A 56428-nucleotide genomic window follows, 5' to 3' on the forward strand; every position below is an offset into this window, starting at 1 on the left:
CGGTCGCGGATGGTGCCGATGGCTATCGCATTTCCATCGGTACCACCGCCGGAGGTACGAATGTGGTAGATGGGGAGGAAGTAAACGGTACGACATACAACCACGCGACCGACTGGGAAGAAAACACGACCTACTATGTTACCGTGGTGCCATACAATGCCGCCGGGGAAGCAGACGGCTGCATAGAAATCAGCTTTACCACCACTACACTTTTGGTTGCACCGGAATGCACGACCATCATTCGCCCACGAGACGGCGAAAGCAGCATATCACTAAATGATGGGATTGCTTGGACTGCCGTGGAAGGTGCAGAAGGTTACTACGTCGCTATCGGTACAACACCCAGTGGATCCGACCTAGTAGACGCTGACATCGTGGTCGGCACTACTTACCACCCCAAGATCGATTTCAAAGAAAACACACCCTACTACATCCGGGTTATCCCGTTCAATGCCGCAGGCGAAGCAACGAGTTGCAGCGAACTGCGTTTCCTCATTATTCCAGACACGCGTATCCAACGGACTAAATATGGAATTTCCCCCAACGGCGACGGCATCAATGACAACTGGCAAATCGATGGCATTGAGCGCCATCCCGAAAATTCGGTAGCCGTTTTCAGCAGATGGGGCGATTTGGTCTTCTTCTTAAAAGATTACGACAACCAATCCAAGGTATTTGACGGAAAGGCAAATAAGCTTACCCGGCTCGGAGGCGGAATACTGCCCGCTGGAACGTATTTCTTTGTGATCGAATACAAAGAAGACAACACGTTAAAGAAGATCGAGGGCATGTTGGTTATCAAACGTTAATATGAAATTCGGAACATATCCTATCTTTCTTGCCATCGTGGTACTTTGGATACCTCGGTTTTCCTCCGGCCAGCAAACACCGCTTTTTGCAGCTTATCACTATGACCCGTTCCTCATTAATCCGGCCTACTCCGGTATGGCCAAAGGTTCGGTGATCAGTTTCAATCACAACCGCTACACCCGTTATATTGAAGGCACCCCCAGCAGCTCCGCTTTGAGCTTCCACACGCCGCTAGCCAACGATAAAATGGGAGTGGGCGCCACGATCCTTGACGACCGGATTGGCGTGGCTTCTGCAACCACCGCGACATTAGCCTACTCCTATAAGATTTATTTTGATCATCAGCAAAACCGACCATACTGGGCTGTCTACGACCAGAACGTTTTTTCTTTTGGCATGACTGCGGGCGTGCAGCGACTCCACGAAAATCTGTTGGAGCTGGGCGTCGAAGGCGATCCTGAGTTTGCAAACAATCTCTCCGAAACTATTCCGGTAATTGGAGCAGGCGTTTTATATAACCGAGTGGGTTTTTATTTGGGATTATCCATACCCAACTTGTTAGGTAATCGCTTCGCCTCGCGGGATAATCTGAATCTTTCGACACCCATTTACGGCTATTTCGGGTACCGTTTTTTTACCGACCTTTACAAGGAGAATATGATTACGCCAAGCTTGCTGGTGAAATATGAAAAAGGCGCTCCTGTCCAGATCGATGCCAATGTGTCTGCAGCGCTAAAAAATAGGTTTGAGATAGGGGCCGGCTACAGGACTAATTCCTCTGTCAATTTCTTGTTGGGCTTTTATCCGGTTGAACAACTCCGGCTGGTTTATCAATACAGCGTTGGATTCAATCACCCTGTACTTGGCAACAACCACGGTTTTGCCTTATCTTATGCTTTTGATTATGATTGAGTTAACGCACGATACCTAGGACTACCAGAATTCTGCACGTGGCAAGGCGTAGTAGTTGGTGTCCTCAATTGATTGCCAAGGCGCTTGGTGAAAACGCCAGGATTCCTTGATTTTGTCAAAAGATTTGCCTATATCCTGTTCACCCCATTGGTACCCTACCTGATAGACTTCTGCACCGTGAGTGATCGTACCAAACACGATGGGAGTGGATGAACCAGAAACACCATTGGTATACATCACGGCTTTTTGAATGGTAAATGCGACCCCCTTGGGAAAGGCAATGATTTTTACCAAATCGGGCTCCGACAAGTTTGCTTGCTCGTCGACATATTGCCAGTTTGGATGCAAACTATCCAACAGTACGTTGGGGTAGTTGTCATTGAAGGGTAGTCGTTCACAGAAAAGGACAGATGGACGGTTTAATTCCACAGTTTTCCCAATCCATTCCTTGAATGGCTCGTAGCGGTCAATACGTGTTGATTTGGTTTTTATCGATATATAAAGGAATAATACGAACAATGTGATCCCCAGACAAACTGCTGTAAAAATAATAACCAAGATCTTTTTGGACGACATATAAAGCAATTAATCCAACGGTTCAAGCAGCTGTTTCAATCCAGCGACAACTTCGCTTTCAAACTGTTTTGTTCGCGCTTGCTTCGCAAGTATATAGATTCCCAACGGTAACATGAAGAACAGATAAACAAAAGCCATATCTAAATTTGTCGATGTGGTAATCTTGCCTTGCTCGGGTTTGCACTTAATGGCGACATTACCGGTAATTGTGAAGCCACTTGTCCGCACTTGTAATGTTCCCATACCAGTTTGGATTTTATATTGTGGAAATTTCTCTCGTAGACCTGCTATAAGATATTCTTTTGCAAAAGGCTTGAATTGTAAATTTTGCATGATTTTAATTATTAATTTGCGAGTGTTAGATAAAATTGAATCGATTTTCAAAAAGCTTTCCAATCAACGGCAACGGCTTTCTTACCTTATTAATAACATGTATAATACCTAATACTGAAAAAATTAAAAACGCGAAGCCGACACTGATCAATATCGCGGCCACATTTATTGATATCAATCCAGCGATTAGTGCGAATGAATTACACAACGCACCAAGTATCAGTAAACCAAACCCTTGTTTCAAATGGTATCGGCTTGTATCGTCTCTTTCGTCTTTCCCAAAAAAATAGGCCACCAGCCACAGGAGCCCCAAATAACCTAGTACCGATTGCATGTGTGAGTTCATATTTTATGCGTTTAGAAGCTCGATGTAAAATTGGTCAGAAATCTTCAGAGAACATGAGAAATGTCCGTTACAAAGCATCTACCACGCTGATTTATTGCATATATAAAGTATCTACATCAAATCTTTAGTCTCATACCTTTCGTGTGGACGGAAATTTTTTTATTATTTTGTTGAGTAGGTAAACAAGTTATATGAGTCTAACCGACATCGTGCTATCGCTGCTTTTTCTTTTATTGTGCCCATCCTTAAGCGCACAGCATAACGCTGATTTTACAGGTGCCACACTTGAGCGTGTAGATCAATTACAATTGCAGAATAATACAGAAGGAGCGATAAGCGTACTTAAAACGGCCATTGGTAGAACGGCTTCACCCGATGATCTTTCTTATTTGTATGCTTATCAAAGTGGGTTGTATGTTTCGATGGATAGTCTTCTAATCGGAAAGAAGTACCTTGACCTCAGTTTTGAAAACGCCAGAAAAGCAAAAAGAAACACGTCAAAAGCCGTTGCGTACCGGGCCAAAGCTTACCTAAATAATATACTGAACCTTCCAGATTCCGTCGTAAAAGATGCGCTTACAGGACTTAAATACCTGGAAGGGGATGATGATGACCTCATCACTACATATAACCTCAATTACCTGTTATATAGTGCCTATAGTAAATGGGATGCCGAAGAAAAGATGGAAAAATATATCCGGACGTGCGCAGCATATGCCGTTCGGGCGCAAAGTCCCAATCTACAGGCCAATGCAAACAATGGTATTTCCAGCATGTATTTGGCCCGATATCGAAAAACGCATCGGCTCAATTTTTTGGATAGTAGTTACCATTATTTGAACAATGCATTTGCGATCTATCAAAAGCACCCGGGAAAAGTAAGTGGAAACACGTTGGTTATCACCTGCATCAATCTGGCTAATTATTATCTTGATTTTGATGGCACTGGAGTAGCCGAACGCAAACAAAAGGCCTTTGACTATCTTGCGCTTGCTGAAGAGAAACTTAATAGTAAAGTGGCATCGGCTGATAAGTGGATCAATGTACTCGGTATCAAAAGCGGCTTCGCCAAATTGGAAGGAAACGTTTCACTCGCCGAGCGGTACCTTTTGCAGGGGCTCGGCCAGCTCGCAAGCGACGGGGGAAATTACTTCAAGCTCGAATACCTGGTTAATAAGGAACTAGCGGATATTTCAAGAAAAAAAGACAAGCTTAAATCGGCATTAGTCTATCAACAAAAAGCAGAAGAATTATTAAAGAAGTCTTTTGATGAACAGCAATTGTTGAATGCGCAGAAACTGGAGATACAATACGAAACGGAAAAGAAAGACCAACAGTTGACGTTGCTCAATGCTCGCGCTGCGTTTCAGAAGAGCCAAAATTATCTGTATGGTGGAATTGCAGCTGCACTTGTTTTTGCACTTGTTTTTATGTTTTTGTCTTATCATTTCAAACTAAGATATTCCATTGAGCGTGAAAAAAAGATCCAACAAGAAATGGAGGAAGGAGAGCGCCGCATGACCATCCAAATTCAGTTGGAAAAAGAAGAACAAGCACGACTAAAAGCGGAGCAAGAGTTACTGGAAATGAAACGCCAACAATTGGAAAAAGAAACCCTTACAAACTCGTTGATCATTGCGCATAAGAACGATATGTTCAGGCAAATTCAGGATAAAATCCAGGAAGGGGATACTGGAAATATACAAAAGCTACTTAAGGAAGAATTATTAATGCGTGCCGATTTTGAAGATATCAAAACGCAAATACAGGAATTGCATCCCAACTTCTTTAGCCACCTTAGCGAAAAGGCTTCACAGCGGCTGACATCACTCGATCTGAAATATTGCGCCTACCTATACTTGAAAATGACAACAAAACAAATTGCACAGCTGCTTCATGTAGAACCGCAAAGCGTACGGATGTTTAAGTATCGGTTAAAACAAAAATTCGGATTGGACAAAAACCTTGATTTAGAAGATTTTTTGCAGAGCGCGGATTTTTAAGTTGCTACAAACCACTATTCATAGGTATTTATCCAAGCTAATGCATGGTTGACGACTTCTGATACCGCCGTAGGGTCGACCAAAAAGTCGTGACCGACACCGTCCAAGGTGATGAGCTGTACGGTTTTTCCATTATTTTCCAACGCTTCTTCCAAGGCTGTCGACAACGCGTAGGGCACCGTAGTGTCTGCCGTACCATGGATCAGCAAGGTAGGTACGGCATCAGTTAGGTAACTGATTGGGCCAGCAGCAGAAAAGCGTGGGGAATAAGGTGTTGCTATCGGCGCACCGGCCATAGCTTCGATAGGAACCTTCAATGGGCCCAGGGCTGCAACAGCCAGAAATTCATCTGGAAATGCAGTGGGGCCTGCCACTGAAATAACAGCAGAGACCTCGTTTTCCCGTTGAAAACCGTAAGCGTACAGCAAGGCCATATGTGCACCGGCACTTGCCCCAAGTAACTGATAATGCGTTGTACGGATACCCCATTCCTCAGCGTTGGCCTTAACAGCCGCTAGTGCCAGTCCGACATCCTCCATTAACCCCTCAAAATGATGGTTTTCAGACACAAAACGGTAATTAATACTTATCGAACCGATTTGGTTTTGCAGCAATACTTGCTGCATGCCCGCCAAGTCCGTTTTATCTCCAGCTATCCATGCTCCGCCGTGAATCAATATCACAATAGGGGTTTTTTCATCGCGCCCTTCCGGCAATGCCACCGTCATACGCTGCCTGCTGTCAGGCCCGTATGAGGCGTCCGTTTCAATAAATAATTCCCGGTCAGGAACTTTATCTACGGGATCCTTAACACATGAAGAGACCAAGGTCATTAGCAGCACAAGAAGCAGGGATAGTTGAGCGGCGCTTTTTGTTTTCATGTCGCGAATTTACCAAAATGCGGAAACTTCTAATCAAATTAGTTGTCTTGAATACGGTGTTTGCTAAAATAACCTTAGTTTAGCCAGTGCATAGGAAGCCTGAAAAGGTATAATCGCATCAGTCAGAATAATATGGAAAACAAAATCTTAGGTCTTCGGACCGCCATTTACCAGGTGGGTGATATCGCCGCCGCCAAACGTTGGTATGCCGAAGCATTTGGAAAGCAGCCGTATTTCGACGAGCCTTTTTATGTCGGATTTGACATCGGCGGCTTTGAGTTGGGTCTTCAACCGCAGGTAGCAACAGCGACCAAAACGGAGAGTGTGGTCGCGTATTGGGGTGTCGTCGACATCAACGGCGAGGTCGCCCGCTTTGTGAAGTTAGGAGCTTCCGAATATGAATCGCCTAAGGATGTCGGCGGTGGTATCCAAGTGGCTAAAGTGAGAGACCCATGGGATAACATCGTCGGGCTGATTTACAATCCGCATTTTAAGGCGAGTTAGCGAAACGATTACATCGAAAACGGCTCATTGAGATTACTGAAGGCATGCATAAATAAAAAAAGAGCAGTTACTGCCCATTTTATACTATTTTAGCAGTTTATAGGTGGTTGGTAGTTAAATCAAGCATATGCGGAGAAGTTTGTTGATTATTTTTGGTATGGCTGCGTCGGTTTGGAATGCCCTCGCACAGGAGCCAGCGGAGCAGGCTAAATATGAGTTAATCCGTGAAACAATTAATTTTCTGGCGACGGACAAGGTGGTTTCGCAGGATACCAGTTTTAGGATATCCTGTGAGACACTGGATTACGACTGTTTCACACAGCAGTTAGCCATGAAGCCCATTGCGGGAATCGAGCGATGGTACAATAGCTGGCGGTCTCTGAGCGCTACTGATGATGCTGGGTTGGTTGCCTTGCGAAATCAAGTTTTTGCCGATATCTTTGAGCGGCCGGGAAAGGGTTATCGGAAGCAACTTGCCGGTTATGAAAGTTACGTCTCCCACACCGAACGCTTAATTGATCTAAACGATGAAGTACCGCTGGAGGATACTATTATGGACACTACGCTATCATCGTTGATCGTCCCCACCCAAGTACAACCAACCAATCCCGAGGAACTTACCGATCGGAATGAAAACCCTGAAAAAGAAAATACCATGATTGCTTACCTCGCTTTTGCCATTGGCATCATTGCTTTAATTATTGCCCTCGTACCGATTTTCAAGAAAAAGGAGCAGCGGCAGCCTGTTGATATTCAGGGATTACATGAACAGCTTGAGGAATTGGCCCTGCGAATGAAACGTTTGGAGCGGAAAATGCCCGACAACCAAATCAAGGATGCCATAGCCAATTTAGCGGATATCATGGAGTCTGTGGAAAAACGGGTGGCCGAACTGGAAACTGGCTACAAATCGGATAACGATTAACACAGAGCGGAATGCAAGGTCATGGGCCACGTAACTGCCTTTTTTCATAAATTAAACCAGTAATTGATTTTCATCATAAATGTATCGGTAGCAAACAGCCCAAACATTTTATCCAGATTTGCCCCCCAGCCGGGATGGTAAATATCGTCCTGATTGGACCGCCTGTGTTCCCATACGAGGTAAAGTGTTGAACCCGGTAGGTATTCCCAACGGGCTACCAAATTAGAACGGAGCTCATTAAAACTAAAATCCGGATCCTTGAAAGATCGTTCACCATTACCTACAACATATTGCCCGTTATTGTAGCTGATTTCATCACTGGCAAACTCATTGAAGCGATTGGAATACGTATGCGAGCGGGTATCTGCCGCCAGCTTAAACCGGTCATAGGTTGCTACCGATGTAAACGGCGAACCGTAATATTGAATAGAAATATCAGGCGTAACATTGACTTGCATATTCAACGTTACGCCATACGTCTCCTGCTTCATTCGTCCCATTACATACTCGGTTTTACCTTCGGCATCGTCTGCGGGTACAATACTGCTCACGTATTGCAAGTTATCCTTGTTCCAGGCGTAATCCAATTGTCCGGTCAAACGGATATGATTCCCTAGCCTGAAAATCATACTTGGGTGCAGCTGATTGTATCCTGTTTCCTCATTTAAATAATGCCTGCCGTCATACTGAAGTTTAAGGACCACTCTTCTAGCCCGGTCGGTACTTAAATTCACGTTGGTCTCAAAATTTGAATGATAGCGTATATCCGGTCCGCCTCTTAATCGGCGGCTATCCACCGTATTCCAGCTGAATGTTTCCTTCACGTCCATTTCCACGCGATGTTTGATACTTAAGCTCCGCCAGCGTATTGCCACGTCGTTGTTCATCGCGTCGCCGCCATAGTTCCAGACATTTTTCTGGGTCAGGTTAATTCCTGCAAATCGGAAAGGGCCCCATGGATCCGTTTTTCGGAATGCTATTTCTGATTCATTCAGCATATAATCCGACTGTCTCATATACCCCACGTCGTTAAGATCAAAACCTGGAGATGCCCAACTGAACGTCTGCGAGAAATTCCATTGTGCATTTCCTTTCTTTCCAATCTTTAGGTAGCCACCCGTACCCTGTAAGGCGCGCATATCAGGACTGAGATTCAGGTAACCGGCTCCTGATTCCCGATGGAAATAGTGCGTCGCATTCATTTTGGTTTTTAACAACGCCTCCGGAGAGCCATGCAACGAACTCACCATTCCCTTTGCATCTACATAGTAAAGTCGGTTCGCAAAATAATGGGTAAGGTCTACTCCCGCGGTAAACGCATTTTCAACCAGGGCATCCCGTAGATGCGGTTTGGTTAGGTAACGGTTTACAGCCGTAACCATGCCTCCCAGTAAGGTATTTCCTTCCCAGTTTTTCTGTACCCTCGCCACCGTATAATTGGTAAGGGGTTCCGTTACTTCACGATCGTGTATCCCATTACGCATCACCTTCGAGGAAGTTTGCGCAGTAACGCTTTCCAACAACCCGATTGTGACACCTTTTCTATTTGTTCCCGTCAATTTCAGGGCACCGATGATGGGGATAAATTGAGGGGTACTCGCGTAGTTTTCGATATTGTCTATGCCATGAGGGCGGTAAGAAGGCATGGCGCCGATCCTACGGCTATAAAACATCATGCCGTCTTCAATATTGTCAAACTCCAGAATATGCTTACCTTCAAGAAAGAAGGGCCTTTTTTCATCATAGAAAACTTCATATGCAGAGAGGTTCATCACCGATGGATCGAGCTCTACCTGGCCATAGTCTGGATTGACGGTTACATCAAGTGTAAAATCCTTTAGTGCGAATTTAGCATCCATCCCCGCATTTCCTTGCCATTTGCTCCCTTGCTGAAAGGGGCTATGGGGTATCTTGGGCTCATTGATATGCTTACCCATTACATAGGGTAGGAACTCAATTCCCTTGGGTTTCGGCAAATCGGTCATGCCATGCATTTCGCCGAAAGAAAAAACGTGCCCGTTGTTCTTTATCGGAATCAAACTCCAATTCTGGACTTCGTTATTTCTACGGATAATGCGTCTTACATGCAATCCCCATATCCCATCCGTATTTTTTTGGTTATACCTGAGCTGGCTGAATGGGATGCGGAGCTCGGCTGTCCAGCATGAATCCGATACGTTGATGTGGGTACGTCCTTCCCAAACCGCATTCCAACTCAGATTTACGGAAAGCTTGTCCGTAACCGTCAGTTCCGTTTTGTTTCCGCCGAGGTTGATGTTGAATTCTGGAGCTACACGGTAATCGTGATAAGTATCAAACGCAATGCTGATCAGGTCGCCGTTGCTGTTGTCATCCCGGTTTCCAACGAATGCATTCATGGTCTCCGGATGTTCATCTCTACAGTAAACGCCTACATAAATGTTTTCGTCGTCATAGAATATTTTCATACGTGTCCATGACACGGTGTGCGCACGTTCGAAAGGGATAACCTGTGAGAATTTTTCGGACCATGCTCCTTTATGTTCCCAAATGTCTTCATCCAGTTTTCCATCTACTACGGGCCGTTCCCCATGAAGTTTCGTAACGTGATATACCCGCTTATAAGCATCTTCAAAAGTGACCACTTCCTTTCTTTCATCTTGTGCTTGACATATCGCTTGGGCAACAAAAAGGAAAAGCACGACGCAATAATATTTCATAAATGGTACCGACGTTCTATAGGTTTCCAAGATTACGGCCAAAAGTATTAAATAAGAAGTACATTTATAGCATTGCATGCCTTCTTATCTTACCAATCTTGCTCTCATTTTCTTAATTTCGCATAATCATGGTTAAACGATATCGGAAGTGGCTCCTTGGGTTGATTATTGCAGTTCTCTGTGTGCTCTCCGTTTGGGACCTGTTGGGCAATCGCGGCCCCAGTGATTTGATCGGAGGCTTCGAAGAAGTTGCTTTTGTCCGGAATGAACAAAATAAAGGGGGGATTATCCGGGTTTATGCCTTCAGCGTCGCTGATACGATTGGCGCAGACTATATCGGATGTGGCAACCTGTTACCCCATAATGATTACGGCAGTATAACCACGGCTTATTTCTTCGAATCAGGAAAGCCAATCCCAGATTTACTTGATCTGGAGCCGCCACATTTCGATACGACCCGCTATCAACCGGTCGCTGTATACAATAAGGGCGATGATGGGGTAGTAAAGCTGCATAAGATCAGCCAGGCAGTCAATCAGGAAGCCATTGCACCATCGCCTTAATATTTTATGTGGTCATCCACATCGTATTTCACGCCCGGATAATCCAGTATCCTGCGCATCAAACCTAGCTGGCCACAGAGGTAATCTTCCCTACCTATACACATGCCAATAAAGTTGAGTACGGTTTCCTGAAAAAAGGATATCTCCATGTTTAGTGGAAATTGTGCATTCAACCGTGCATCGTTAATCGTTAGGAGCGCCCCGTATGCAAGTGGTGATATTTTATGAAAATTTGCTTTAAGCTCCGCTAGTGTAGGATAGTTGAAACTTTCGTCCAACGATTTGCCCTGGAAGAATAAATCGTCATGCGGATCCTTTTCGTCAGCGCCTAATACACGGGCTAGGCCATAGCGCATATTTACAAAGTTGCCCGCTATCCAGATTACATGATTGGTTCGACCCGCTATTCTTTTTGACGCGTCGGCTTCTGATATACCATCCAATACATTCATAAAGGTCTGCGTATGCATCCTGTAGGCAGGAATGATAATATTTAACTGCTGTGATAAGGGAGTATCCATCATTTTAGTTTTTTGAGTTTGTCCTTCAGTTCAAAGTCAAAAATAGGACACATTCTTTGAATTATACGGTGACAAATGCGACAATCAAAAGGGGTAAATAAGACAGGTCAACCCAAAAAAAGCGACAAAACCCCAAAATTCTCCTTATTTTTGTAGGCTCAGATCAAGGTGCGAGAAAGAATGCCAGTAAAGATACCAGATAATCTTCCAGCGATTGCCCAACTCAAAAAAGAGAATATATTTGTGATGGATGACTTGCGGGCTAATACGCAGGACATTCGTCCGATGCGGGTCATTATCCTAAATTTGATGCCGTTGAAAATTTCAACGGAGACTGATTTTATCCGATTGCTCTCCAACAACCCTTTGCAGGTTGAGGTTGAATTTCTGCGGTTGGATACCCATACTCCGAAAAACACACCGTTGGAGCATCTGGAATTGTTCTATAAGGGTTTTAGGGAAGTTACGGAGAACTTTTACGACGGAATGATTATTACCGGTGCACCCGTGGAGAAGCTGGAATTTGAGGACGTTTCGTACTGGGATGAAATCAAAATGATTTTTGATTGGGCAAGAACGCACGTTACATCCACCCTGTATATCTGTTGGGCTTCCCAAGCGGCGTTGTATCATTTTTATAATGTTAAGAAAGTTCCCTTGGATGCGAAACTGTTCGGTGTTTTTAAGCACACTGCGGTCGATAAGCGACATCCATTGTTTCGTGGATTCGATGATGAGTTCTATATTCCGCATAGCCGCCATACCACGCTTGCAGATGTGGATTTAGTAGGCATAGAAGAGGTTGATGTCCTGGCTAAATCTGAAGAAGCAGGCATGGCTATCATCACTTCAAGGGGAGGTCGGGAATTTTATTTGACCGGGCATTCGGAATATGCACCATTGACCCTCCATGAAGAATATAGGAGGGACGCGGAGCAAGGAGCTTCGATCGACGTGCCAAAGCACTATTACACCGGAAATGATCCCAATCAACCGCCTGTTGTCCGCTGGGCCAGCCATGCGAATCTACTGTTCAACAATTGGCTGAACTATTTCGTTTACCAAGAAACTCCATTTGATGTAAAGGAAGTAGCGCATTTAGGAGAAATCAAACCACACGGTTAATGAGCCGGAGTATGTGATTATGCCTTGGAATCCAGATACGTATAATCAGTTTAAGAACATCAGGTATCAGCCCTTTTTTGATATGACGGAATTTATTTCCGGAGATAGTTTGAAGAACGGCATCGATATCGGATGCGGTACCGGAGAACAGACTAGCATCTTATCAAAAAAATTTAATCAGGCCTTTTTTTTGGGGATTGACCCTTCACGGGAAATGCTTTCAAAAAGCAAGGAACTGGAGAGCAGCAAGTTGAGTTTTAAGTTAGCTACCGTGGAGGAACTGATCGATGCTGGAGCGCCGCAAAAATGGGACCTTATTTTTAGCAACGCCGCGCTGCAATGGTCCGAAAACCATGAGGAATTATTCCCGAGGTTAATCGCGCTGCTAAGTGATACGGGGCAGTTTGCCGTACAAATGCCGGTACAAAAGGAAAATCTTCTCAATCAAATCTTATTGGATTTGGTACAGGAAAGCCCCTTTGCCGAATTCTTAGGTGGTTGGAAAAGAGAATCATCCATGTTGAGTATCGACGACTACGCCCAGATCATGTTTGCCGGCAAATTAAAAGAAATTCAAATCATACAAAAAATCTATCCGATTATCGCCAATCATCCCAAAGAGTTGGTTGATTTTATCGCTGGTTCTGCCTTGATTCCCTACATGGAAAAATTGTCGGAGCGTGAAAAGCAACAATTTATCACCGCGTATAAAAGCCGGATTGAGAAAACGTTTAAAAGGTTCCCAACCATCTATGCGTTTAAAAGGCTGCTCCTGTATGGACGTAAAAATAAGATTGACGATAAGGGGACGAACTGAAAGTTTGGCATGGAGACGACTGCCTTAGCGGCAGTAGGTTAATGGATTCTCATGGCAATGTTAATTAATGTGAAATCTAAGCTGGCTACCCCAATATTGCATCCTTTTTGACGTTAACGGGATAAAGTTAACAACGCGCACAAATGAAGAAATTATTGATAATACTAACCTCTCGTGGTACACTGGCCGGTAGCGACCGTAAAACGGGACTGTGGTTGAGCACATTTAGCGATGCCTATTATACGTTTGTGGGGCAGGGATATGAAGTTACAGTGGCCAGTCCAGAAGGAGGGCGGCCACCGATTGATCCGTTGAGTGAGGAAACGCAAGATGCCAGTGAAAATGCGACGGTTTTTCGCGATGACTACCTGTCGCAACTCGAGCTGGGTAACACTTGGCGGATCGATGAGGTCGATGTTTCGATGTATGACGCAGTCTACATTGCCGACGGCCACGGCGCAATGTGGGACATCGCATCGAGTAAGCAGATCGGCAGGCTACTATACCAGTGTTTTCTTGAGGGAAAGCCAGTTGCCATGGTGGGGCACGGCGTGGCGGCACTGGTCAAGTTTGTCGAGCTTCGCCCAAACGCGCTCAAAGGACTGCGGGTGACCTGTTTTACCGATACGGAGGAGGCTTTGTTGAAAAGACACCACGATGTGCCTTTCAGTCTGACCGACTGGCTAAAGGAACAAGGTGTACAATTCGGTCATGCCATCGTCCCATTCACACCATATGTAACGACAGACGGGTTTTTAATAACTGGTCAAAACCCGGCTTCGGCACTTCCGGTTGCCCAGGCATTGGTAGAAAAAATGGAGGAGATCTATGCCTAGCAGCGCGTGAGGTCGCTAACGATAATCATCCCTTAGGTGTAAGTCCAAGATTGACATGGCCCGTCTGAACTCGGGGAGCAGTGGCGCCGTTATCACCACGTCCGATCCGGTAATGGGATGTTTGAAGCACAGGCTACTTGCATGCAATAGCATGGTATCCATGTTAAACGTTTGCTTCCAGAGCTTGTTCTGTTTGTTGCAACCGTGGGGTCTGTCGCCAATAATCGGGTGGAGGATGTGGGCGAAATGACGCCGTAACTGATGCATTCGGCCAGTTTCTGGTCGGGCTTTCACGAGTGAGTAGCGTGAGGTCTGATGCTTACCGGCGGGAAGCGCTATTTCGGCTGTTGCAATGGTCATAAACCGTGTCAGCGCATCCTGCATGCTACCGTTTTCCTTTTTTAACGGGTAATCGATTTCACCTTTTTCCGGCGAGTATCCGCGTAGTATCGCTAGGTATGTCTTCTGTATCTGCCTAACGGCAAATAATTGCTGCATTTTGCTGTCGCTGGTTTTATCGAGCGAAAACAGCAGTGTGCCACTGGTTTTCCTGTCTAGTCTGTGGGCAGGATAGACGGGCCTTCCGATCTGATCGCGCAACAGCTGGAGTGCAAACAGCGACACGTCGTTTGCGATCAAAGACCGGTGCACCAGTAGTCCTGGAGGTTTATTAACCGCAATCAGGTATTCGTCCTGATAGATAACGTCGAGTGTCATGCTAGCTGTCATGCCAAAGGCGCTTCCTTATGACTTCAAATCCGTGTCTTCATCTCGTTCCACGGTGATCGTACACTCGGTTAGCAGGGCAGCGGCGGCTCCGATAGCGGCAAGGAGCGGGGCCAGCAAAAGGCCGACAACGCCCACCGTAACGGGGAAACTCATGATCTCCTTGCCTGATTTATCGGAAAGGATGATTTTTCGGACATTGCCTTCGGCAACGATATCCTTGATCTTCTGCAATAGCTCTTCGCCCTTGACAAAAAAAGATTCTTTATTCATGTTGTGTTATTCTGAATGTAAAGGTAGTATGTTGGATTTGGAAATCAATGTATCAATTGAATAAACGATGACGAAATCCAAGATACGCATAAATTCACTATCTTTAGCAATTAAAATTACCACACATGTTAGCGCCATTTGATATTGAAATTTTTGACTATACCTATTCTGTTTTTCCAGAAGAGGAGGGAGTATATACCATTTATAAAGAGGGGATTGAATACCTTCAAATACAAAGGGACACGGAGAGTCAATGGCTGAAACTCGATCCTGAGTCGGGAATCCCGCTTTTCGGGCTGGATGAAGAGGTAAACGCCATTGGGCAGGCAATTGTGGCCCGCGAAAAAAATAGCCGCTAGGTTTTGTTTTCTTCCAGATTTTTTATCGCTTTCTTTTCCGACCTGATATTCAAGAATTCCACAAGTACAGCAAACGCCATTGAAAAATAGATATAGCCTTTCGGGATATGCTGATCAAATGCTTCCGCAGTAAGTGAAACACCGATAAGTAACAGAAATGCCAAGGCCAACATTTTTACAGACGGGTAATCATTAACGAATTTGGAAATGCTTTCCGCCGATACAAGCATTATTGCCACCGCAACGATAACGGCGGCGATCATCACGCCGATCTGATCAACCATCCCAACAGCCGTGATTACGGAGTCAAGTGAAAACACCAAATCCAGGATGATTATTTGTAAAATTACGTTTCCGAAGGTAACGGGTTTATTTCTTTTGGACGATGATTCGACGTGACCTTCTACCTTATGGTGTATTTCAGTTGTTGCCTTATAGATCAGGAACAAACCGCCGATAAATAAGATCAAATCCCTCCCAGATAACGAAAGGTACCTTTGCCAAGCAGGGTGGGTTATACCCAAGGTGTCACCTAGATTAAGGAATGGTTTCGTGAGCCCCATTATCCAACTGATAGAAAACAAGAGACCAACACGCATCACGAGGGCTAAGAGCAACCCTAATTGACGGGCTTTCTTCTGTTGTTCAGCTGGTAATTTCCCACTTTGGATGGAAATAAAAACAATATTGTCAATTCCAAGAACAATTTCCAAAACGGTAAGCGTCAAAAAGGAAATCCAGATTTGCGGGTCGCTGATCCATTCCATAGTGAATGATTTTAGAGTCGTACAATTATACAAATATTCTCGTTTATTAATCTCCTGCTTTTTACACGCAATCAAACATATATGCCTGCATTTTTCATCGTCCTCTGGATCGTTTTATCCACAGGTTCTTCAAGCGTGTGGATTTTACTTGGAGTTTGAAATTTACATTTCCCCTTGGAATTAATTCCCTATTTTTGGCAGGATCCGACTTCAATAATCCGGTTTCTTTCTCTTTCATGATATCATGAGAATTAGCAATTAGTTGAACAGCATTAACGTATCATAAGGCACGAATGAACATCCTACACACCGCCGATTGGCATCTAGGCCAGCTCTTCCATGAATACGAACGCACCTTTGAGCACCAGCAATTCCTGGATTGGTTGGTGCAGACGTTGCAGCAGGAAGAAGTAGATGTCTTGCTCATTAGCGGCGATGTGTTCGATCTATCCAACCCATCCGCTGCTACCACCCGGCAATTTTATACCTTCCTCAGCCAGGCGGTCAAAATATGCCCGGATATCCAGATTGTTGTCACCGCTGGCAACCACGACTCCGCCTCGCGGCTGGAGGCACCGAGACCATTACTCGAATCGTTCAACATCAACATCGTTGGTATGGTGGCGAAAGATGAGCAGGGAAATGTGGACGCCAGCAAACTCATTATCCCGCTCATTAAAGATGGGAATATCAAAGCCTGGTGCTTGGCCGTTCCGTTTCTGCGTTTGGGCGACTATCCCGTTCTAACCGATTGCGATAACCCCTACGCCGAGGGCGTTGCCCTGCTTTACCAGAACCTATATAACGCGGCCAAAACCAAACAGGAACCGGGGCAAGCCATCATTGCGATGGGACATCTGCATGCCCGCCATGCCGAGATCTCAGACATGGACAAGGCCGAACGGCTTATCATGGGTGGGGTCGAGTGCATTGCCGCATCGGCGTTTCCCGAAGACATCGCCTACGTTGCCTTGGGGCATATCCATAAGGCGCAGCGGCTTGGGGGTAAGGAACATATCCGGTATTGCGGTAGCCCACTACCTATGTCATTTTCGGAGATCAACTACAAGCATCAGGTCGTCCTCTTTACGGTTGAAGGTAGTCATATTACCCAGCTCCGACCTATTGAAGTACCTATTTCCACGCCACTGCTCAAAGTGCCATCCGTGCACAGCCGCATGGAGGAAGTACTGGTTGCATTACGGCAATTGCCCACAGCCGTCGGGAAAAATCGATCCACAGCACCTTATTTACAGGTGTCTGTCTTGTTGGATGCGCCGGAACCCGGTCTCCGGCATAAAGTAGAGCAAGCCATCGCCGATAAACATGTCCGCCTCGCTCGTATCGATACGAGATATCCCATACAGCAGTACCCCACAATGCACGGGCAGGCCGTTTCACCCGATGAGCTCCAATCATTGCAACCAATCGATGTCTTCACCAAGATATATCAGGCAAAATATGCCAGTGCGGTACCCGCGGAATTGATGGCACTGTTCAACGGCGTGGCTCAGCAGGTTTACGAAAATTCGGAGGATAAGGCATGAAGATATTGGCCATCCGCATCCGGAATCTTGCCTCGCTGGAAGGCAGCACGGAGATCGACTTTACGCGGGAGCCGTTGCGCTCCACCGGTATCTTCGCCATTACCGGTCCTACCGGCGCTGGCAAATCGACCATTCTCGATGCACTGTGTCTGGCACTTTACGCCAAAACCCCGCGTTATGCGCAAGCCCGCGAAATCGGCATTGAACTAGCAGACGTGCAGGGCAGCACGATCAATCAAAGTGATGTGCGCGCTATGCTGCGCGATGGCACTGCCGAGGGGTATGCCGAAGTCGATTTCGTCGGCATCGACGGTCAACACTACCGCGCCAATTGGAGTGTGCGCCGTGCACGGAATAGGATAGAAGGTAGCCTACAGCAGGCCAATACAACGTTGAAGAATCTCACTGCCGATAGTGATATCGGTGGTCGAAAAACTGAGCTGCTACCCGAAATCACCAGGTTGGTAGGGCTCAATTACGATCAGTTTACACGTTCTGTGCTGCTGGCACAGGGCGATTTTACGGCCTTCCTTAAGGCTGATAAGGATCAGAAAGCATCGCTGCTCGAAAAACTGACCGGTACCAACATCTATTCCGCATTGTCCAAAAAGGTGTTCGAACGGCATCGCGAAGAAGATCAGCAACTCAAATTCCTCCAACAGCGTCAGGAGGGGATTGCTATACTCACCATCGAAGAGTTAGCCAACCTAAAGGAACAGGAAGCCACATTAGCAAAAAACCTCGACGAGCTCAACGCTCGGATCGATGCCGTCGTCAAAGAAATCAAATGGCATGAAGACCTGAGCAATCATCAAGATCATGTTGCCCAGGCCCACCAAATGCAACAAGCACGCATCATCGAAAAGGAACAGGCTGGCGACCGCGAAAAATACCTGCAGCAGGTAGAGCAGGTACAATCCACTCACACATGGATAGATGCACTGCGCGACGCTACCGATCTATTCGCCCAGCGGCAGGAAGCACTGACTAAAACCCAGGCCCAAGGGCTGCTACTGGCCGACAGGGTCGCCGAGATCGAGGCAACGGTGATCGAAGCCATCGAACACCTTGCCAGTCAAACTGTCAACGAGGAGGAAGCCAAGCCTCTTTTGGACCAAGCGAAAAAGCTGGATGTCCAGCTGCAGGCCACTGAAGTTGAAATCGCCGCTGCGCAGCAACAATTGGATATCCGCGAAGCAAAAAGGGAGGCCAGCCAAAAGCACCTTTTACAACACCGCCACGAGGCCGAGTCATTAGCTCAGCAGATCGAAAAGCTGCAGGAATGGAAGGAAAAACATTTCAACCGCCAGCCAGTAGCCGAGAACCGTACCCGTATCGTCACTAAACTTGACGATGCTCGTATGCAGCTGGAAGCAATTGAAACCGCCTCAAAGACCGCCATTCGATACGAGACAGCAATCAAGGAAAAGACCACGGAGCATACGCACTTCACGCAACGTTCCGGAAATCTCACAAAGGAAGTGAGTGAGGCCAAAAGACAACTTGAAGCGTTGCAAAGGGAGCTGTCTGCGCATTCCATCGAACAATTGCACGAAGAAAACAAGGCATTAAGCGCCATGGTTGAAGACATCCGTAATGCAACCGATGCCTGGAGGCAGGTTTATAAGACTCAGCAAGACATCAGCGCGCTTTCAGAAAAAGCAGTGCATACGCAAAAGGAACTAGCTGATAACGACGCAGCGCTTGCGGCCGCAGTCACGGCGCTCCAAGCGGTCACCGAACAGCGCAAAGCCTCGGCGGCGATGTTAGCGAAAGCTATGCTCGCCGCATCTGAAAATGTAGAAGCCCTACGTGCGGGATTGGTAGACGGGCAACCCTGCCCGGTGTGCGGCAGCGAAACACATCGGTATGTTCATGAAAATCCGCAACTCAACCAAGTGCTGGATGAATTGAAGAAAGCCCATGATACGTTAGAAATGAGCTATAACGACCACCTGTCCAGCTATAGCCAATTGTCACAATCTGCCACGCTATTCGCACAAACCATCACCGCGATCGAACGCGATATTCAGATCAAGCATGCCGAGCTCCGGGTCTTTATGAATGATTGGGAGACGCTCGTCGTCAGTCAAGCCTGCTCAGGTATCGCAGCCGAAGAGCGGGAAGCTTGGTTGGCCGAGCAGCTCACCCATGCAAAGGCCAAGCAGGATACCATTGCCCGACAGCTCGAGCATTATCAGACGGTACAGTCGCGCCGTGAGACCGTCCGGCAAGCGTGGCAACACCTGCAATCCGAACACACCGCGATGCTCGATGAACTTAAGGATTCAGCACATATCCTCCAAACACTTAACGAGCGTCTCACACTCGTCCAATCCGAACAATCGGCCAACGCGAATCGCTTGGGACAAAGCCTAAACTCCTTGCAAGCCTACTTCCCGGACGACCTATGGATCGCCAATTGGAAAAGTCAACCTGATGCCTTTCTGGAAAGCATCAATACCTTTGCCGACGAATGGGAACAAGTAACCGAGGTATTAGCGCGTGACCGTAATAAGCTCGACGTATTGCAGGCTACCATCGCCGGACTCCAAAACGAAGAACACACGCTTGCCGCTGATGCCGCCCAATCCAGACGCGATCTTGCCGGTAAACAAGCCATTTACCAAACACTAAGCAAAAGCCGTCAATCCATTTTCGCTGGTGAGGCTGTTGGAGTAATAGAAGCCCAGCTAAAGCAGCAGGTCGTTGAGGCACAGGAGCAATTGAATAGCCAAAAGCAGCAGCAAGAGCGTCTGCAAACGGACAGGGCCCGTGCTAACGTGACGGCCATGGAAATTGAGCGCGAAATCGCTCGGCTGGAAAAGCGGAGAGGCGAGCTGTCTGGAAAAATCGAACAATGGCTTACGGAATACAATGCTAAGCAGCAAGATACACTAGATCGGGATGGGCTACAAGCTTTACTTGCCCATCCGGTAGCATGGATTGCCGAAGAGCGGGCAGCACTTTCAGCAATCGAACATGGCATTACCCAAGCTACATCTGTATTGGATGAACGCATGCGCGTACTCGCACAGCACAAAAAAAAGCAACCGTCGGACCAATCACCGGATGTGCTTAGCGAACAAGTAGCGGCGCTTCAAACCAGTAGGTTAGCATCCCAACAGGATCACAGCGAAATCGGCTTTCAATTAAAGCAACACGAAGCCAACAAGCGACAGTTGGGCGATTTGTTGGCTACCATACAGGCACAGGCGACCATCGTGGAAAACTGGTCCAAGCTGAACGAAATCATAGGTTCTGCCGATGGTAAGAAATTTAGGCAGGTAGCGCAAGAGTATACGCTTGATGTATTGCTTACCTACGCCAATGTTCATTTGGAAGTATTGTCCAAGCGCTATTGCCTGCAACGGATACCGAATACATTGGGTTTACAGGTGATTGATCAAGACATGGGTGATGAAGTACGTACGGTGTATTCCCTTTCCGGGGGTGAATCCTTCCTCGTATCATTGGCATTGGCGCTGGGATTGGCTTCCTTGTCGGCCAACCGAATGAATGTAGAATCCTTATTTATTGACGAAGGTTTCGGCTCGCTCGATCCCGATACACTCAATATTGCGATGGATGCATTAGAGCGGCTGCACAACCAAGGCCGCAAAGTTGGTGTTATCTCCCACGTTCAGGAAATGACCGAGCGGATACCGGTGCAAATTAAGGTAACTAAGCTGCAACAAGGGCGGAGTGGGGTAGCGGTTGTCGAATGATGACATTTAAGAAAGGGTCCTCTCCAGCCACTCGAATATATCATCGAAAACCAGTTGCCGATTGTCCTCGTTTAGTACCTCATGGCGCATGTTGGGATAGATCTTTAGCTCGACCCGCTCAAAGCCACCATCCTGCAATTCCTGTACGACCTTTTCCACGCCTTTGCCGAAATCACCGATAGGGTCTTCTGCTCCGCTTACAAAGAGCAATGGCATACGTTGAGGGATGCTTTTAGCCCAACTCGATCGGGTTGCCTCGACATTGAGGGCGAGAAGGCCAAAGAACGCATTGTTGCTGAAATCCACTCCACACAGCTCATCATTCAGGAATGATTTTCTATTTGCCGTACTGACACTCAACCAATTTGTGCCGTCATTCGGATTTTCATGTTTGAATTTTTGGTTATTGATTTTTGAGAAGAGCGCATTGAGCCATTTACTGCGTTTTGCCGGTGCGATTCGATTGGCTAGGCATAACACCGGGCGAAACAAGGCCGCCATTGGGTTCGGTCCGCCAGTCCCTATCAGAATTGCACCATCAAACAGGTGAGCGGCCTTCTTTAATAATAGGCGGGCAACAAACGACCCCATGGAATGCCCCATCAAGATCAGTTTCCCACCCGGAAAGCGTTGCGACAGGGCATAAGTCATCCGTTCAGCGTCGTTAACCAAGCGGTTGTCGGGATGATTCCTGTCGAAGAATCCCAATTGTTCGTTGGTTTTGGCCGTGCGCCCATGTCCAATATGGTCATATGTGAGCACGGCATAACCTTGCTCCTTCAAATAATTTGCAAAACCTTCATACCTTCCGCTATGTTCCTGCATGCCATGCAACAATAGGACGGCAGCCTTGATAGGAGGATGATCAGGTTCATATGCCGTATAGTGTATATACGTTGGTGTGATATTTTCCATATTGTAGGTTAAAGGTAGGAAATAGCGGTCTAATATAATCGCGTCGCATATAAAAAGAATTTAGCTAAGTTTGTACATTATGAATGCACAAGCAGAACACTTTTTCGAGGCGGCCAATCAATGGAAGGACGAATTTCATTTATTGCGAGAAATTGTCCGTGAAAATCAATCACTGGAAGAAGATTATAAATGGATGCATCCCTGCTACACTTTTGAAGGAAAAAATATTGTGCTTATTCACGGATTTAAGGAGTACTGTGCATTGTTGTTTCATAAAGGAGCATTGATAACGGATTCAAAAGATGTTTTAATCCAGCAAACCGAAAATGTACAGTCGGCAAGACAAATGAGATTTACCCATGTCGAACAAATTATAGCGCAGGGATCCCTGATTAAAGATTACATTAAAGAAGCGATTGAGATTGAAAAATCGGGAAAGAAAGTGAAAATGAAAAAAGTCGCTGATTATCCCGTTCCCCGAGAATTTCAGCTCGCGTTAGATGAGGATAACGCATTACGCACTGCGTTCTATTCGTTAACACCCGGAAGGCAAAAAGGATATCTATTTTATTTCAACCAAGCCAAACAAACCAAAACACGAGAAGCGCGGATTGAAAAATACTATCAGCATATTTTAGACAGCAAAGGCATTGATGATTAGATACACCATTTTTGGCTGTATACTCATCCTGTGTCTTTTTTTGCATGTCAACACGGCTACTAACTTCAAATGTAATTGAACAATGAAATTCGTATTTGTCCTACTTATTCCTGGATTCCTCTATGCACAAGAGGAAATCGTCACTTACCGGAAGCACAGCGGAGAAATTGTACAGCATAAGGACAGTGCCGATTATATCCGGATTATCAAACTTCCACGTTCGGAGTCACAATTGCCTCAGCTTACTGAATACTATCTCGATGAACAACTCAAAAAGACAGGCAATATTCTTGATGCGAAAGGTTACCCCCAGTTTCAGGGGCCTGTCATTGAATACTACGAAGACGGGCAACAAAGGGCTCGCGAGTTTTTCGATAAGGGACGGCGAGTCGGCAAAGCTAGCTATTATTACCAAAATGGGCAATTGAAGAAAGAATTGGTATACAGCCGGCCAGCAGAACTGAATGCTTTTGCTCATCCAGTGCCCGACACGTTAGTAAGCTACAACGACTCTCTCGGGACGGTATTGGTAACGGCTGGCAATGGGCACGTTAGAGAGATAGAAGGCGACGACTATGAGGAAGGTCAGTATCGGAATGGTTTACGTCAAGGCGAATGGAAGGGGACCTTCCACAAGAATCGTTATTCCTTTACCGAGCACTATGAGAACGGGGTGATGATGTCTGGCACTAGTGAGGACGGAGCGGGAAATTCCTTTACGTATACGGAGATGGGTACCCCTCCGGTATATGCTGGGGGAATCAATAAGCTAATGCAGTTTATTGGCAGTCACTATCGTTACCCCGCAGCAGCAATAAAAGGTGGCGTGCAAGGCATTGTCCAGCTGCAATTCGTGGTAGACCGCGATGGAACCGTAACCGAGATAAAGGTAATCCGCGATTTGGGATACGGCACCGGAGCAGAAGCCGTAAACGTATTGAAAAGAGCTCCGAAATGGACGCCTGGCTACCAACGCGGGGTTCCGGTTAGGGTTTCTTATATGTTGCCTATACGATTAAATTTATGAGGCGTGAGCGTCACTGACGTCGTTTTACCGCCCGCATTTCAATCAGGTATTTCCTGATAGCTGTTTCTAGTTCTTTGGGATATTTATAACCTAGCTTTTCGGATAATTCAGTTCCAATTTCTGTTACTAAATCTGCCATTGCAAATAATGCATTCCAATTCTCATTTATAGCTTTCCCCGAAAATGTCTGTTCTACTTTTTCCCACATCACCGGTGTCAAATATTTTCTAAAAAGTCTGCCGTACTTGTTCGTCGTTATGTTCCAATGGTGTTGGCTAGCAATGTGCCATTCAATTAACGGAATTAGGTAGTCCGTTCGGATATTGTTTTCAGACATAAATTTTGCATAAAAAAGTTCCTCCCTAACCAGGCATTTGGCGACATAAGTAGTGTCCCACCAAAAGTCATTCAAAATTTGTTTGAACTTTTGCGCCGTTGGTTTTTTTATGATAGAAACCTGGTAAGTCGGCTTTTTTAGGTTTTGCGTAATTCCTTCTTTATCAATCAGAACCTTATAACCTATATCCCAATCTTCCGGTAATTCGTTTCCGTTTACTTCTTCCAAAAAAATAGATTTACTATACAACTTGAAATCAACCTTTCCGTAATCATCATACAGAACCATTTTCATGGCGTATTTATAGTCGAAACAGCTTGCATCTTCTTCAACCATTGCAATGGGGTTGCCGAAGTGATATGTCCAATTATGGTTTGAAACATAGTTGGCATTGTCTAGGAAAACAAGCTCAATATCCAAGTCGCTAAATTCATCAACAGTTGCTAAAGGATTTACAAAAGAACTGGTCAGTAGGACCGCACTTATGTCCTTATTGTTTTCTGCCCAATCAATAATGGTTTTTAGCTTTTCTGTTATTATCTGCATGTTTGGTTATTGCTTTAATTTGTTTCAAATTCATTTAATTAAACAAATATAACTTTCTGGGGCATGCTCACCAACAATAACCAAGTTAGCCCCTCTACCGCCTCCGGGCAATAGGATGTTAACGGAATTTCATATCTTGCCCTAAAGATTACAATATGGCATACGGTATCGAATTGGCGCAACGGGTGAGGGATTATCTCCGAAACGTACCCAACGTCACCATCGAAGAAAAGAAGATGTTCGGCGGGCTCGCATTTCTTGTAAACGGGAAGATGTGTATTAATGTTACCGGCGTCGGTCTGATGTGCCGGTATGACAAACAACAAGCCCGTGCTATCGCCAAGCGGCTAGGTTACCGGCCGATGATCATGAATGGAAAGAATCTGCCCGGTTATTGTTATGTAAGTCCGGAGGGGTTCGTTAATCCAGATGACTTCAGTTTTTGGGTAGAGCTTTGTTTGGCATTTAACGAAAAAGCAAAAGCTGCGAAAAGGCCAAGTCGGAAAAATCATAAGTAATGAATACCATATTATTTCGCCATATCAACCAATTTGTCTCCATGGGAGCAAAGGAGTTTGAAGAAATTATTTTGTATTTCACTCCGGAGAAAGCGGCGAAGAAAGCGCTTTTAATGCATATAGGAGATACCGTACTTCATGACTATTTTGTGCTATCGGGTTGCCTGCAGATGTACTTTATAGACCATGAAGGAATGGAGCACACCGTACAATTTGCTTTAAAAGGCTGGTGGTTGGCAGACTATTTAGCCCTTCAGAAAAAGAAGCCCACCGAGTTCTACATACAAGCGGTAGAAAATTCAGTATTATTAAAGCTATCGCCGGCAAAACGAGATCAGCTTCTTTGCGCTTATCCAAAAATGGAGTCTTATTTCAGAGCGGTGTATCAAATCGCTTACGGAACATACCAAACAAGGATGAAGTATATCCTAAGTTATTCTAAAGAAGAAATCTATTTCAAATTCAGGGAATCATTTCCGGAGTTTGTAAATAGCGTTCCTCAATATCTTATTGCGAATTACCTGGGGCTTTCCGCAGAATACGTTAGTAAATTGCGGCGCAAACGCATTTCTTGAACCCGTTCAACTTTTTCTGGCGTAGCGCACTGTACCTTTGCCATACATTAATTTAAGTCACATATGGCACAGCGATTAAACTACAGTACGCATTTTCCTGAAGCTTACAACAAACTTCTGGAATTGGATACCTTGGCAGGTAATTCGGGGTTGGACAACTTTTTGGTCCATCTCGTAAGGTTACGGGCATCTCAAATCAATGGGTGTTTGTTTTGTATAGACATCCATACCAAACAAGCTATCCGGGATGGCGAAAAATCCCTGCGGTTACATCACTTACCAGGCTGGCAAGAATCATCATTATTTTCAGCAAAGGAAAAGGCAGCCTTGTTATGGACCGAGGCGCTAACCCGGCTAAGTCCGGAACGCACAAAAGACGAAATTTACCAATCCGTAAAATCTCATTTTAGTGACACCGAACTTACCAAACTCACCATGCTGATTGCCCTTATCAATGCACTCAATTGCTTTGGTGTGGGGTTCCGAGCCGAACCGGGGTCGGTTGACAAGGTTTTGGGGTTGGATAAAGTAGTATTATAATCCGAAACATTGATCAAACAAAATGAATATCAAAAATATAGGTCAACTTTGGCTTAGACTAGCTGTTTCCAGTGCATTTTTATCCGCAGTAGCTGATAGGCTGGGATTATGGGGTAAGCCGGGTAGTCCTCACGCTACTTGGGGGAATTGGGAACAGTTTCTCACCTACTCTAATATGGTCAATAGCTTTGCGCCAGCATTCTTGTTGGAATTTCTGGCCGTCACGGCAACCGTACTGGAAGTGATGTTGGCCCTTTTACTTTTAATAGGGTATAAGACCAAATGGTCTGCTTATATGTCTGCTATCTTATTGACTTTGTTTGCTGTCGCAATGACCATCTCATTTGGGATAAAATCAACATTTACCTATTCCGTATGGATTGGTGCAGCAAGCTGCCTTTTGCTGGGATCAGTCAAAAGCTATGCATATAGTATGGATGATTATTTATCAAAGATGAAAAACAAAGTGCATAAATGAAGAGCCGATGCGCTTCGTATACGTGCAACGGTTAACGGTAATTTCCAAAAATCAATTACCCAATTGTGTCCAATCGAACAATGCGGGTTCTTTGGTGAAAAATTCCGTGATCATTACGTTAAAAAGCTCCGGTCGTTCATACAATATAAAATGAGAGGCGGCAGGAACAATGCAAAGTTGACTGTTTGCTATGGCTCGATGTAATTCCACCGCGTGTTCGGGTTTAACGATGTCATTGTCGCCTTGTACAATTAGTACGCTTGATCGTATTTTCCGGAGCTTTTCTTCAGGAACAATAAGTGGTGTTGCACACATACCACTGAAATCTTTGACAAACTGTTGCCATTGCGCTTTTTGAGGAGTTTTTTCCAGGTGTGGTTCTAGCCACCATTTGAAATCTTTTTCAATGTCTTCAGGGGTTAGTTGGTCAAGCCCTGCAATCGCTTCCGGATAATAGCCGGAAGTATGAGAAGCCGCCGCAAAGGCTGCTGTCTTCTTTACCTTGTCCGGTCGATCCGCGGCCAACAACAATGCCGCATTTCCGCCGTCGCTATGGCCAAAAACATACACGCTGTCTAATTTCATTTGGTCTATCATTTTAGAAAAATAGTCGGCCAATAACTGATAACTCAAGGAATCGGCCTGCTCAGACCGGCCTTGCCCAGGACAATCAACGGCGATAACCCGGAATTTCGTTGAGAGGTCTGCGATCACAGGTGCCAGATCTTTAATGGTGGAGAGACCACCGTGTATGGCCAGAAGCGGAGCACCTTGCCCATATTCTTCATAATACAATTGAGCGCCGTTTATGGATATGTATTTTCCATTGTTCGAGCCGTAAGGAATGCTGTTCTGCGAAAAGCAGAACGAGCACGCCAACAGCAATAATGTCAATATGTTTGATGCTATTGTTTTCATCGGTAGTTGGTTTTAAGTGATTAACTCGGCATTTGGCTTTCGTCCATATAAGCCAATTCCCATTGGTGACCATCTAAATCAGCAAAGCTGTGTTGGTACATCCAACCATGGTCTGCGGGGTCGGCATAAATGGTTGCTCCCAATTCTTTTGCCCTAGCTACCGTTTTCTCCACTTCTTGGCGGGAACTTGCATCCAAGGCTATCAGCACCTCGGTGAATTTATTCGCATCGCATAGCTCTTTTTTGGTGAATGTCTTAAAATACGATTCGGTAAGCAGCATCGCAAATATGGAATCGCTAATGATCATACAAGCCGCTTTGTCATCGCTGAATTGCGGATTGAAACTAAATCCAAGACTTTCAAAGAAATTTTTTGACTTATTCAAGTCTTTAACCGGTAGATTAATGAAAATTTTTGTTGCCATGATTTTTATTTTTTTTTCATTGATAAATAACGATACAAAGAAAGCAGCTTTATGAGATAAAATTTTGTCGAAAAGTTGGGTTAACCGGTAAATTTTGATGGTGGCATCCCGGATTCTTTTTTAAAGAATTTTCCGAAATTGGCAGGATCGGAAAAGCCCAATCGATAGGCGATTTCCGATATGCTAAAATCGGTGTATAAGAGTAGTGATTTAGCTTCCCTTACCAACCTTTCAGTGATGTAAGACAGTGCTTTTTTACCAGAAACAGCCTTGATGGTTTGAGAAAGATGGTTGGGTGTTATTGAAAGAAGGTCTGCATATTCCTTTACTGTCCGCTTCTCGATATAATGACTATCCACCAAATGCAGGTATTTACTCAGGAGTCCTTGATCAGGAGAAGCAAACCGCGTGGCATCATGCTGTTCGTTCACAAATGCTTTTACACGGTAAAGGAGGGCAAGCAGTTTTAGCCTTGCTTCGATATGCGCCTCATCGCTGCTCCTCTCATAGGCTATAAAGACTTCTTCAAAATGAGGAGCCAATTTGTGATATGTGGCTTGATTCAGTGTAAATAGGTTTGTGTAAAGGCGGTTAAAGAAAGGAAACTCCTTGTGAAAGCTCGGTTTAAAAAACGAGAAACATTCCGGTTTAAAATAAAAGATATACCCTTCCAGCGCATCGGCCTTGGAAAAACTATAAATCAAATCCGGCGAATGGCAAACGAGATAGGCTTCGGGGTTATTCACGGTTTTATCGTCGTACTTCACTTGGATTTTTCCCGAGTTGAGAAACAGGGCAAAAAAATAAAAGGCCCTTCTGAATGGTGGGCGGTAAATTTCTATTTTCGGACCTGTCTTTTTTAGCTCCCTGCTGTAAAGCAAGGCATTAGTCGTCCTGCCCGGTAAAGGCAGCGTTTCCAAAAAATCATTGATTTCCATATAGTACGGGATGGATGCGTTTGTTTTTTTCATTTACTTTAAGATCGAATGACTACGCTTTTATCACATTCTGCCAGTAGGTGATGTGCAATTCCTTCTTGCTGATTGCCTTTGTAAATGTATAAATACGGGTCAAAAATATAAGGCGGGTAAAGCCAGAAATTGTACAAACCGGACAAAGCAACTATTGCAGGTCCTTATAATTGCAAGGGTGTTTTTTCGAGGAAATTTCTGGATGATTTCCCCGCCAAGGTTTTGTTGATGGCTTTTTTTATAAATTATTACGACACCCAGTTGGCTAAGCAGCTGGCTGGGTGTCGTATTTACTTATTCCGCATCTCACCGGGTTCGTAGCTATGCAGCATCGTCCCTTTGGAAAACGTTTTACTTCCCATAAGTTTTAATGGAAATAGCTTGAATGATTCAGGGAACAGCTTATAGCCCTTGCCAATCGCAACCGGCGCAATAACCAGTTGTATTTCATCAACCAGGTTAGCTTGCAAGAGCGACTGCGCCAAGGAAAGGCTTCCCCACATGATCATATTTTTCCCGCCGCCTTCTTTCAGGGATTTGATATAGGCTACTGCGTCATCGGAGACCAGGGAGATATTTCCGTAGCTACCCCAATCCACCTCTGTTAAGGACCTGGAGAATACGATCTTCTGGATGCTGTTCATGGCCGCTGTTATCTTGGGGTCGTCGCCGGTCGTGTATGGCCAATACTGCGTAAACATCTTATAGGTATTGGTGCCCATCAGGATCAGGTCGATGTTGTCCATAAGCGTCCCTTGGTTGGCATCCACATCTCTTTCGAGCATGTTATAGGTGCCGTCAAAGAACCCTGTTGTTTTATCCCGATCGGCGCAAAAGCCATCAAGGGAAATAAACTCCTGTAAAATGAATTTTTTCATGCTTTATCGTATTATATCCTTTTTTGGAAATACAAAATTAGCAAAGGGGTGACGATTTCTGTAGCGTAGAAATGACAATTGGAGGGGGTATTCGGGACATTATCCACGGAAAAGTTAGGACCTGTATGCCGTCCCATTCGCCTCCAGTTACCTTGCCGATCTGTTCGCTTGCATCTCAAAATTACTTAACTTTGCAAAGTCATTAATGATAGAGATATGAAGAAAGGTTATTTTAATAAAGCGATCCTTTTATTCGAGCTATTCCGGAAACATCGGATCAATGATGATGATTTAGCTAAAGCGGAAAGCAAATCAGCATACCTGGATGAAAAAGTTGAAGAATTCCGACTTTTGATTTCGATGGGCAAAGACGTGTTTGCAGGCCGGTATCACATGAATAAGTGGAACATGTCTATCATCGCTGCGACGATTGCCTATGTTATCTCTCCGCTTGATGCAATACCTGATATGATCCCTTTGATGGGGTGGATGGATGATGCGACAATTGTTGCATACGCCGTTTCCAAGCTCACAGACGAAATAAAGAAGTACAAGGCTTTAACCCAAGTCAACCTAGGAACTTAATCGTCGTCAGCTCAGACCCTGCTCTATTCCTTTGAAGGCCCATGTGTTGCAAATTTTATTGTCCTTTTGCAACGCCGATCATATCAATATTTATACTCATGCCTTTTCCGACCCCTTTTACCATTGCTTTAGACGCGGCAGGGGGGCGTTTGGGGTCATAGAAAATTGGTCGGATTTTATTCAGGGCAGCACTGGCTACATCATCCGAAACGTAATAGGTTGCTTTTCCCAAATGAGCAAAATCGCTACCGACAGCATCTAATAATTCTTTTAGAGACGCAAATATTTCCGCCGTCTGCTTTTCGGGATTAACAGAAACCCCATACAGGGACGATACGTAGAATTTTTTACCGCGATTTATTTGAGTAACCTTACTGTATATCGGAGACGCAGTCATCATTGGAGGGGTAATGAAGTTCATCTGATCCGTAGCTTTTGCAGTCTCTGAAGGTGAAGCTGCAATCAATTCTATCTCGATTACCGGATTCTCGCTAACCCAATCAACAAATACCAGTGGCGGCACAGTTGAACCGTCAAAAAACCGAACAAATTCCGCTTCTACAAGATGTACATCCGTCATAGGCTGTATAAACGATTTGATCTGGATTACCTGATTCTTAGCAATTCCCAAATGCGCTAACGTAGCTTCTAACTGTTTAATTGTGCCGCGGGTCGCTTCAACCAAATCCCCTTCGTCTGCCTGCCCCGATACATAAGTAACACCACCTGCGGGTAACACAGAAACATGTGCTCCTTTGGCTATATTGTATAACGCCGGTGAGTTAAAATAACTTGCCTGATCGTTCGCTGTTTGCAGATCGGATACGGCAACGGCATCCATGGCGATAGCTGCATCGGGATGAGAAAGGTCTCCGGTTACATAACTTACAGCAGGTTTATTTCCGCTGTTGAACTTCAGGCTAAATGCTTTCTCAACGTCAGGAACAAGATTTTCTTTTGAGAGATAAACATGGAGTTTAACGACTTGGTCCAGATTTGAACCTGCTTCTTTCAGCGCCAGTGAAATATTTTTGAATACTTGGTCAATTTGTTCTGAAAGGATATTTTTTCCAATAAGTACGCCTTCTTTATTTAAAGGCAGGAGTTGCGCGGTATGCGCCAAAGGAACAATATCGTCTATCAATACGGCTCGCGAGCTTCCAGTAATGCTGGAAGGCTGAATTTCTTTAATTATCGAAGTTTGAATTTTTGTTTGTGCAAATGTCGATAGGGATCCACTCAATAATAAAAGCAGCATTGATTTCTTCATCATAAATAGTTTGTACAAAGATATCAAATTTTAAAGGTAATGATTTTAGTGTCTAGAAACAGTGGGATAGGACTCATTATTATGTCCAAAATACCCCGTAAGAAAGTCCAGTTGACACCGCTTTAAAAACCCGAATAGCCACTACTTTTGTTATATGAATGAACGCGACATAACCATAAGAATCGCTCAAGCACCGGATGAAGGCACTGCGATCGACGCATTAACATTGGCCTTCGGTGCTGATCCGATGACCCGCTGGTCTCTACCGGACCCTGCCGTATATCTGTCAACTTTTTCTTCAATAGCGCGGGCTTTCGGGGGGAGTGCATTCCAAGGCGGGACTGCCTATATTGCCGATGGTTTCGCGGGTGTCGCCTTGTGGTTGCCACCTGGTGTCGGATCTGATGAGGAAGCGCTAATGCAACTATTCGATGAAAATGTCGGTGATGATGTGAAGGAAGATCTGTCAGGAATTTTTGAGCAGATGGAAAAATTTCACCCCGCCGAACCGCACTGGTATTTGCCGATGATCGGTGTCGACCCAGCCTTTCAGGGTACGGGTGTAGGCTCCGCATTGATGACAGAGGCACTTAAAGCGGTTGACCGTGACGGATTAATTGCGTACCTGGAATCTTCGAATCCTAAGAATATTTCGTTATATGAGCGTCACGGTTTCGAGGTTATCGGCGAGATCCAATCCGGCGGTTCACCTATTTTACGCCCCATGTTGCGAAGAGCGCAATGAATAATAGCTGATTTTTCAATGAAAATGAAACAAGGTGAATTTATTGCACTGTCGGCTTCAACAATGATGCTGACGGCGTTGGGAATTGACATCATGCTTCCTGCATTTGGCGAACTGAGAAATGATTTTGATCTCGATCCACATTCAACAGAAACCGCAAAGATCATTTCGTTCTTTTTTCTTGGCCAGGTAGCACAGATTGTTTTCGGAACGCTTTCCGATCGTTTTGGGCGATTACCCATTCTTCGTATTGGTTTTCCGCTTTATATCATCGGTGGAATAGGAGCAGCTTTCGCCCCTAATCTTTCACTGATGTTGGTTGCACGCTTTATAGCTGGTGTAGGTGCATCGGCAGTTTTTATGACCACTATTGCCGGTATACGGGACCGCTTTGTTGGTAATAAAATGGCACAAATCATGTCTCTTGTTTTTACCATTTTTCTTTTTACGCCGGTGATTGCCCCATTTTTAGGATCGGCTATTTTGCATCTTTCTTCTTGGAAAATGGTGTTTTTAACACCTCCTTTGTTTGCATCGATCGTGTTTTTATGGTCATCGCGCCTTGAAGAATCCTTGCCGACCAACAAAAGGATGCCGCTGAATTTTCCCAGTATTCGAAAATCTATGGGCAATGTTTTGCGTAACCGGATCTTTCTCAGGTATACGACCATCACTACGCTTCTTTTTACGGCGCTCAGTTCTTATGTGGCCAGTTCAGAACATATTATTGGCGGGATCTATGGCAAGCCGTCATTGTTTGCATGGATTTTTGGGGGTATGGGTCTGCTCATGGCTTTGTCAACCTTCGCTAATTCGTATTTATCAACAAAATATGGTGCAAGACGAACGATTAAGTCCTTACTTCTTCTATATATGCTTGTCGCGGTCGGTTTGACGATCATTACGGTAAGCTTTGGAGATCCACCAAACATGCTTTTATTCTTCATCGCCGTTACGCTGATGATGGCAATTAACCTGGCTGTCGAACCCAATAGTAGCGCACTTGCACTTGAGCCTTTGGGACAGGTGGCAGGGATGGCCGCCTCAGTTTATGGTACACTATTTTTTTCGATTGGTGCAGCGCTAGGTTCAATAGTCAGCAATCTAATGAGCAATAGTGTTTCCCCATTGGTGATAAGTTATCTCGTTATCGGGATTAGCGGACTACTTCTAGCCCTAAACGATCGTCGACCCAACGACGTGTTGCATGACTAAAAAGCCAGTTCAATCAAAGAATTGCTCTTCTATTACACGTCTTTGATCCGCAGGGATATCCGCTAGCTTTCGAAGTGATTCACTCGCTGATTCATCCTTGCTTGATGCCGCATTAACCGGTATAGCAGATTTTATTTATATAGTCGTCGTCAAAGTAGGAGTAACAAATAACTGTAATTCATATAGATATAAAAGTATTTTAAAGTGTGTAATAATGACACTAAGCATACAAATAATGTTGTTATATAACGTATATTTGCACCATTATTTAGATACTATATTAACGTAATTTTAATTTTGATTTAACATGATCGAGGAGATTTTAGACCAAAGAACAGAGAAAAAGCAACCTACTATCCTAAAAACAATCTTATCAACTGCAAAAAAGCCTGCTTTTACCCCATCCCGTTTCTCCGTCAGAGGACTGAGAAAGCATTCCGGAATACAAACTAGCCGAAATCCCATTGTCATAGGTTGACGAAAACCCAATTTTGATACGGGGGGCTGGCACGGTGGTAATCCAATGTGACAGCCCTTATTAACTCTACTATTCCCTGAATCTGGGATGTCACGTCCAGCAAATTCACGGCCTAGCCGTGATAGCGCAATGCAAATTCCCGTGCAAAATCGGCCAGTTTAACCTTTCCGGTAGCTGGATGGACGTTGACCAGGAAGTCGTTTTGAACCTTTTGTTCACGTAGCCCGCTTCCCAGCTCCGTATACAGCGAAGCTATTTCAGCAGGTACACCTGCTTTCACCATCCCTTGTTCATGCTCTTCGTCACTGAAACTAACCCAAGGAAGCGCTGGCTTGCCTATTGCCGCACCGAGTGCAGCAGCGACCTCGCTTGGTGTGCGAATGTCACTGACGATGTAACGAATACTGTTTGTCGCGGTATCGCTGGTCAGTTCTTCAGCGGCAGCCAATGCGATATCTCCGGGGTGGACCAACGGCAGCCTAGTGTCCGGATTAAAGTTTCCAGCCTGAATACCGGCGTGCTGGATAAGCGGTATATCATTCAAAAAGTTGGTGTAGAAATAGCCTGCTCGGAGAAAGGTGGTAGCAACCGTCTTCAGATCACGGTAGAGGCCTTCGATGGCATATAGGCTGGCGATTGGGCCATTCCCCTCAGGAAGGTCTGCTCCGATACTACTTAACAGTACAACCCGCTTCACGCCGTTCTGTTGTATCGCAGCGGCAATATGTCGCCCCGCAGCAATGGTATTGTTGACAATATGCTGTTTCCCCAAGTTGGGCGGTGTCATGGCAAAGACTGCGTCTGCATCTGCAAAGGCGGTTTTTAAGAATGCTTCGTCCGTAAGGCCGCCAATAGCAGGCATTGCGCCAAGCCGTATAATCTCCTCGGCGCGGTCATCATTGCTGCTCACAATGGTAAGTTCGTGTCCCTGCGCCAACAGTAGCTTGGCAAGTGGTCTGCCCACGTTTCCGAGTGAGCCGGTGGTTGTGATTTTCATGCTGTATTTTTTTGTTAATGGCAGCAAAGTTATTTTTATACTTACTTTTGTACAAGTACTTACCCTATAGTATGTATAGAATGACAGCAATTAAAGAGACGTCTACGATTCAGGAAAATAAGGCATACGCCTTGGCACAATGTCCGGTCACCTACGTGATGAATCGGATAGGTAGCTATTGGAAACCCATCATCCTCTACAACCTATCGCATGGCGACATGCGGTACAGTGAGCTGAAGCGGGCCATACCAGCGGTTACGGAGAAAGTGCTGATCCAGCACCTGAAGCAATTGGAAACCGACCAACTTATCATCAGGGATGCCAAGCCCGTGGTGCCGCCCTTTGTGACCTATAGATTGAGCGCTGCTGGCCACGGATTGATACCCGTTATCGAAGCAATGGCCAATTGGGCAAAGGAAGCTGCGGCGGGCCAGTATGATGTTGGCAAGGACGTCACGGATTAGTTTTACCTGCCTCGCGGCCAATAGATTATTAATTGTTTTAACTCCTCACATAGCGAAATGAATACAGACCCATTCTTTCAGAAAATCAGGACTTAAAATACTTCTTTCCAGAGGGTAGAATCGCCGGTTCGATCCCGGCTACCCTTACAATGTCAGAAGGCCATTTTTATCATCACCGCGTTAGAAGATACTACCGTCCTTGAATTTAATTTTCACCGCCTCACCTCGCTTTCACCCCATATGCCTCCATCGCGTTTTCAATCTGTTTGCTTTCGGTTGTGTTCGGGAAGAACAGGTAGCTTGGCGCCTGGATTGGGACTGCTTTAACAACCGTTATCTCGATAACTTCATTGATCGGGAACGCATCGGTAAAGCGATCCGTCAGAAATTTGACCTTATCCGGAAATGTTGCGTCGGATTTGTCGATAACCTTGGCCGTCCCTTTAAGCTTATACCCCTTTTGTACAAATATGTCTACTAAACTCACGCAGACGTTCGAATTACTCCGGATATTCTTTACGCTTCCGGGCGATGCGATATTTGCAATCAGAAGCGTTTTTTCGTCATAAAGTGCAAATACCTCTTTAGGAGATACATTTGGAGCACTGTCCCCGTCTACGGTTGCCAACCAGCATAAGACACTTTTGCCGATATAATCCTTAATACGATTATCCATTTTTTCCCAATCCAATTTCCCTAACCGCCTCATACAACACCCAATGCTTGCCATCCTCGGTATATGGCTCAACGAAACGCATGCCCAATTTGTTAAAGACGTTGATCGACGTCGTGTTCTCGACCCTTGCACGGCCAATGATTCGGTCTAGTTTCAACAAATCGAAACCATATTCTAGGGCTGCCGTGGCGCTTTCGGTGGCATATCCCTTGCCCCAATGACGCTTAAAGAACCGGTAACCGATATCGTATTCCTCTGCCGCTGGATGGTACTTAAGTCCGTTCCATCCGAGGGTCTCACCAGTTTCTTTCAAGACAACCACTAGCCGGCCAACACCATATTTTTCATATTGATCGTAGTCACGCAGAAATGCGCTAGCAGCGGCAACATCTGCAAACTGCACATCGCCCGTGTATTGCAATACTTCGGGGTCTTCATTGAGTGCATACATCATGGCGCCATCGTCGGCACAGAAAGGGCGCATGGTGAGCCTCTCTGTCATCAGTTCACACTGCTTCCTCGCGATTTCCTTCATGCTACAGATTGCTGCCATCGTTTTTCCATGATCACCTACTACGGCGAAAAGCAAATCTAAGCAATAGCTTCTTTCGTATCAAATCGATACCCCTGTTTCGATCCGTGTCCAATTTAAAAACGTTTGGTATGATGGTTGCATCGAATAGCACGTAATACGTTCAATTGGCGCAACGTGCGGGTTGTTTAATGCGCGAGGGGCAATAATCCGTCCTGATAATGTTTTTAATAGTATGCATTTAAAATTTAGTAGATATGGTAACGATTAGTAAAGCAAAAAAGACGTACAGCACAATATATGGTGCGGTTGCATTGATATTGGCAATGGTCGGCACATCCGCGGTAATCGCGCAGGAGCAAGCTCCTGTTCAACCGCAACAGGAAATAAGGCAAGATTTTGAGAAAAAGGAATTGGATTATTTTTTGAATGCAAATTTAAAAATTAATGAAATTCAGATGGAGACGCAGAGTGAAATGATGAAAGTCATTGAGAAAGAAGGGATTTCGGTCGAAAAGTTCAATGAGATAGCAAGCGCCCAACAAAATCCAGATAGCACAGCCGTCGAGCCAGACCCCAAAGAAGTCGAATCGTTTCAAAAGGCTGCGGAAAAAATAACGGGAATGCAGCCAGCGATTGAAGAACGGATGGTTAAAGCCGTTGAAGCTGAAGGTTTGGATGTGGAAACATATCAACAAATTGCGCAAGCCTATCAGCAAAGCCCGAAGGTCAAAGGAGAATTGGATCAGTTAATAAAAGAAAAACAAGCGCAAAGGGCAGATACGTTGGATCAGCCTTAGCGCATCAAGCGAACCGCATCGCTGAGGAAAACCCCGGCTTCTTTTTCATAAAAGGAGTCGGGGTTTTTGTTAACGAATACGGGCCGTATTCATCCTGTCCTGTCCGTATTCGGACACCTACTGTCCGGTTACGGACACTCACCAAAATCTAAATCGTTGATTTCTTGTTTCTAACGTACTTTTTTGCAATGGCAGATTTGTTGTTGCCTGCACGTTAAGGGGTGTCCAGATACCAATCACAACATGATATGCAGTAACCAGACCGCCCCGCCATTAAACACTAACGGCATGTTAAAGAACTACTTTAAAATCGCCTGGCGCAACTTGGCTAAGAGCAAGGGCTACAGCGCCATCAATATCGGGGGTCTTGCCGTGGGCATGGCCGTGGCCATGTTGATTGGCCTTTGGGTATACGATGAGCTTACGTTCGATAGCTACCATGAAAACTACGACCACATCGCTCAGGTGATGCAACATGCCAACTTTAACGGTCGGTTCCAAAGCCAAACTTCCAATCCCGGATTGATGGGCCCCGAGTTGCGGGCAAAGTACGGCAGCGATTTTAAATACGTAGTGCAAGCATCCTGGCCGGGGGGGCATATGCTGTCCATCGGGGATAAGCATTTCGTCAGAGACGGGATATTTTTTGAAGCTGATGCCCCCGAAATGCTCACGCTCAATATGCTCAAAGGTACACGCGATGGATTGAAAGATCCGTATTCCATCCTCTTATCGGCCTCCACTGCGGAAGCCCTGTTTGGCGATGCAGATCCCATGCATAAGACCATCACGTTCGATAGGAATTATGAGGTCAAGGTAACGGGCGTTTATGAAGACCTGCCAGACAATACATCATTCAGGAACTTGAAGCTCATAGCGCCCTGGGAGCTGTGGCTCATCCAGAATCCCTGGGCCAAAGAAATGCAAAACCCCTGGGGCAGCAATTTTTCCCAAACCTTTGTGCAAATTGCCGACCATGCGGATATGGAAACCGTTTCCGCTAAAATCAAAGACACCAAGCTAAACAACGTTAGTGAGGGGGAGAAAAGATATGAATGGCAGGTTTTCCTGCACCCCATGGCCAAGTGGAATCTATACAGCGAATTCAAGGATGGCCAAAACACGGGCGGGAATATCCGCTACGTCTGGTTGTTTGGTATTATTGGTCTATTCGTGTTGCTACTGGCGTGCATCAATTTCATGAACCTAGCCACCGCCAGGAGTGAAAAGCGGGCTAAGGAAGTGGGCATCCACAAAACGGTAGGTTCTCATCGCTGGCAACTGATCGGCCGGTTCTTTGCCGAATCCTATTTGATCGTATTGCTGGCCTTTATCTTTTCGCTGCTATTGGTCATCGGGCTACTACCCTTGTTCAATGAAGTAGCGGGCAAAAAAATGGGTATTCCATGGCAAAATCCCTTGTTCTGGTCGTTCAATTTGATCTTTATTTTCGTTACCGGCTTGCTGGCCGGGAGCTATCCGGCCCTTTACCTGTCCGCTTTCCAGCCATTGGAAGTGCTGAAAGGAACCTTCCGTGTTGGTCGCTTTGCCAGTGTTCCACGTCAAGTTTTGGTGGTTATGCAGTTCACGGTTTCTGTCATGCTGATTATTGGAACCATCATCGTCTACCAGCAGATCCAGCATGCAAAAAACCGGCCGGTGGGATATACCAAACAAGGGTTGGTGAACCTCAACCTCCAGAATGAAATCAAAGATCATTTTGAGGTAATAAGGACCGAACTGAAAAATGCTGGTGCCATTGAGGAAATGGCGGCATGCGTGAGTCCATTGACTAGCGTGTGGAATACCAACGGAGGGTTTGAATGGGAAGGAAAGGACCCTGCCTTGGGCGTAGATTTCCCCTCCAATGCCGTGTCCTATGATTTCGGTAAAACCGTACAATGGGAAATTAAAGCGGGCCGTGATTTTTCAAGGGAGTTTGCTACAGACTCCGCCGCATTTATTATCAATGAATCGGCCGCTAAGTTTATCGGTTTCGAAGAGCCGGTGGGCAAAACGTTGATATGGGAAGGCGAGCCTTTTACCATTATCGCTGTGGTGAAGGACATTTTGCAGGAGTCGCCTTTCTTCCCTGTACGCCCAACGGTTTATCGCATAGCACCCATGAACGATATGGCAAACCTGGTTTTAAAACTGAGCCCAAACCAAAGCACAGCCCAATCCATCGGCATAATCGAAAAAACCTGGAAAAAGCACGTTTCCGATGTGCCGTTTGACTACACGTTTATAGATGAGGCTTTCGGGGATAAATTCGTTGCCGAAGAACGCATTGGCAAACTGTCTTCTTATTTTGCCGTCCTCGCTGTTTTTATTTCCTGTCTGGGGCTATTCGGTATGGCAAGTTTTGTAGCCGAGCAACGCACCAAGGAGATTGGCATCCGTAAAGTACTTGGGGCCAGTGTGGCCAACCTATGGCGGCTGTTATCGAAAGAGTTCATGCTGTTGGTGACGATTTCCTGCATCATCGCTATACCCATCGCTTGGTACTACCTTACCCTATGGCTTGCAAACTACGATTACCGAATAGCCATCAGTTGGGTGGTTTTTGTATTGGCAGCTGTTCTAGCCCTTTTGATCACGATCGCGACAGTCAGCTTCCAAGCCATCAAAGCGGCATTGGCCAATCCGGTAGACAGCCTGCGGAATGAATAGGAAGCTGTTGATGGTTCCGGCAAGTGTAGGAAAAAAATAAAAACGCGATACGATTATGAACAACAAACTCATTCAAAATATCATTTCTCAGCTACTGGATGTCCAGGAAAAGGAAAACTGGCTCGATGAAAATTTTAAAAAGAAAATAGAAAGTGTTGGGGAGGATAAAGTTTTTCAAAGGCCATTACCAGCGTTACATAGTATCGCGGAGCTTATTTCCCATGTATTGGTATGGCGAATTGAATCGATCCGCAAGTTGGAAGGCATGGATGCAAACTTAACGGTTGATAGTCCCGAAAACTGGCGTACAAACGACCAATTAAAGGAGATCGGTTGGCCAAATCTCCAAAAGGAATTTTATCAAAGTATTTATACACTCATTGAGCTGTTGTCTGATAAAGACGATACTTTCTTGGAAAAGAACTACCGTGATGAATACAGCTTTAAATATTTGATTGAGGGGCTTATCCATCACGACCTTTATCATTTAGGACAGCTCGGTATCACCATTAAGTTTTTAAATTTACCGAATCACACCGAGCTCGGGAAGTAAACAGGTCGTAATACTAGCTCACGCCTTGTTTTTGCTCGGTTATAATTTTTTAATCTTAATGTTACGGAACCAGATTGGGCTCGAATGGTCCTGCAGTGCTATGTATCCGGTTTTGAATTTACCATAATCCGGACTGCTCTTCCACTTGTCCGAGTTCTTCTTTTCATACCACGCTTCATCCCAGGGAACGAATGATAAAACCAATTTACCATTCAGCCAGTGCTCCACGCGTGCCGGAGTAAAAACAATTTTGGAGCTGTTCCATTCTCCTGCCGGATGTAACGTCTTGTCGGGATCAGGGGGATGCATGGCATAATCGGCACCGGTTTGCTGCAAGGGTTTCAGCTCTTCCGGTTTTTCCGTATAACCCAAACTGGTGTTGTATGCGGTAAGATCATGTATACGGGCATAGTTTTCATCATCAATGAGTTGGTATTCAGGCGCTACGCCCGATGGCGCCCGATATCCTTCCTTTACATGGTAAAAAATGCCGCTGTTTCCTCCTTCCGGAAGTTTCCATTCCAGGTATAGCTCAAAGTTATCGAATTCTTCGGCACCATAGAGGATGTCTTTTCCCCCCTTATAATCCTGTTCTAGACCGAGCTCGGTATCAAACGTCAGTGTGCTGTCTTTGATGGTCCACCCCGGAGGCAGCACCTCTGCATTGTACCCTCGCCAGCCTTCGGTACTGGTACCATCAAAAAGATAGATCCATCCGGAATCCGGAGCGTTTTGCTGCGCACGCATACTAATGGAAAAAGCGATGGTAAAAAGTAGCAACAAAGCACCCGGTCTCATCAAGGTAGTTGGTTTATTCTTCATTTTTAGCTATTCAGTATGGCGTAAAGATGGACATTACAACTAGTTAAAACAAATAGATTATAAAAAGAGTTCACATTGTATAGCGCGTTTAATGAGTCTCCTATGGGTTATTGCAGGCCAAAGCATTTCATAAGCAAGATATCGAATTTTACTCAACCTTAGTTTGCATGCCTGAAGGACCGTCCATCGTCATATTGAGAGAAGCTGTTGAGCACTTAAAGTTAGCCGGGCAGAAGATTCAGTCCGTAGAAGGAAATAGCAAAATCGATCAGCATTTATTACCGGGGCAAACGGTACTCAGCTTCCGTTCCTGGGGTAAGCATTTTTTGATTTGCTTTAAAGAATTTACCCTTCGGATCCACTTTCTTATGTTCGGGAGTTATCGTATTAATGAACGGAAAGAAACACCAGTCAGGTTGCGCATACAATTTGCAAGTGACGAACTGAATTTTTATACATGCTCCGTAAAGCTTATCAATAAACCTGTTGATCTGATTTATGACTGGTCCGGCGATATCATGGCAGTAGAGTGGAATGCCGCCAATGCGTTGGAAAAGTTAAAAAGAATCCCCCAGGTGTTGTCTTGTGATGCGTTGTTAGATCAGGATATATTCGCTGGAAGCGGAAATATTATAAAGAATGAGGTGCTATTTCGAATCAAAGTCCATCCGTTATCTACGTTAGGGGCATTGCCTGAACCTAAGTTAAAGGAGCTGGTGCGGGAGGTGCGCTAATATGCATTTGATTTTCTCCGATGGAAGAAGGAATTTACGTTGCGGAAGCATTGGCTGGCGCACACCAAAAAGACATGTCCGCGGTGTAATATCCCTTTTATCAAATCTCATACAGGTAAAACAAACAGGAGAAGTTTCTTTTGCGAAAATTGCCAGGTACTATACCTCGATATTGATTGAAGTAGCATGCAACCAACATATACCAATGTGGTTTGTTGTCTTTCTGCACCCTAAAGCCGGTGATTTTTTCAGTTTCGTTTTTGCCGTAGTATCCGTAGCTTTGCCGGCGCACATGAACTCCCGGACCCGACCGGGAGCACAGAAGGATTACATCAAGTTAGTTAATTTCATTATGAAGAAAATCATCGTTTTAGTACTTATTGTTTCCATAAAGCTCAGCGCCCTTGCCGACGAAGGCATGTGGTTTCTGATGCATCTGAAGCGCCTCAACGAGCGCGATATGCAGAAAATGGGCCTCCAGCTCACCGCCGAGGAAATCTACAGCATCAACCATTCCAGTATCAAGGACGCTATCGTGCAGTTCGGCGGCGGCTGTACCGCCGAAATTGTCTCCGGCCAGGGTCTCGTGCTCACTAACCACCACTGCGGTTACGGTGCTATTGCCGAGCTGTCGACGCCCGAAAACGACTACCTCACCAACGGGTTCTGGGCCGCCACGAAGCAGCAGGAGCTGAAGCCCGACGAGCTTTCCGTGCGCTTCTTCGTGCGCATGGACGATGTTACCCAGCGGATACTCGGTGTCGTAGGCGACACGATGTCGGAGGCTGAGCGTGAAAAGGCTATCAACCGCGAAATCGCCAAGATTGATCAGGAAAACAACGAAGGCGGCAAATACACCGTATCTGTACGATCGTTCTATGAAGGCAACGAATACTATTACTTTGTCTACCAAGACTATACCGATGTGCGACTGGTGGGCACACCGCCCAACAGCATCGGTAAGTTCGGGGGTGATACCGACAACTGGGAGTGGCCACGCCATACCGGCGATTTCTCCCTGTTCCGCGTGTACGCCGATAAGGATGGCAATCCCGCGCCGTATTCGGCAGACAACGTGCCGCTACAGCCGAAGCATCACCTCACGGTTAGCCTCAACGGTTATACCGATCACGATTTCGCCATGATCCTCGGCTATCCCGGCCGCACCAACCGCTGGATGCCTTCAGGTGGCGTCGATCAGAACGTAAACTATGCGTATCCGGCGTGGGTGGAGGCGTCCAAAGTCGGGATGGATCAAATGAAGAAATACATGAACAGTGATCCAAAGGTTAGGCTCGATTATGCGTCTAAATATTCTCAGGTAGCCAACTATTGGAAGAACCGTCAGGGGATGATCGATGCGCTTACCCAGCATCAAACGGCTAGTATCAAAGCAGCCGAAGAAGCCCGGTTCGACAAATGGGCTCAGAAGCGGCGCAACCGGGAGCGCTACGGCTCGGTCATGGGCGATATCAACGATTACTACAAGGAAACCGATTTAAAGGCACGGCACGACAATTACCTCATCGGATTGCTGCGCTCCAGCACCTTCGCGGCACTGCCATACTCGCTGGGCAATGCGCTGGCCTATTACGCTGCTCAGAATGAGGCCAAGCGGCAGGAGGTCGCCCAGCAGATCACCGGCAACCTCGATGGTACCTACGACAACCTATACCTGCCATTGGAGCGCGATGTGCTCGCGGCCCTGCTGAACTTGTATGCAGAAAAGGCGACCGAGGGCGGCATCCCGCCGTACATCGATTCGCTGTACCAGCACCACAATCGTGATCTTTCCGGATACATCGATTCGGCCTTCGAAAGCAGCCTCTTTGCAAGCCGAGACCGGGTAGACGCATTTCTAGCGAGCCCCGATACACTCGCCCTACAGAGCGATCCGCTGTACCACCTTTCGACGGCACTACTTACTCGTTACCGGCAAAACTCGCCCGAACAGCAAGAACTACAGGGACGTTTCCAGCGGGCTTTCAGGCTGTACGTGGAAGGAACGCGCAAGCGGAATCCCAAAAAGAAATACTATCCCGATGCTAATAGTACGCTCCGCCTCACCTACGGCAAGATCAATCCGCTGCCGCCCGACCCGCGCAATGATGCGAGCGCCAACTACTTCACCACACTGAAAGGCACCATCGCCAAGTACCAGCCCGGCGACGAGGAGTTCGATCTCCCCGAAAGGCTGCGGGAATTGTACGCGGCGCGTGACTACGGACGCTATGCCGATAGCGAAGGAAACCTGCCTGTCAATTTCCTGACGGACAACGACATTACCGGCGGCAACTCCGGTTCACCCGTATTAAATGGCAAAGGCGAACTGATCGGCATTGCATTCGACGGCAACATCGAAGCCATGGCTGGCGACGTCATCTTCGACAAGGAGCTCCAGCGCACCATTTCGGTTGATATCCGCTACGTACTGTTCATTATCGATAAATTCGCCGGAGCCGGCCACATCGTCGACGAAATGACACTAGCGGATTGACGCTAAAACATGGCCCCGGCAAGCAAACCTTGTCGGGGTTTATAACTGCTTTCCCGTTACTTTTTCTCGCCATTCGGGTTCGGTTAGGGGTTCATTATCCCTGCCCCAAGGACCATTGTGTTCGCCGTCTATGTAATATTCATCGTAGTCGGCAGCATCCCACCATTCCCTGAAATTAGGCAACCCGAAGTAATGATTGTCTTCGAGAATCTTTCGCTCCTTTTCATCCAACATAAAGCGAAGGCGACCCATCATTCTGTGATGCGACCATCGTTGGCCATTGTCCAGTCTTTTGTATTTGTATTGCTCGGCAAAATAAACTACGTGGGCCAGTATCTCTACCCGTTGCTTATCCATAATGGCAGGGTGGGGGGTATACACCATGTATTCCATATAACCCTGTAGGTCTTCCAACAAAAAATGAACTTCCGAAGCCGCACTTGGCGCATACAATGTTTGCAACAACTTAAAAGTATTGGCATGTATTTTTAAAGAACCATCGCAATTTTTTTTCCAGAACAAACTGCCGAAATCATCGGGATTTGATGGGTTGAAGCGGGTTTGGGTAACTGCCCAATGCAGTAATTTTTCGTTGGCTGTCCAACCGAATTTCTTTACCAGCCTTTCCAAAAAAAACGGGTCATGTTCCAGCAGCCAGTTCAGGCAACTGTCGTCGTTTTCAAAAAGGAAGCGATGACGGTTCAAGATAAGCCGACGATTGAATTTACGTTGCGATTCAAGGCTGTATTCGTCGTTCCGTGCTGCCAATTCCATCCATTTTTCGATTTCCACGGTTGTATGGTATTCCTGATGGTAGCTGGTTTTTGAGAATCCCTTTTCCTTTTCGGAGAGGTCTGAATACAGCAATTGATAGTCGATCAGTTCGGGCAGGTAATAGAAGTCGGTGATCAGGTTCTCCGGTTTTACGATGAAAAATCCGTTATAGTCGATCCCGTTGTTCCTGTGATAAATTGATGTCGTATCGCACGGCTCGAACAAGTTGACATAACGGTATAGCTCGCTGCTGTCTGTGGGGATGACTATTCCAAAGATGTCATGTATTTTGCGCGCGAATTTGTCATTTTCCCATTCTAGGTATCCTCCATCGTTCCACAGTAGGTCTTTTACTTCAACTACGGTAGCATGCAGTTCTTCCATTCCAAAGGCCGCTTTCGGAACTTCGCTCACTTCGTTAAAGCGGTTTGCTCCCTCGCGGAGCTGTTTTTTCAGCACCTTTTTGCTTGCGAGGATTTTTGCCTGCAAAGGCGCGTCCACATCGGCAGAAGCGGTTGCTGTGTCCCGGCGGTTTTCCGCAGTATGTCGGCTTGTAGACGGACCGCAGGACAGCATGTTCCAAAGTAAAAATACACCCAATATGTGGGGTGTATAGCTTGTCTTCCAATTTTTCACGGCTAGCGGTTTGCGTTTGAATGATAGTGGTGATAATACTGCATGATAAACGTCTCCATTTCATGGAAATCAATATCCAGTTCGTCAGCGTTCAATGAAAGGCCACACGCTGAACGTATTTTCCGGACCTGTCGGTTAGCTGTCTTCGCGGCGTACCGCTCCGGCACCGCCAGTTTAACAAACAGCTGGTTGCTGCCATGCGCCCTACCGGTCTGGATAGCCGCTATATCCCGCCACTTTATTTTTCCAATAGTTCTTCCAAGCGTCGTTCCTTTGAAAAGCAAGCCATCCGCATCCAGCTCCAGTCCGGCCTGTTTTCGGTTGATCAAACTGAATAGCTGTGCCAGGGCCATGCTGCTGCCGCCCACCATCACACCGGCAAAGACCAGTACGTATCCCGTCTTTATCCTGCCGGCTTGTGACGAAACGTACAGCATGGCACCGCCCATCACCACCAATAGCAGGCCTGCAGTCAGGAGCTTCAGGCGCTTTTTGCGATTGAAGAGAAAGGTCCGTTTGTTCATTCTGTTTCGTTAAGCTGGCTGTATTCTTCGATGGAGCGCCCGGTATTACTTGCCCCGAAAAACAAGATCCACAGCGTATGGTCGCTGTAACGGTGTATCCCGATTCGGTTGTTCTTCAGTGGTGCCAATATCGTTATCGCTTCCTTCACATCGAAATAGATAACCGGAATGGGAATCATCGTTCTTTTCTTTTCCAAAATCAGGTATTTGCCGCGTTTGCGGACAGGAATGGCAAACCCTGCAATAAGCTGTTGCTGCTGGTAGGCTTCCACGTTCAATCGGGTGTCAGTTACCAAAGACAAGCGGATAATTGCCTCACCGGAAACCGGAGGTAAGGTATCTTTTTCCAGACGGTATGCGGCCAATTTGTCCCATAGGCTATTATGCGCTATAGTGTAGCGTGTCTTGAGTTCTTCAGGCCTATTGGAATAAGCCGTACCGCTCAGCTGTGCCTTGATAACAGCCGGCTGCTCCGAAAACTTCTTAGAAAGCTTGCGGGTAGATGTGCAGCTTGCCGATGCTGTCAGGAGCAGGATATAACATATCATTCGCATAGCGCTATATTATTACGGTACAAGATAGGGATGCAGCAAGAATACACTGAAAACGGTTTTAGATTTGCCGAAAAAGGTTTACGATTCGCGTATCCACATCAAGAAACCGGAATCATCAGCGTTACCCTTGTGCCACCATCTTCGTTTTTACGGGTTTCGACGCGAGCTCCATTGCCCAACAGCGCCAGCCGTTCGCGGCTGATGATGCCGGAGAGCGAGCGATGGCCTCCGGTTGTATGCGGCTGCTTTCCTGCACGGCCACTATCAATCATTTCCACGTAGAGCATGTCTCTTTCTTCCGAAAATGCAATATGTACAAAACCCTTTCCCGACTTCATATCCACACCATGAAGGATGGCATTTTCGACAAAAGGCTGTATGAGCATCGGCGGAATCCGGATTTCGTCGGTCTCCATGCCCTCCGGCAAGTCCAGGGTGTACGTAAATGCATTTTCAAAACGCATTTGCTGCAAGGTTAAATAATATTGAAGCGTTTCAACTTCCTGCGTCAATGAAACCAGTTGTTCCTGGCTTATTTCCAGTGAATTCCGCAACAGTTTGCTAAACTGGCTCAGGTAGCTGATGGCCTCTTTTGCGTGGCCCTGCCGGATGTAGTGCTGCAGCGCGGTAAGCGTGTTGAAAATAAAATGCGGCTCCATCTGCGTCCGCAAAAGCTGTTGTTGCAGGATGACCTGATCTTTTTCCTGCTGTACACGCCTTTGCCGGAATCCGTAGTAGATGAAAAACAAAATCATCGCCAATAGGACTGCTGCCAATAGGCTCACCATCATCCACAAGCGGTTTTGCTGCAGCTCCAGTTCCTTGATCTGCAAACTTTCGTTCAGCTGCTGGATCGAACGTTCCTGCGCCTGGATTTCATACAAGCTATTCATTTCGGCGATTGCCTGCGTATTTTGCCGGTCGTAGAGTTCGCTCTGCAGGCGGACAACCTCATTGGTCGAGCGCAGGGCTGCTTTCAGATCATCCGATCCCGTATAATAATCAGCTACGTTCTGATGGTACACGATGAGGTGGTCGTAATCAAGTACCGTTTTATTTTCTGAAAGCAGGTGGTTGGCTTTAGCAAAGTATTCCGTGGCTTTGGTCCTGTTTTGCTGGGCGGTATAGATACCGGCAATATTGACGTACGAAATAAACAGATTACTGAGCATCACACCGCTTGATTCGCCGTTGTTCAGTGCATTTTCCAGCGGTGCTATCTTTAGCAACTGGTAGTTCAATGCAGCATCCGGTTCGTTCCTGAGGCTGTGAAGCAATGCTTTGCTTTCGTACAAAAAATAAGGGTCATAAACATCCGGGTATTGGATCTGAAGCGCCTCCAACCGTTCAATATAGTAGGCCATGCTATCCATATTACCCCGTGTATGATAGAGATTTTGGATAAGCTGTGTGATCGGCCGATGGCGGTTGATGTGTTTTTCGGGCAATAGCTCGGAGAGCGATAAGGCTTTCCGGTTCATTTCCTGGGCCAGATCCAGTCGTTGGAACTGTTGGTTGCTCTGCGCAGCAGCCAACAGGATGGCTGCTTTTGCCGATGGCTCCAGCGCCACCGAGCTATCCGCCAACACGATGGCAGCGGCTTTGTTGTAATAATAGTTGGCGCGGTGCAAGTGACCTTCGGCAATGCCTAGGTTCCCGATACCCTGGTAGATCCTCGCTTTCTCGTCCCAATGCCCTTTTTCGGCTTCGATGTGTTGAAATGCTTTTTCCAGATGCAGGGCAGAAGAATCGTTCAGCCCGGCCATGCCATACAAGCGGGCCAGCTGGTAATTTACTTTGGCCGTGTACAGCTTGCTCTCTTTCACTGGCTGCTCGCCGAGAAGTTTTTTCCACGTTCGCAATAGCGAGTCCTTATTGTTTGGCGATATGGGGATCTGCTGCAGCAGCCCGATTTTTTCCTCAATGGGGCTTCCAGCGGTGCTGACGGCAGTTTTCCGGCCGCAGGAAAAGCCGGCGATGAGCACGAAAAATACCGTACCATATGTTAGGAGATTCTTCATCACTTACCGATCAATCTGTTCAGGATATCCCGTTTCCTGCGGGATGAAATCGGTATTTCTTCACCATTATCCAACACTACTGTCGTATGGCTGATCAAGGATTCTATATAAGCGGTATTGACAATATAGGATTGGTGAGTACGGAGAAATTGGTCTTCAGGCAGCATGTTTTCATAAAATTTCAAGGGCCTGGAAACGGTTTCTTTCTTGCCGTTTGCAAGGAAAAAATGCGTGTAAGGTCCGTCTCCCCGGCAATACCTGATATCGGTCAGCGGTATGATGCGCACTTCACCAAGCGAGGGCAATGCGATGTGCTGCGGTGCCTGCTTTTTTTGCAGGGTTGATTCAGCCAACGAAAGCTGTTCTCTGGAAGCCCGCTCATTCAGGTTCCGGAAACGTTCGATGGCTTCCTTGAATTCCTGCTCATCAACCGGCTTTAACAGGTAATCCAATGCGCCGTATTTGATTGCCCGGATGGCATACTGGTTATAAGCGGTCACGAAAATGATATGCTTCGGCATGGTTTGGAGCCCATTCAGGATATCGAATGCATTGCAGTCATACAGGCTGATGTCCATGAAAATCAGATCAGGCTGTATATGGTCTATCAGGTGCAGCGCATCATCCAATGTACCTGTATTCCCCATTAGCTCGAAGTCTTCCTCCTGCCCGATCAATACCTTCAGTTCATTTACAGCGGCCGGCTCGTCTTCTATGATCACTACTTTATTCATCACTATGGTTCTTCATGGTATTTGTGGGTGAAAACTGCGCGTAAATTTAATTTATTTTCTTTACCGATGCAGCAAACCCGATCCAAGCGATGGTCAGCACAACGAGGAAGACCGCCACCCATTCCATATCGGACGACCAATGGCTATCCAGCACAAAATTCCGATAGGTGTAATAGGCTGCAACCTTGTCTGCGGGATAATCCGCGGGCATATCCTCCATACCCAACGGCGATTCGAAATAGTACTGAAGCGTGGGACGGTGCTTGACAAAAAACCGGAACTCACCTGAAAATTCATCATCCACCGCAAATCCGGTCATCAGCCAGGTGACGAGCAGGAGGCTGGCAGCAACATAACGGTGTTTTTTAGTGGCTTTCCTCATCCTCGGGGCTAAAAGTCTTTCGGATCATCGTATCAAATTCCTTGTCGTAGTAGAGATAGATGGGATGGCGATTCGAATTGGTTTTAATCTCGATGAGTTGCTGCGCAGGCGTGGCGTAGCTAGCCAATGAGGCGGCCTCTTTGGGCAGGGCATACGGATTTTCGTATACGGTGAAGAGGATTTTGGAGTAGAACACTTCATTAAACAAAATCCTGCCCTTATCCGCATCGTCGAAGCCGATGACGATCATGCGTTCTGTAACATTGCCCGTACTGTTCTTTTCGGTCAGCACCACCGCCAATTCCTGCTTGGGTTGGTTGGTGTACCGATTCAGTCCGGTAAAGCCGGCCAGACGATATACCTGCGTGGTGTTCCGTCGGTCGTTAACAAAGGTAAAGCTACCGCCTTCGTTGCTCCTAAAATAGTCCGAAAGTATTTCTTTGACAGCCAGCGGCGTATCGCGCATCCAACTCACTCCGGGGTCGAAATAATCAGCATACTTATTTCTGAAATCACACTCATCTTCCACCTCAAGGCTACCTCGTTTGTTGGGCAGCAATTTCAGGTATTCCACTTTTCCCTCTTCGGCTAGACGCAGGTAGGCAGTCAATGCCGGATTGTCCGTATAGGTCTCAATTAGACTGAAACGGGCCCGCGTTTCATAGAAGTTCACACCTTTTTGCTCCGCTTGCTCAATTTCCTCGCCATAGCGAATGAGAAGTAGGGTGTCAGGAAGGCGATTGTATGCAGCAGCGGCACGCTGATCGCGTAATGAGCCTTTGGTCATATAGCCTACGTCGCCATAAAAATACAAGCTCTCACAGCTATATGCCGCATCTGCAACATCCGGATGGCCATAGTATGCTGCTTCGGAGGCCGATTGGTCTACCGTTTCTTCCGAATCATACATATGCGGGTTTTGCCATCGATGAACGAACTGCCCAACCTCATGTCCGAATAAGTAATAGCCTGCGCACCCCACGATGATCAGGCTCAACAATACGATAACGAGATTCTTTTTGTCCACTTTCTTCATAGTTTTCTTGTAAAAGACGCGATCAAGGTAAGTGGATTTCCATTTCTATCTGTAAAAGCTTTACGATATACCGCAATCGGCTTACAATTTGTAGACCTTGCAAAAATACTCCCTTGTCGTAATTACCCTGCTATAATGTCGTTTGCGCACCTCACGGTCGCGGCAATCAGGCTGTACCTTTACCTAAAAAATAAAGATCATGAGAAAGCTAATTGTATCAGTGGGGATGTCATTGGATGGTTACATCGCCGCACCAAAAGGCGAGGGGGATTGGATCTCCTCAGGCGAGGAAATCTGGACGCATATGTTCAACGATCTCGCAGATGTAGATACCGTGCTATTAGGAAGCAACACGTATGAGGAGTATGCCGGCTATTGGCGGTCGGTACTGACCAATCCGGATGCCGACCCAAACGAAAGAAAATATGCCCAATGGGCCGACCGCACCCCGCACATTTTGTTCTCGAATACCGTGCAATCGGTCGACTGGGCGAATTCGCGCATCGCACGCGATCCCCAGGCAGAAGTGGCTTCGTTGAAGCAGCAGTCGGGCAAACACATGGTTGCTTGGGGTGCCGGGGAGTTCGCATCGGCATTGTTGCGGATGGGGCTCGTGGATGAACTCCGGATTACCATAGCCCCGGTATTACTAGGCGGAGGATTACCGTTGTTCCAAGGAATAGACCGCACCAAATTGAAGACTATCGAAGTACGTCCACTCAAAAACGGTGCAGTCATTCTTCGTTATGGAATAAACACCGGTAAGTAGCAGGGGGCACTGCCAATAGATCGATAAGGTCCGGGAAACCGGCTCCTCGGCAATGAGTTGCAAAACAACGGTACTGCATTAAAGTGCTTAAACTGGATTATTGCCTTTCATAAATTCGCTAATCATATGCGATACTTCTTCAAAGTTAGTTTCTAGAGCCATATGCCCGCCCTCCAACACGTGGATTTGAGCATCGGGTAAATCTCGCTTATAGCAATATGCTTCCGCTACATCAAAATATACATCATGTTTGCCCCAAATTATGAGTGCCGGTGGTTGGTGTTTACGAAAATATTGTTGAATTGCTGGGAAAAGTTCAAAATTTGTCGGGTAGGTACAATTCAACTTAAACTGAATGTCAAGGTTTCCGGCCCTGCTTAGTCTTTCCCAATCCATGATCCAACTTTCGGGGCTTATGTTTTGGTGAAGTCTTTCGGGTACGCCTGCAAAATACTGTTCCTTTGTTCCTTCCTTGCTCAAAAATGCGTATACCTTTTTCTTTTTTTCCTCCGTGGGATTTTTCCAATAGTCTTTGGATTCATCCCATTGTGGTCCATGACCTTCAAGGTAATTGTTGCCGTTTTGTACAATTATTGCCGCTACTTTATCGGGGTTTTTCAGACAGATGCGCGCACCAATGTAACTTCCGTAATCGTGAAGGTATATCGTAAATGATTTTAACTTTACAGCTTCGATAAACTTGTCCATATACAAAGCAATATTTTCAAACGAATATTCGAAATCGCTTATCGTCGGGACATCACTGAATCCAAAGCTCGGATAATCGGGTGCAATAAGGTGGAACTTGTCGGAAAGTGCAACCATTAGGTTTTTAAACATGATGGAAGATGTCGGGAATCCATGGAAAAGCAAAAGTGTTGGGTTTTTACTGTTGCCCGCCTCCCTATAAAAAATAGTTACTCCGTCTACTTTTACGGTCCTGTTATAAATCTGTCTATCCATAGTTGTGTTCAACTTAAGCGGCGCATCTTTAATACCACCACCTACTTATCCACGGGCGCAAACAGAAAGGCGACCGGATCACCGCCGCCGGAAATTTCCGCATGGAGTTCAGCGCCTGCCCGTTGGTAACGGATGGTCTTGGGAAATTCATTCTGCGGATTCTCGCAGGTGAACGATCCGCCATCCGACTGGGTTATCTTGAAATCGGTTGATTGTGTTTCCCCCATCAACCGTACTTTTAAATGCCAGACGCCCGCAATCGGAGATAGCATCGTGTGCTCTTGCCACACCGTGTCCGCCCCTTGGAGTGTGTAACTGTGGCCGAGGTAGGTAAAGTCGTTTTGTTTCACCCAGGTTTCAAATGTCCGCTTTCCTGCACCCTCGTTGGTGCGCTCCCATTCACCGATCATAAAGTCAAAGTTTTCTGCCTGCCCGCAGGGCACCAATACGGCGAAGGAAAGTAATACCAACAATTTCATGACGAATCATTTATAACCACGTAAAGATAACTATTTGCTGAATACTAACCCAAATACCATTCTTCCCACGTTTTCATCCAGCCCACACGGTCCTTGATAAAGCGCGGGGTAAAGAAAAAGTTTGACCAATCTTCAAAATTCTCACAGTAGAAGCGGAAGTAAAACAACCAGAATAAGAAACCCCAATACGGTATCGAAGCCCGCTCGGCCTCGCTTAGCGGCCGCCGTTCGCGGTAGCCTTTTACAAAAACGGCAAATTGGCGGTCTGCCTCCTGCTGTGTTAGCTTTTTATGCATTACATCCAGAAAAAAGTGGACATAGAAAGAAGCAAGGTCATTCACCAGGTATCCCTCACCAGCAAAATCAAAATCAAAAAAAGTAACCTTTCCGTTGGTATCGAAATGGAAGTTCTTGGGCAGGAAATCGTAGTGGCAATAACCGTGGCTAAAGGCCGACAGTTCCAAGGCCTGTAATCCCCGTTTCACGCGGGTGGCAGTCTCGTGTAAATACCGATACTCCGTAGCTAAGCCGCTAAATGCTGGTGCTATGATACGGAGGGGGGCATCTACCAGCGCTTCAAAGTCCAGCGGCTTGCGGTGATGTTTTAAGCGCAGGCCAGCCGTTAGGTTATGGATGTGTGCCATGGCGTTGCCCACCTGTAGCAATTGCTCGTCGTTCATGGCGGGATAAACCTGTCCCTCGGCGTAGGTGAATAATACGCCATAACGGATACCTTCCGCCGCTTGGAATGCCTGCAGATATCCACCGTCCTTATCCGGCAAGGGATAGCTCACGGAGGCCCCGCCGGCATGCAGGGTATTCAGTAACTCCACCTCACCGTTTATCTCTTCCTCTTTCCGGTGTGCATCCCGGTAAATTTTAAAAATATACCGGGTGGTGCCACCTTCGAGCAAATACGTGTCGCTTACGTTATGGATCAACAGTCGGCAGGTCGTATCGTCAAGGAGGTAGCGTTCCTGCAAGTATTCATTTACTGCAGGAGCCGAAAGCAGCGAATAACGGGTGGGAAAAATAGCCATGGCTCAAATATAAATGTATTCGATTCAATAGCACGAGTTTTTGCGGTCGGTGTGCTGATTTAGCTGGTTTTGCCTTCATGGGCTAAACGCATGCAAGGTAAAAACTTTTCAACGGTACTTGTTAACTAAAAATATTAGTATTAGTTTTGGTGTTTCAATTCGGTACGCGGATAAAGCGATGGCAAACAAGAGCGACATAGTAAATCGGTTGAAGCAGGACCTGTTGCGATGGCAGGGGGTTACCCTATCAGAAAGCCACGCCAAGCAAATCGGCTTGGGGCCTGTGGAAGCGGCATTTCCGGGTGCGGTATTCCCGTCGTTCGGCGTCCACGAGTTCATCAGCCGGTCGCGCGAAGAAAGTGCGACCACCAGTGGCTTCATGGGCGGACTGCTTTCGCGCCTGATGTCGGGTGAGGGCGTTTGCCTCTGGATCAGCACGTCCAGGTTACTGTTCCCGCCTTCCATCCGGGCGTTCGGCGTAGTGCCAGATCGCGTCATCTTTGTAGACGTGGCGCGAGAGCGGGATGTGCTATGGGCTACCGAAGAGGCACTCAAGTGCAGCGGCCTAATTGCTGTAGTGGCCGAATTACAGGAGATGGATTTCGTTCAGTCACGCCGGCTGCAACTGGCGGTGGAGAAAAGCCGGGTGACGGGATTGATCCTGCGCTGCAATCCTCGCACGGTCGGGTCTACGGCTTGCGCAGCCCGCTGGCACATCCGATCGCTGCCGAGCGTCATGGCAGACGAACTACCCGGGGTCGGTTTCCCCCGGTGGGAGGTGGAGCTGCTGAAAGTCCGCAACGGCAACCCCGGTCAATGGCAGCTAGAATGGTCGGAGGGACGGTTCGTGCCCATACTACCGGCTCGGCAGACAGATCGAAAGACGATACCCATGCGGAAAATCGGTTAATAGGCTATGGAAAAACGGTTTGCATCGATCTGGTTTCCCTACCTGCTTACGGACCGGCACACGGTCCGGCAGCCCGGACTGCGCAACGTGCCGTTTGTGCTGGCAACACCCGTACACGGGCGCATGGTGATTACCGAAGCGAATGCCGCGGCCGAAGCGCAGGGCATCGCGCGGGGCATGGTGCTGGCCGACGCCAAGGCGTGCGTCCCCGACCTGGAAGTTGCCGACGACCGGCCCGGGCTGGCCGACAGGCTGCTCAAGGTACTCGGTCTGTGGTGCATCCGCTATACGCCCGTGGTGGCCGTCGATCCACTGGGCGGATTGATCCTTGATATCAGTGGATGTACCCACCTGTGGGGCGGGGAGAGACCCTACCTGAAAGATATCGTAAACAAATTACAGAAACGGGGATTCCATGTGCGCATGGCCATCGCCGGGGCAATTGGTGCAGCCTGGGCGGTGGCCCGTTTCGGTAAGCAAACCCCCTTCGTCGAAAACGGCCGGGAAGCCGACGCCCTGCGATCG

General features: G+C 46.5%; 59 protein-coding genes (1 of these 59 cut by a window edge). 30 read left to right on the forward strand and 29 right to left on the reverse strand.

All coding sequences use genetic code 11. The features are described 5' to 3' along the window. Positions 1-809 (forward strand): T9SS type B sorting domain-containing protein (locus tag IEV98_RS16980; RefSeq protein WP_188507229.1); only part of this gene is annotated, 809 nt, incomplete at its 5' end. A gap of 1 nt (position 810) precedes the next feature. Continuing rightward, on the forward strand, positions 811-1722 hold the full coding sequence (locus IEV98_RS16985) for a PorP/SprF family type IX secretion system membrane protein (protein WP_188507230.1): 912 nt from the start codon (positions 811-813) through the stop codon (positions 1720-1722). 21 nt (positions 1723-1743) lie between these two features. On the opposite strand, the gene IEV98_RS16990 is transcribed toward IEV98_RS16985, so the two are convergent. Beyond that, positions 1744-2151: a hypothetical protein gene (locus tag IEV98_RS16990; protein ID WP_229738807.1), complete on the reverse strand. Its 408-nt coding sequence runs from the start codon at positions 2149-2151 to the stop codon at positions 1744-1746. A gap of 156 nt (positions 2152-2307) precedes the next feature. After that, the gene (locus tag IEV98_RS16995; protein ID WP_188507232.1) at positions 2308-2631 is read right to left on the reverse strand and encodes a hypothetical protein; all 324 of its coding nucleotides are present in this window, start codon (positions 2629-2631) and stop codon (positions 2308-2310) included. Between the two features lie 537 nt (positions 2632-3168). Between IEV98_RS16995 and IEV98_RS17000 the strand changes: the two genes are divergently transcribed. Continuing rightward, the gene (locus tag IEV98_RS17000) at positions 3169-4980 is read left to right on the forward strand and encodes a helix-turn-helix transcriptional regulator (protein ID WP_188507233.1); all 1812 of its coding nucleotides are present in this window, start codon (positions 3169-3171) and stop codon (positions 4978-4980) included. A 14-nt stretch (positions 4981-4994) separates the two neighbouring features. Here the strand turns inward: IEV98_RS17000 and IEV98_RS17005 are convergent, their stop codons facing one another. Then, a complete protein-coding gene (locus tag IEV98_RS17005) occupies positions 4995-5861 on the reverse strand; it encodes an alpha/beta hydrolase (RefSeq protein ID WP_188507234.1) in 867 nt (288 codons plus the stop codon). 132 nt (positions 5862-5993) lie between these two features. On the opposite strand from IEV98_RS17005, the gene IEV98_RS17010 reads away from it, so the two are divergent. Then, on the forward strand, positions 5994-6365 hold the full coding sequence (locus tag IEV98_RS17010) for a VOC family protein (RefSeq protein ID WP_188507235.1): 372 nt from the start codon (positions 5994-5996) through the stop codon (positions 6363-6365). 127 nt (positions 6366-6492) lie between these two features. Further along, positions 6493-7290 (forward strand): hypothetical protein, encoded by a 798-nt coding sequence (locus IEV98_RS17015; protein WP_188507236.1) that lies wholly within the window; start codon positions 6493-6495, stop codon positions 7288-7290. Positions 7291-7334: 44 nt separating this feature from the next. On the opposite strand, the gene IEV98_RS17020 is transcribed toward IEV98_RS17015, so the two are convergent. Beyond that, complete coding sequence (locus tag IEV98_RS17020; protein ID WP_188507237.1) at positions 7335-9989, reverse strand: DUF5916 domain-containing protein; 2655 nt, start codon at positions 9987-9989, stop codon at positions 7335-7337. 128 nt (positions 9990-10117) lie between these two features. Between IEV98_RS17020 and IEV98_RS17025 the strand changes: the two genes are divergently transcribed. Then, complete coding sequence (locus IEV98_RS17025; RefSeq protein ID WP_188507238.1) at positions 10118-10552, forward strand: hypothetical protein; 435 nt, start codon at positions 10118-10120, stop codon at positions 10550-10552. On the opposite strand, the gene IEV98_RS17030 is transcribed toward IEV98_RS17025, so the two are convergent. Beyond that, positions 10549-11076 carry a DinB family protein gene (locus tag IEV98_RS17030; protein ID WP_229738808.1) on the reverse strand — a complete coding sequence of 176 codons (528 nt, stop codon included), beginning with the start codon at positions 11074-11076 and terminating at the stop codon, positions 10549-10551. The two genes, IEV98_RS17025 and IEV98_RS17030, sit on opposite strands and share 4 nt — an antisense overlap. A 177-nt stretch (positions 11077-11253) precedes the next feature. Here IEV98_RS17030 and metA point away from each other — a divergent pair, with 177 nt between their 5' ends. From metA to IEV98_RS17045, 3 genes are all read left to right on the forward strand, one after another. Continuing rightward, positions 11254-12198, forward strand: coding sequence for a homoserine O-acetyltransferase MetA (gene metA / locus IEV98_RS17035; protein ID WP_188507239.1), 945 nt, complete (start codon positions 11254-11256; stop codon positions 12196-12198). 82 nt (positions 12199-12280) lie between these two features. Next, on the forward strand, positions 12281-13015 hold the full coding sequence (locus tag IEV98_RS17040) for a methyltransferase domain-containing protein (RefSeq protein ID WP_229738809.1): 735 nt from the start codon (positions 12281-12283) through the stop codon (positions 13013-13015). Between the two features lie 143 nt (positions 13016-13158). Then, a complete protein-coding gene (locus IEV98_RS17045) occupies positions 13159-13851 on the forward strand; it encodes a type 1 glutamine amidotransferase domain-containing protein (RefSeq protein WP_188507241.1) in 693 nt (230 codons plus the stop codon). A gap of 15 nt (positions 13852-13866) precedes the next feature. Here IEV98_RS17045 and IEV98_RS17050 read toward each other — a convergent pair whose 3' ends face one another. After that, positions 13867-14580, reverse strand: coding sequence for a pseudouridine synthase (locus IEV98_RS17050; RefSeq protein ID WP_229738810.1), 714 nt, complete (start codon positions 14578-14580; stop codon positions 13867-13869). A gap of 15 nt (positions 14581-14595) precedes the next feature. Beyond that, positions 14596-14850 (reverse strand): DUF4342 domain-containing protein, encoded by a 255-nt coding sequence (locus IEV98_RS17055; RefSeq protein ID WP_188507242.1) that lies wholly within the window; start codon positions 14848-14850, stop codon positions 14596-14598. Between the two features lie 125 nt (positions 14851-14975). On the opposite strand from IEV98_RS17055, the gene IEV98_RS17060 reads away from it, so the two are divergent. Further along, positions 14976-15209, forward strand: a complete 234-nt coding sequence (locus IEV98_RS17060) for a hypothetical protein (RefSeq protein ID WP_188507243.1) — start codon at positions 14976-14978, stop codon at positions 15207-15209. Here the strand turns inward: IEV98_RS17060 and IEV98_RS17065 are convergent. Then, positions 15206-15976: a TerC family protein gene (locus IEV98_RS17065; protein WP_188507244.1), complete on the reverse strand. Its 771-nt coding sequence runs from the start codon at positions 15974-15976 to the stop codon at positions 15206-15208. The genes IEV98_RS17060 and IEV98_RS17065 overlap by 4 nt on opposite strands. Positions 15977-16269: 293 nt before the next feature. Here IEV98_RS17065 and IEV98_RS17070 point away from each other — a divergent pair, with 293 nt between their 5' ends. Together IEV98_RS17070 and IEV98_RS17075 are read left to right on the forward strand one after the other, a co-directional pair. Continuing rightward, positions 16270-17523 carry an exonuclease SbcCD subunit D gene (locus IEV98_RS17070; RefSeq protein ID WP_188507245.1) on the forward strand — a complete coding sequence of 418 codons (1254 nt, stop codon included), beginning with the start codon at positions 16270-16272 and terminating at the stop codon, positions 17521-17523. Next, positions 17520-21251 (forward strand): AAA family ATPase, encoded by a 3732-nt coding sequence (locus IEV98_RS17075; protein WP_188507246.1) that lies wholly within the window; start codon positions 17520-17522, stop codon positions 21249-21251. The genes IEV98_RS17070 and IEV98_RS17075 overlap by 4 nt, the downstream gene beginning before the upstream one ends. A 6-nt stretch (positions 21252-21257) precedes the next feature. Here IEV98_RS17075 and IEV98_RS17080 read toward each other — a convergent pair whose 3' ends face one another. Then, positions 21258-22166, reverse strand: a complete 909-nt coding sequence (locus IEV98_RS17080; protein WP_188507247.1) for an alpha/beta fold hydrolase — start codon at positions 22164-22166, stop codon at positions 21258-21260. Between the two features lie 79 nt (positions 22167-22245). On the opposite strand from IEV98_RS17080, the gene IEV98_RS17085 reads away from it, so the two are divergent. Both IEV98_RS17085 and IEV98_RS17090 read left to right on the forward strand, forming a co-directional pair. Beyond that, on the forward strand, positions 22246-22827 hold the full coding sequence (locus IEV98_RS17085; protein ID WP_188507248.1) for a YdeI/OmpD-associated family protein: 582 nt from the start codon (positions 22246-22248) through the stop codon (positions 22825-22827). Between the two features lie 82 nt (positions 22828-22909). Continuing rightward, positions 22910-23854, forward strand: coding sequence for an energy transducer TonB (locus IEV98_RS17090; RefSeq protein ID WP_188507249.1), 945 nt, complete (start codon positions 22910-22912; stop codon positions 23852-23854). A 10-nt stretch (positions 23855-23864) separates the two neighbouring features. Here the strand turns inward: IEV98_RS17090 and IEV98_RS17095 are convergent, their stop codons facing one another. Beyond that, positions 23865-24737 (reverse strand): AadS family aminoglycoside 6-adenylyltransferase, encoded by an 873-nt coding sequence (locus IEV98_RS17095; protein WP_188507250.1) that lies wholly within the window; start codon positions 24735-24737, stop codon positions 23865-23867. Positions 24738-24892: 155 nt separating this feature from the next. Here IEV98_RS17095 and IEV98_RS17100 point away from each other — a divergent pair, with 155 nt between their 5' ends. The 4 genes from IEV98_RS17100 (at position 24893) to IEV98_RS17115 (ending at position 26848) form a co-directional block, all read left to right on the forward strand. Next, positions 24893-25255: a TfoX/Sxy family protein gene (locus IEV98_RS17100; RefSeq protein ID WP_188507251.1), complete on the forward strand. Its 363-nt coding sequence runs from the start codon at positions 24893-24895 to the stop codon at positions 25253-25255. Next, a complete protein-coding gene (locus IEV98_RS17105; RefSeq protein WP_188507252.1) occupies positions 25255-25830 on the forward strand; it encodes a Crp/Fnr family transcriptional regulator in 576 nt (191 codons plus the stop codon). The genes IEV98_RS17100 and IEV98_RS17105 overlap by 1 nt, the downstream gene beginning before the upstream one ends. Positions 25831-25893: 63 nt before the next feature. Then, the gene (locus IEV98_RS17110; RefSeq protein ID WP_188507253.1) at positions 25894-26370 is read left to right on the forward strand and encodes a carboxymuconolactone decarboxylase family protein; all 477 of its coding nucleotides are present in this window, start codon (positions 25894-25896) and stop codon (positions 26368-26370) included. 22 nt (positions 26371-26392) lie between these two features. Beyond that, positions 26393-26848, forward strand: coding sequence for a DoxX family membrane protein (locus IEV98_RS17115; RefSeq protein WP_188507254.1), 456 nt, complete (start codon positions 26393-26395; stop codon positions 26846-26848). 51 nt (positions 26849-26899) lie between these two features. Here IEV98_RS17115 and IEV98_RS17120 read toward each other — a convergent pair whose 3' ends face one another. The 4 genes from IEV98_RS17120 to IEV98_RS17135 form a co-directional block, all read right to left on the reverse strand. Next, positions 26900-27766, reverse strand: coding sequence for an alpha/beta fold hydrolase (locus IEV98_RS17120; protein WP_188507255.1), 867 nt, complete (start codon positions 27764-27766; stop codon positions 26900-26902). Between the two features lie 20 nt (positions 27767-27786). After that, entirely contained in the window at positions 27787-28191 is a 405-nt protein-coding gene (locus IEV98_RS17125) for a VOC family protein (RefSeq protein ID WP_188507256.1), read from the reverse strand. Positions 28192-28271: 80 nt separating this feature from the next. Then, the gene (locus tag IEV98_RS17130; RefSeq protein WP_188507257.1) at positions 28272-29162 is read right to left on the reverse strand and encodes a helix-turn-helix domain-containing protein; all 891 of its coding nucleotides are present in this window, start codon (positions 29160-29162) and stop codon (positions 28272-28274) included. Between the two features lie 290 nt (positions 29163-29452). After that, positions 29453-30040 (reverse strand): dihydrofolate reductase family protein, encoded by a 588-nt coding sequence (locus IEV98_RS17135; RefSeq protein WP_188507258.1) that lies wholly within the window; start codon positions 30038-30040, stop codon positions 29453-29455. 216 nt (positions 30041-30256) lie between these two features. On the opposite strand from IEV98_RS17135, the gene IEV98_RS17140 reads away from it, so the two are divergent. Next, entirely contained in the window at positions 30257-30625 is a 369-nt protein-coding gene (locus IEV98_RS17140; RefSeq protein WP_188507259.1) for a YkvA family protein, read from the forward strand. Positions 30626-30680: 55 nt separating this feature from the next. Here the strand turns inward: IEV98_RS17140 and IEV98_RS17145 are convergent, their stop codons facing one another. After that, entirely contained in the window at positions 30681-31898 is a 1218-nt protein-coding gene (locus IEV98_RS17145; protein ID WP_188507260.1) for a RidA family protein, read from the reverse strand. A gap of 151 nt (positions 31899-32049) precedes the next feature. On the opposite strand from IEV98_RS17145, the gene IEV98_RS17150 reads away from it, so the two are divergent. Then, positions 32050-32640 carry a GNAT family N-acetyltransferase gene (locus tag IEV98_RS17150; RefSeq protein WP_188507261.1) on the forward strand — a complete coding sequence of 197 codons (591 nt, stop codon included), beginning with the start codon at positions 32050-32052 and terminating at the stop codon, positions 32638-32640. An 18-nt stretch (positions 32641-32658) separates the two neighbouring features. Further along, complete coding sequence (locus tag IEV98_RS17155; RefSeq protein WP_188507262.1) at positions 32659-33855, forward strand: multidrug effflux MFS transporter; 1197 nt, start codon at positions 32659-32661, stop codon at positions 33853-33855. Between the two features lie 590 nt (positions 33856-34445). Here the strand turns inward: IEV98_RS17155 and IEV98_RS17160 are convergent. Continuing rightward, the gene (locus tag IEV98_RS17160) at positions 34446-35330 is read right to left on the reverse strand and encodes an NmrA family NAD(P)-binding protein (RefSeq protein ID WP_188507263.1); all 885 of its coding nucleotides are present in this window, start codon (positions 35328-35330) and stop codon (positions 34446-34448) included. An 80-nt stretch (positions 35331-35410) separates the two neighbouring features. Here IEV98_RS17160 and IEV98_RS17165 point away from each other — a divergent pair, with 80 nt between their 5' ends. After that, positions 35411-35794, forward strand: a complete 384-nt coding sequence (locus IEV98_RS17165) for a winged helix-turn-helix transcriptional regulator (protein ID WP_188507264.1) — start codon at positions 35411-35413, stop codon at positions 35792-35794. Positions 35795-36014: 220 nt separating this feature from the next. Here IEV98_RS17165 and IEV98_RS17170 read toward each other — a convergent pair whose 3' ends face one another. Continuing rightward, complete coding sequence (locus IEV98_RS17170) at positions 36015-36470, reverse strand: pyridoxamine 5'-phosphate oxidase family protein (RefSeq protein WP_188507265.1); 456 nt, start codon at positions 36468-36470, stop codon at positions 36015-36017. Next, the gene (locus IEV98_RS17175) at positions 36463-37023 is read right to left on the reverse strand and encodes a GNAT family N-acetyltransferase (protein WP_188507266.1); all 561 of its coding nucleotides are present in this window, start codon (positions 37021-37023) and stop codon (positions 36463-36465) included. The genes IEV98_RS17170 and IEV98_RS17175 overlap by 8 nt, the downstream gene beginning before the upstream one ends. 236 nt (positions 37024-37259) lie before the next feature. Here IEV98_RS17175 and IEV98_RS17180 point away from each other — a divergent pair, with 236 nt between their 5' ends. From IEV98_RS17180 to IEV98_RS17190, 3 genes are all read left to right on the forward strand, one after another. Further along, positions 37260-37802 carry a DUF4168 domain-containing protein gene (locus IEV98_RS17180; protein ID WP_188507267.1) on the forward strand — a complete coding sequence of 181 codons (543 nt, stop codon included), beginning with the start codon at positions 37260-37262 and terminating at the stop codon, positions 37800-37802. Between the two features lie 288 nt (positions 37803-38090). Beyond that, positions 38091-40475 carry an ABC transporter permease gene (locus IEV98_RS17185; protein ID WP_188507268.1) on the forward strand — a complete coding sequence of 795 codons (2385 nt, stop codon included), beginning with the start codon at positions 38091-38093 and terminating at the stop codon, positions 40473-40475. A gap of 55 nt (positions 40476-40530) precedes the next feature. Next, complete coding sequence (locus IEV98_RS17190) at positions 40531-41028, forward strand: DinB family protein (protein WP_188507269.1); 498 nt, start codon at positions 40531-40533, stop codon at positions 41026-41028. Positions 41029-41067: 39 nt separating this feature from the next. Here the strand turns inward: IEV98_RS17190 and IEV98_RS17195 are convergent, their stop codons facing one another. After that, positions 41068-41850, reverse strand: a complete 783-nt coding sequence (locus IEV98_RS17195) for a 3-keto-disaccharide hydrolase (protein WP_229738811.1) — start codon at positions 41848-41850, stop codon at positions 41068-41070. Between the two features lie 167 nt (positions 41851-42017). Here IEV98_RS17195 and IEV98_RS17200 point away from each other — a divergent pair, with 167 nt between their 5' ends. Beyond that, on the forward strand, positions 42018-42584 hold the full coding sequence (locus IEV98_RS17200; RefSeq protein ID WP_229738812.1) for a DNA-formamidopyrimidine glycosylase family protein: 567 nt from the start codon (positions 42018-42020) through the stop codon (positions 42582-42584). A 352-nt stretch (positions 42585-42936) separates the two neighbouring features. Further along, positions 42937-45081, forward strand: a complete 2145-nt coding sequence (locus IEV98_RS17205) for a S46 family peptidase (RefSeq protein ID WP_188507270.1) — start codon at positions 42937-42939, stop codon at positions 45079-45081. A gap of 39 nt (positions 45082-45120) precedes the next feature. On the opposite strand, the gene IEV98_RS17210 is transcribed toward IEV98_RS17205, so the two are convergent. The 7 genes from IEV98_RS17210 to IEV98_RS17240 form a co-directional block, all read right to left on the reverse strand. After that, positions 45121-46491 (reverse strand): hypothetical protein, encoded by a 1371-nt coding sequence (locus tag IEV98_RS17210; protein ID WP_188507271.1) that lies wholly within the window; start codon positions 46489-46491, stop codon positions 45121-45123. A 2-nt stretch (positions 46492-46493) separates the two neighbouring features. Next, positions 46494-47015: an STM3941 family protein gene (locus IEV98_RS17215; RefSeq protein WP_188507272.1), complete on the reverse strand. Its 522-nt coding sequence runs from the start codon at positions 47013-47015 to the stop codon at positions 46494-46496. After that, positions 47012-47563 carry a hypothetical protein gene (locus IEV98_RS17220; RefSeq protein WP_229738813.1) on the reverse strand — a complete coding sequence of 184 codons (552 nt, stop codon included), beginning with the start codon at positions 47561-47563 and terminating at the stop codon, positions 47012-47014. The genes IEV98_RS17215 and IEV98_RS17220 overlap by 4 nt, the downstream gene beginning before the upstream one ends. A 104-nt stretch (positions 47564-47667) precedes the next feature. Next, entirely contained in the window at positions 47668-49590 is a 1923-nt protein-coding gene (locus tag IEV98_RS17225) for a histidine kinase (protein WP_188507274.1), read from the reverse strand. After that, a complete protein-coding gene (locus IEV98_RS17230; RefSeq protein ID WP_188507275.1) occupies positions 49590-50324 on the reverse strand; it encodes a LytR/AlgR family response regulator transcription factor in 735 nt (244 codons plus the stop codon). The genes IEV98_RS17225 and IEV98_RS17230 overlap by 1 nt, the downstream gene beginning before the upstream one ends. Before the next feature lie 46 nt (positions 50325-50370). Continuing rightward, on the reverse strand, positions 50371-50706 hold the full coding sequence (locus tag IEV98_RS17235) for a hypothetical protein (RefSeq protein WP_188507276.1): 336 nt from the start codon (positions 50704-50706) through the stop codon (positions 50371-50373). After that, positions 50690-51742, reverse strand: coding sequence for a hypothetical protein (locus IEV98_RS17240; RefSeq protein WP_188507277.1), 1053 nt, complete (start codon positions 51740-51742; stop codon positions 50690-50692). The genes IEV98_RS17235 and IEV98_RS17240 overlap by 17 nt, the downstream gene beginning before the upstream one ends. A 199-nt stretch (positions 51743-51941) precedes the next feature. Here IEV98_RS17240 and IEV98_RS17245 point away from each other — a divergent pair, with 199 nt between their 5' ends. Beyond that, positions 51942-52511 (forward strand): dihydrofolate reductase family protein, encoded by a 570-nt coding sequence (locus IEV98_RS17245; RefSeq protein ID WP_188507278.1) that lies wholly within the window; start codon positions 51942-51944, stop codon positions 52509-52511. An 87-nt stretch (positions 52512-52598) separates the two neighbouring features. On the opposite strand, the gene IEV98_RS17250 is transcribed toward IEV98_RS17245, so the two are convergent. Genes IEV98_RS17250 through IEV98_RS17260 form a run of 3 tightly spaced genes read right to left on the reverse strand, consistent with a single transcriptional unit; the run spans position 52599 to position 54993 of the window. Then, positions 52599-53486 (reverse strand): alpha/beta fold hydrolase, encoded by an 888-nt coding sequence (locus tag IEV98_RS17250; protein WP_188507279.1) that lies wholly within the window; start codon positions 53484-53486, stop codon positions 52599-52601. Between the two features lie 29 nt (positions 53487-53515). Continuing rightward, a complete protein-coding gene (locus IEV98_RS17255) occupies positions 53516-53953 on the reverse strand; it encodes a DUF6265 family protein (protein WP_188507280.1) in 438 nt (145 codons plus the stop codon). A 44-nt stretch (positions 53954-53997) separates the two neighbouring features. Beyond that, complete coding sequence (locus IEV98_RS17260; protein ID WP_188507281.1) at positions 53998-54993, reverse strand: phosphotransferase enzyme family protein; 996 nt, start codon at positions 54991-54993, stop codon at positions 53998-54000. A 178-nt stretch (positions 54994-55171) separates the two neighbouring features. Here IEV98_RS17260 and IEV98_RS17265 point away from each other — a divergent pair, with 178 nt between their 5' ends. Further along, positions 55172-55903 (forward strand): ImuA family protein, encoded by a 732-nt coding sequence (locus IEV98_RS17265; protein ID WP_188507282.1) that lies wholly within the window; start codon positions 55172-55174, stop codon positions 55901-55903. A gap of 6 nt (positions 55904-55909) precedes the next feature. Further along, positions 55910-56428, forward strand: the start of a protein-coding gene (locus tag IEV98_RS17270; protein WP_188507283.1) for a Y-family DNA polymerase. The gene runs 984 nt beyond the window's last position; 519 of the gene's 1503 nt are visible here — the first part of the coding sequence; the start codon lies at positions 55910-55912; its stop codon lies beyond the right edge, outside the window.

Origin of the sequence: Parapedobacter pyrenivorans (assembly GCF_014636865.1) — a bacterium.
Taxonomy (GTDB): domain Bacteria; phylum Bacteroidota; class Bacteroidia; order Sphingobacteriales; family Sphingobacteriaceae; genus Parapedobacter; species Parapedobacter pyrenivorans.

What these genes read in the sequence shown, in the direction of transcription:
- IEV98_RS16985 (WP_188507230.1), top strand. Translation starts at nt 811, where the DNA reads ATGAAATTCGGAACATATCCTATCTTTCTTGCCATCGTGGTACTTTGG.
- IEV98_RS16995 (WP_188507232.1), bottom strand. Translation starts at nt 2,631, where the DNA reads ATGCAAAATTTACAATTCAAGCCTTTTGCAAAAGAATATCTTATAGCA.
- IEV98_RS17000 (WP_188507233.1), top strand. Translation starts at nt 3,169, where the DNA reads ATGAGTCTAACCGACATCGTGCTATCGCTGCTTTTTCTTTTATTGTGC.
- IEV98_RS17005 (WP_188507234.1), bottom strand. Translation starts at nt 5,861, where the DNA reads ATGAAAACAAAAAGCGCCGCTCAACTATCCCTGCTTCTTGTGCTGCTA.
- IEV98_RS17010 (WP_188507235.1), top strand. Translation starts at nt 5,994, where the DNA reads ATGGAAAACAAAATCTTAGGTCTTCGGACCGCCATTTACCAGGTGGGT.
- IEV98_RS17015 (WP_188507236.1), top strand. Translation starts at nt 6,493, where the DNA reads ATGCGGAGAAGTTTGTTGATTATTTTTGGTATGGCTGCGTCGGTTTGG.
- IEV98_RS17020 (WP_188507237.1), bottom strand. Translation starts at nt 9,989, where the DNA reads ATGAAATATTATTGCGTCGTGCTTTTCCTTTTTGTTGCCCAAGCGATA.
- IEV98_RS17025 (WP_188507238.1), top strand. Translation starts at nt 10,118, where the DNA reads ATGGTTAAACGATATCGGAAGTGGCTCCTTGGGTTGATTATTGCAGTT.
- IEV98_RS17030 (WP_229738808.1), bottom strand. Translation starts at nt 11,076, where the DNA reads ATGATGGATACTCCCTTATCACAGCAGTTAAATATTATCATTCCTGCC.
- metA (WP_188507239.1), top strand. Translation starts at nt 11,254, where the DNA reads ATGCCAGTAAAGATACCAGATAATCTTCCAGCGATTGCCCAACTCAAA.
- IEV98_RS17040 (WP_229738809.1), top strand. Translation starts at nt 12,281, where the DNA reads ATGACGGAATTTATTTCCGGAGATAGTTTGAAGAACGGCATCGATATC.
- IEV98_RS17045 (WP_188507241.1), top strand. Translation starts at nt 13,159, where the DNA reads ATGAAGAAATTATTGATAATACTAACCTCTCGTGGTACACTGGCCGGT.
- IEV98_RS17050 (WP_229738810.1), bottom strand. Translation starts at nt 14,580, where the DNA reads ATGACAGCTAGCATGACACTCGACGTTATCTATCAGGACGAATACCTG.
- IEV98_RS17055 (WP_188507242.1), bottom strand. Translation starts at nt 14,850, where the DNA reads ATGAATAAAGAATCTTTTTTTGTCAAGGGCGAAGAGCTATTGCAGAAG.
- IEV98_RS17060 (WP_188507243.1), top strand. Translation starts at nt 14,976, where the DNA reads ATGTTAGCGCCATTTGATATTGAAATTTTTGACTATACCTATTCTGTT.
- IEV98_RS17065 (WP_188507244.1), bottom strand. Translation starts at nt 15,976, where the DNA reads ATGGAATGGATCAGCGACCCGCAAATCTGGATTTCCTTTTTGACGCTT.
- IEV98_RS17070 (WP_188507245.1), top strand. Translation starts at nt 16,270, where the DNA reads ATGAACATCCTACACACCGCCGATTGGCATCTAGGCCAGCTCTTCCAT.
- IEV98_RS17075 (WP_188507246.1), top strand. Translation starts at nt 17,520, where the DNA reads ATGAAGATATTGGCCATCCGCATCCGGAATCTTGCCTCGCTGGAAGGC.
- IEV98_RS17080 (WP_188507247.1), bottom strand. Translation starts at nt 22,166, where the DNA reads ATGGAAAATATCACACCAACGTATATACACTATACGGCATATGAACCT.
- IEV98_RS17085 (WP_188507248.1), top strand. Translation starts at nt 22,246, where the DNA reads ATGAATGCACAAGCAGAACACTTTTTCGAGGCGGCCAATCAATGGAAG.
- IEV98_RS17090 (WP_188507249.1), top strand. Translation starts at nt 22,910, where the DNA reads ATGAAATTCGTATTTGTCCTACTTATTCCTGGATTCCTCTATGCACAA.
- IEV98_RS17095 (WP_188507250.1), bottom strand. Translation starts at nt 24,737, where the DNA reads ATGCAGATAATAACAGAAAAGCTAAAAACCATTATTGATTGGGCAGAA.
- IEV98_RS17100 (WP_188507251.1), top strand. Translation starts at nt 24,893, where the DNA reads ATGGCATACGGTATCGAATTGGCGCAACGGGTGAGGGATTATCTCCGA.
- IEV98_RS17105 (WP_188507252.1), top strand. Translation starts at nt 25,255, where the DNA reads ATGAATACCATATTATTTCGCCATATCAACCAATTTGTCTCCATGGGA.
- IEV98_RS17110 (WP_188507253.1), top strand. Translation starts at nt 25,894, where the DNA reads ATGGCACAGCGATTAAACTACAGTACGCATTTTCCTGAAGCTTACAAC.
- IEV98_RS17115 (WP_188507254.1), top strand. Translation starts at nt 26,393, where the DNA reads ATGAATATCAAAAATATAGGTCAACTTTGGCTTAGACTAGCTGTTTCC.
- IEV98_RS17120 (WP_188507255.1), bottom strand. Translation starts at nt 27,766, where the DNA reads ATGAAAACAATAGCATCAAACATATTGACATTATTGCTGTTGGCGTGC.
- IEV98_RS17125 (WP_188507256.1), bottom strand. Translation starts at nt 28,191, where the DNA reads ATGGCAACAAAAATTTTCATTAATCTACCGGTTAAAGACTTGAATAAG.
- IEV98_RS17130 (WP_188507257.1), bottom strand. Translation starts at nt 29,162, where the DNA reads ATGAAAAAAACAAACGCATCCATCCCGTACTATATGGAAATCAATGAT.
- IEV98_RS17135 (WP_188507258.1), bottom strand. Translation starts at nt 30,040, where the DNA reads ATGAAAAAATTCATTTTACAGGAGTTTATTTCCCTTGATGGCTTTTGC.
- IEV98_RS17140 (WP_188507259.1), top strand. Translation starts at nt 30,257, where the DNA reads ATGAAGAAAGGTTATTTTAATAAAGCGATCCTTTTATTCGAGCTATTC.
- IEV98_RS17145 (WP_188507260.1), bottom strand. Translation starts at nt 31,898, where the DNA reads ATGATGAAGAAATCAATGCTGCTTTTATTATTGAGTGGATCCCTATCG.
- IEV98_RS17150 (WP_188507261.1), top strand. Translation starts at nt 32,050, where the DNA reads ATGAATGAACGCGACATAACCATAAGAATCGCTCAAGCACCGGATGAA.
- IEV98_RS17155 (WP_188507262.1), top strand. Translation starts at nt 32,659, where the DNA reads ATGAAAATGAAACAAGGTGAATTTATTGCACTGTCGGCTTCAACAATG.
- IEV98_RS17160 (WP_188507263.1), bottom strand. Translation starts at nt 35,330, where the DNA reads ATGAAAATCACAACCACCGGCTCACTCGGAAACGTGGGCAGACCACTT.
- IEV98_RS17165 (WP_188507264.1), top strand. Translation starts at nt 35,411, where the DNA reads ATGACAGCAATTAAAGAGACGTCTACGATTCAGGAAAATAAGGCATAC.
- IEV98_RS17170 (WP_188507265.1), bottom strand. Translation starts at nt 36,470, where the DNA reads ATGGATAATCGTATTAAGGATTATATCGGCAAAAGTGTCTTATGCTGG.
- IEV98_RS17175 (WP_188507266.1), bottom strand. Translation starts at nt 37,023, where the DNA reads ATGGCAGCAATCTGTAGCATGAAGGAAATCGCGAGGAAGCAGTGTGAA.
- IEV98_RS17180 (WP_188507267.1), top strand. Translation starts at nt 37,260, where the DNA reads ATGGTAACGATTAGTAAAGCAAAAAAGACGTACAGCACAATATATGGT.
- IEV98_RS17185 (WP_188507268.1), top strand. Translation starts at nt 38,091, where the DNA reads ATGTTAAAGAACTACTTTAAAATCGCCTGGCGCAACTTGGCTAAGAGC.
- IEV98_RS17190 (WP_188507269.1), top strand. Translation starts at nt 40,531, where the DNA reads ATGAACAACAAACTCATTCAAAATATCATTTCTCAGCTACTGGATGTC.
- IEV98_RS17195 (WP_229738811.1), bottom strand. Translation starts at nt 41,850, where the DNA reads ATGAAGAATAAACCAACTACCTTGATGAGACCGGGTGCTTTGTTGCTA.
- IEV98_RS17200 (WP_229738812.1), top strand. Translation starts at nt 42,018, where the DNA reads ATGCCTGAAGGACCGTCCATCGTCATATTGAGAGAAGCTGTTGAGCAC.
- IEV98_RS17205 (WP_188507270.1), top strand. Translation starts at nt 42,937, where the DNA reads ATGAAGAAAATCATCGTTTTAGTACTTATTGTTTCCATAAAGCTCAGC.
- IEV98_RS17215 (WP_188507272.1), bottom strand. Translation starts at nt 47,015, where the DNA reads ATGAACAAACGGACCTTTCTCTTCAATCGCAAAAAGCGCCTGAAGCTC.
- IEV98_RS17220 (WP_229738813.1), bottom strand. Translation starts at nt 47,563, where the DNA reads ATGATATGTTATATCCTGCTCCTGACAGCATCGGCAAGCTGCACATCT.
- IEV98_RS17225 (WP_188507274.1), bottom strand. Translation starts at nt 49,590, where the DNA reads ATGAAGAATCTCCTAACATATGGTACGGTATTTTTCGTGCTCATCGCC.
- IEV98_RS17230 (WP_188507275.1), bottom strand. Translation starts at nt 50,324, where the DNA reads ATGAATAAAGTAGTGATCATAGAAGACGAGCCGGCCGCTGTAAATGAA.
- IEV98_RS17235 (WP_188507276.1), bottom strand. Translation starts at nt 50,706, where the DNA reads ATGAGGAAAGCCACTAAAAAACACCGTTATGTTGCTGCCAGCCTCCTG.
- IEV98_RS17240 (WP_188507277.1), bottom strand. Translation starts at nt 51,742, where the DNA reads ATGAAGAAAGTGGACAAAAAGAATCTCGTTATCGTATTGTTGAGCCTG.
- IEV98_RS17245 (WP_188507278.1), top strand. Translation starts at nt 51,942, where the DNA reads ATGAGAAAGCTAATTGTATCAGTGGGGATGTCATTGGATGGTTACATC.
- IEV98_RS17255 (WP_188507280.1), bottom strand. Translation starts at nt 53,953, where the DNA reads ATGAAATTGTTGGTATTACTTTCCTTCGCCGTATTGGTGCCCTGCGGG.
- IEV98_RS17260 (WP_188507281.1), bottom strand. Translation starts at nt 54,993, where the DNA reads ATGGCTATTTTTCCCACCCGTTATTCGCTGCTTTCGGCTCCTGCAGTA.
- IEV98_RS17265 (WP_188507282.1), top strand. Translation starts at nt 55,172, where the DNA reads ATGGCAAACAAGAGCGACATAGTAAATCGGTTGAAGCAGGACCTGTTG.